The 56,008-nt window shown below is 72.8% G+C and carries 51 protein-coding genes, 1 tRNA gene and 1 riboswitch (2 of these 53 running past the window's edge); of the genes, 25 read left to right on the plus strand and 27 right to left on the minus strand.

What is annotated here, in order from left to right; genetic code table 11:
* A protein-coding gene (locus ACZ4N4_RS19285; RefSeq protein ID WP_467590141.1) for a M1 family metallopeptidase crosses the window boundary here: on the minus strand, window positions 1-221 show its 5' end (the start). The gene continues 1,363 nt to the left of window position 1, outside the view; the window shows 221 of its 1,584 coding nt (coding positions 1-221); it begins with the start codon at window positions 219-221; its stop codon lies off the left edge, out of view.
* A gap of 203 nt (window positions 222-424) precedes the next feature.
* Here ACZ4N4_RS19285 and ACZ4N4_RS19290 point away from each other — a divergent pair, with 203 nt between their 5' ends.
* The 5 genes from ACZ4N4_RS19290 (at window position 425) to ACZ4N4_RS19310 (ending at window position 7,717) form a co-directional block, all read left to right on the plus strand.
* Window positions 425-2,641, plus strand: a complete 2,217-nt coding sequence (locus ACZ4N4_RS19290) for an NADP-dependent isocitrate dehydrogenase (protein ID WP_453568023.1) — start codon at window positions 425-427, stop codon at window positions 2,639-2,641.
* A 361-nt stretch (window positions 2,642-3,002) separates the two neighbouring features.
* A complete protein-coding gene (locus tag ACZ4N4_RS19295) occupies window positions 3,003-4,367 on the plus strand; it encodes a bifunctional o-acetylhomoserine/o-acetylserine sulfhydrylase (protein WP_467590146.1) in 1,365 nt (454 codons plus the stop codon).
* 41 nt (window positions 4,368-4,408) lie between these two features.
* The gene (gene metX / locus ACZ4N4_RS19300; RefSeq protein ID WP_467590149.1) at window positions 4,409-5,521 is read left to right on the plus strand and encodes a homoserine O-acetyltransferase MetX; all 1,113 of its coding nucleotides are present in this window, start codon (window positions 4,409-4,411) and stop codon (window positions 5,519-5,521) included.
* A gap of 47 nt (window positions 5,522-5,568) precedes the next feature.
* On the plus strand, window positions 5,569-6,360 hold the full coding sequence (locus tag ACZ4N4_RS19305; RefSeq protein WP_467590152.1) for an N-formylglutamate amidohydrolase: 792 nt from the start codon (window positions 5,569-5,571) through the stop codon (window positions 6,358-6,360).
* A 133-nt stretch (window positions 6,361-6,493) separates the two neighbouring features.
* Window positions 6,494-7,717 carry a cytochrome P450 gene (locus tag ACZ4N4_RS19310; protein WP_467590656.1) on the plus strand — a complete coding sequence of 408 codons (1,224 nt, stop codon included), beginning with the start codon at window positions 6,494-6,496 and terminating at the stop codon, window positions 7,715-7,717.
* A 13-nt stretch (window positions 7,718-7,730) separates the two neighbouring features.
* Here the strand turns inward: ACZ4N4_RS19310 and ACZ4N4_RS19315 are convergent, their stop codons facing one another.
* From ACZ4N4_RS19315 to ACZ4N4_RS19325, 3 genes are read right to left on the minus strand one after another with little or no spacing between them, the layout of a single operon-like run.
* The gene (locus tag ACZ4N4_RS19315; RefSeq protein WP_453568020.1) at window positions 7,731-8,210 is read right to left on the minus strand and encodes a hypothetical protein; all 480 of its coding nucleotides are present in this window, start codon (window positions 8,208-8,210) and stop codon (window positions 7,731-7,733) included.
* Window positions 8,207-8,806, minus strand: a complete 600-nt coding sequence (locus ACZ4N4_RS19320) for an RNA polymerase sigma factor (protein ID WP_453568018.1) — start codon at window positions 8,804-8,806, stop codon at window positions 8,207-8,209. The genes ACZ4N4_RS19315 and ACZ4N4_RS19320 overlap by 4 nt, the downstream gene beginning before the upstream one ends.
* Before the next feature lie 35 nt (window positions 8,807-8,841).
* A complete protein-coding gene (locus tag ACZ4N4_RS19325) occupies window positions 8,842-10,281 on the minus strand; it encodes a S8/S53 family peptidase (RefSeq protein WP_467590155.1) in 1,440 nt (479 codons plus the stop codon).
* Window positions 10,282-10,433: 152 nt separating this feature from the next.
* On the opposite strand from ACZ4N4_RS19325, the gene ACZ4N4_RS19330 reads away from it, so the two are divergent.
* The gene (locus tag ACZ4N4_RS19330) at window positions 10,434-12,998 is read left to right on the plus strand and encodes a CHAT domain-containing protein (RefSeq protein ID WP_453568121.1); all 2,565 of its coding nucleotides are present in this window, start codon (window positions 10,434-10,436) and stop codon (window positions 12,996-12,998) included.
* A 116-nt stretch (window positions 12,999-13,114) separates the two neighbouring features.
* On the opposite strand, the gene ACZ4N4_RS19335 is transcribed toward ACZ4N4_RS19330, so the two are convergent.
* Window positions 13,115-14,842, minus strand: a complete 1,728-nt coding sequence (locus tag ACZ4N4_RS19335) for a LuxR family transcriptional regulator AbsR2 (protein WP_467590158.1) — start codon at window positions 14,840-14,842, stop codon at window positions 13,115-13,117.
* Window positions 14,843-14,936: 94 nt separating this feature from the next.
* Between ACZ4N4_RS19335 and absR1 the strand changes: the two genes are divergently transcribed.
* Window positions 14,937-16,016, plus strand: coding sequence for a beta-glucuronidase AbsR1 (absR1, locus tag ACZ4N4_RS19340; protein ID WP_453568012.1), 1,080 nt, complete (start codon window positions 14,937-14,939; stop codon window positions 16,014-16,016).
* Between the two features lie 239 nt (window positions 16,017-16,255).
* On the opposite strand, the gene ACZ4N4_RS19345 is transcribed toward absR1, so the two are convergent.
* The gene (locus ACZ4N4_RS19345; protein ID WP_467590161.1) at window positions 16,256-17,104 is read right to left on the minus strand and encodes a sulfurtransferase; all 849 of its coding nucleotides are present in this window, start codon (window positions 17,102-17,104) and stop codon (window positions 16,256-16,258) included.
* A 411-nt stretch (window positions 17,105-17,515) separates the two neighbouring features.
* On the opposite strand from ACZ4N4_RS19345, the gene ACZ4N4_RS19350 reads away from it, so the two are divergent.
* The 5 genes from ACZ4N4_RS19350 to ACZ4N4_RS19370 all read left to right on the plus strand — a co-directional run bounded on the left by ACZ4N4_RS19350 (window position 17,516) and on the right by ACZ4N4_RS19370 (window position 22,176).
* Window positions 17,516-18,436: an ABC transporter substrate-binding protein gene (locus ACZ4N4_RS19350; protein ID WP_467590164.1), complete on the plus strand. Its 921-nt coding sequence runs from the start codon at window positions 17,516-17,518 to the stop codon at window positions 18,434-18,436.
* 116 nt (window positions 18,437-18,552) lie between these two features.
* Window positions 18,553-19,590 carry an ABC transporter substrate-binding protein gene (locus ACZ4N4_RS19355; protein WP_467590167.1) on the plus strand — a complete coding sequence of 346 codons (1,038 nt, stop codon included), beginning with the start codon at window positions 18,553-18,555 and terminating at the stop codon, window positions 19,588-19,590.
* A 5-nt stretch (window positions 19,591-19,595) separates the two neighbouring features.
* Complete coding sequence (locus ACZ4N4_RS19360) at window positions 19,596-20,351, plus strand: ABC transporter permease (RefSeq protein WP_467590170.1); 756 nt, start codon at window positions 19,596-19,598, stop codon at window positions 20,349-20,351.
* Window positions 20,348-21,109, plus strand: coding sequence for an ABC transporter ATP-binding protein (locus ACZ4N4_RS19365; RefSeq protein ID WP_450757857.1), 762 nt, complete (start codon window positions 20,348-20,350; stop codon window positions 21,107-21,109). The genes ACZ4N4_RS19360 and ACZ4N4_RS19365 overlap by 4 nt, the downstream gene beginning before the upstream one ends.
* The gene (locus tag ACZ4N4_RS19370; protein WP_467590174.1) at window positions 21,106-22,176 is read left to right on the plus strand and encodes a phosphotransferase enzyme family protein; all 1,071 of its coding nucleotides are present in this window, start codon (window positions 21,106-21,108) and stop codon (window positions 22,174-22,176) included. Before ACZ4N4_RS19365 ends, ACZ4N4_RS19370 begins: the two co-directional genes overlap by 4 nt.
* A gap of 3 nt (window positions 22,177-22,179) precedes the next feature.
* Here ACZ4N4_RS19370 and ACZ4N4_RS19375 read toward each other — a convergent pair whose 3' ends face one another.
* From ACZ4N4_RS19375 to ACZ4N4_RS19425, 11 genes are all read right to left on the minus strand, one after another.
* On the minus strand, window positions 22,180-23,304 hold the full coding sequence (locus ACZ4N4_RS19375) for an LLM class flavin-dependent oxidoreductase (protein WP_453568000.1): 1,125 nt from the start codon (window positions 23,302-23,304) through the stop codon (window positions 22,180-22,182).
* Complete coding sequence (locus ACZ4N4_RS19380; RefSeq protein WP_467590177.1) at window positions 23,297-24,379, minus strand: LLM class flavin-dependent oxidoreductase; 1,083 nt, start codon at window positions 24,377-24,379, stop codon at window positions 23,297-23,299. The genes ACZ4N4_RS19375 and ACZ4N4_RS19380 overlap by 8 nt, the downstream gene beginning before the upstream one ends.
* A complete protein-coding gene (locus tag ACZ4N4_RS19385; protein ID WP_467590180.1) occupies window positions 24,376-25,749 on the minus strand; it encodes an NtaA/DmoA family FMN-dependent monooxygenase in 1,374 nt (457 codons plus the stop codon). Before ACZ4N4_RS19385 ends, ACZ4N4_RS19380 begins: the two co-directional genes overlap by 4 nt.
* 20 nt (window positions 25,750-25,769) lie before the next feature.
* The gene (locus tag ACZ4N4_RS19390; protein ID WP_467590183.1) at window positions 25,770-26,981 is read right to left on the minus strand and encodes an LLM class flavin-dependent oxidoreductase; all 1,212 of its coding nucleotides are present in this window, start codon (window positions 26,979-26,981) and stop codon (window positions 25,770-25,772) included.
* A gap of 65 nt (window positions 26,982-27,046) precedes the next feature.
* On the minus strand, window positions 27,047-27,142 hold the full coding sequence (locus tag ACZ4N4_RS19395; RefSeq protein ID WP_350785419.1) for a putative leader peptide: 96 nt from the start codon (window positions 27,140-27,142) through the stop codon (window positions 27,047-27,049).
* Window positions 27,143-27,185: 43 nt separating this feature from the next.
* On the minus strand, window positions 27,186-27,731 hold the full coding sequence (locus tag ACZ4N4_RS19400) for a GNAT family N-acetyltransferase (RefSeq protein ID WP_467590187.1): 546 nt from the start codon (window positions 27,729-27,731) through the stop codon (window positions 27,186-27,188).
* Window positions 27,732-27,788: 57 nt separating this feature from the next.
* On the minus strand, window positions 27,789-28,814 hold the full coding sequence (locus ACZ4N4_RS19405) for a transporter substrate-binding domain-containing protein (protein ID WP_467590190.1): 1,026 nt from the start codon (window positions 28,812-28,814) through the stop codon (window positions 27,789-27,791).
* A 63-nt stretch (window positions 28,815-28,877) separates the two neighbouring features.
* On the minus strand, window positions 28,878-29,672 hold the full coding sequence (locus ACZ4N4_RS19410) for an amino acid ABC transporter ATP-binding protein (RefSeq protein ID WP_453567989.1): 795 nt from the start codon (window positions 29,670-29,672) through the stop codon (window positions 28,878-28,880).
* A complete protein-coding gene (locus ACZ4N4_RS19415; protein ID WP_467590193.1) occupies window positions 29,669-30,649 on the minus strand; it encodes an amino acid ABC transporter permease in 981 nt (326 codons plus the stop codon). Before ACZ4N4_RS19415 ends, ACZ4N4_RS19410 begins: the two co-directional genes overlap by 4 nt.
* 402 nt (window positions 30,650-31,051) lie before the next feature.
* Window positions 31,052-31,163, minus strand: a riboswitch (SAM riboswitch).
* A gap of 77 nt (window positions 31,164-31,240) precedes the next feature.
* Complete coding sequence (locus ACZ4N4_RS19420; protein WP_467590196.1) at window positions 31,241-32,113, minus strand: glutathione S-transferase C-terminal domain-containing protein; 873 nt, start codon at window positions 32,111-32,113, stop codon at window positions 31,241-31,243.
* Window positions 32,114-32,313: 200 nt separating this feature from the next.
* Window positions 32,314-32,445 carry a putative leader peptide gene (locus ACZ4N4_RS19425; RefSeq protein WP_360479219.1) on the minus strand — a complete coding sequence of 44 codons (132 nt, stop codon included), beginning with the start codon at window positions 32,443-32,445 and terminating at the stop codon, window positions 32,314-32,316.
* Between the two features lie 159 nt (window positions 32,446-32,604).
* Between ACZ4N4_RS19425 and ACZ4N4_RS19430 the strand changes: the two genes are divergently transcribed.
* Both ACZ4N4_RS19430 and ACZ4N4_RS19435 read left to right on the plus strand, forming a co-directional pair.
* Window positions 32,605-32,862, plus strand: a complete 258-nt coding sequence (locus tag ACZ4N4_RS19430) for a hypothetical protein (RefSeq protein WP_453567984.1) — start codon at window positions 32,605-32,607, stop codon at window positions 32,860-32,862.
* 142 nt (window positions 32,863-33,004) lie between these two features.
* Window positions 33,005-33,814 (plus strand): hypothetical protein, encoded by an 810-nt coding sequence (locus ACZ4N4_RS19435; RefSeq protein WP_467590200.1) that lies wholly within the window; start codon window positions 33,005-33,007, stop codon window positions 33,812-33,814.
* Window positions 33,815-34,015: 201 nt separating this feature from the next.
* Here the strand turns inward: ACZ4N4_RS19435 and ACZ4N4_RS19440 are convergent, their stop codons facing one another.
* From ACZ4N4_RS19440 to ACZ4N4_RS19455, 4 genes are all read right to left on the minus strand, one after another.
* Window positions 34,016-35,179 carry a cytochrome P450 gene (locus ACZ4N4_RS19440; RefSeq protein ID WP_467590203.1) on the minus strand — a complete coding sequence of 388 codons (1,164 nt, stop codon included), beginning with the start codon at window positions 35,177-35,179 and terminating at the stop codon, window positions 34,016-34,018.
* 117 nt (window positions 35,180-35,296) lie between these two features.
* On the minus strand, window positions 35,297-35,725 hold the full coding sequence (locus tag ACZ4N4_RS19445) for an OsmC family protein (protein ID WP_453567978.1): 429 nt from the start codon (window positions 35,723-35,725) through the stop codon (window positions 35,297-35,299).
* Between the two features lie 27 nt (window positions 35,726-35,752).
* Entirely contained in the window at window positions 35,753-36,487 is a 735-nt protein-coding gene (locus ACZ4N4_RS19450; protein WP_453567976.1) for a hypothetical protein, read from the minus strand.
* Window positions 36,484-38,646: a SpoIIE family protein phosphatase gene (locus tag ACZ4N4_RS19455; protein ID WP_467590207.1), complete on the minus strand. Its 2,163-nt coding sequence runs from the start codon at window positions 38,644-38,646 to the stop codon at window positions 36,484-36,486. The genes ACZ4N4_RS19450 and ACZ4N4_RS19455 overlap by 4 nt, the downstream gene beginning before the upstream one ends.
* A 195-nt stretch (window positions 38,647-38,841) precedes the next feature.
* Here ACZ4N4_RS19455 and ACZ4N4_RS19460 point away from each other — a divergent pair, with 195 nt between their 5' ends.
* From ACZ4N4_RS19460 to ACZ4N4_RS19485, 6 genes are all read left to right on the plus strand, one after another.
* Window positions 38,842-39,828: a cyclase family protein gene (locus tag ACZ4N4_RS19460; RefSeq protein ID WP_467590210.1), complete on the plus strand. Its 987-nt coding sequence runs from the start codon at window positions 38,842-38,844 to the stop codon at window positions 39,826-39,828.
* 136 nt (window positions 39,829-39,964) lie between these two features.
* Window positions 39,965-42,787, plus strand: a complete 2,823-nt coding sequence (locus tag ACZ4N4_RS19465; RefSeq protein ID WP_467590213.1) for a SpoIIE family protein phosphatase — start codon at window positions 39,965-39,967, stop codon at window positions 42,785-42,787.
* A gap of 122 nt (window positions 42,788-42,909) precedes the next feature.
* Window positions 42,910-44,439 (plus strand): sugar ABC transporter ATP-binding protein, encoded by a 1,530-nt coding sequence (locus tag ACZ4N4_RS19470; RefSeq protein ID WP_467590216.1) that lies wholly within the window; start codon window positions 42,910-42,912, stop codon window positions 44,437-44,439.
* Window positions 44,436-45,506, plus strand: coding sequence for an ABC transporter permease (locus ACZ4N4_RS19475; protein WP_467590219.1), 1,071 nt, complete (start codon window positions 44,436-44,438; stop codon window positions 45,504-45,506). Before ACZ4N4_RS19470 ends, ACZ4N4_RS19475 begins: the two co-directional genes overlap by 4 nt.
* A gap of 35 nt (window positions 45,507-45,541) precedes the next feature.
* Window positions 45,542-46,693, plus strand: coding sequence for a substrate-binding domain-containing protein (locus ACZ4N4_RS19480; RefSeq protein WP_467590221.1), 1,152 nt, complete (start codon window positions 45,542-45,544; stop codon window positions 46,691-46,693).
* Between the two features lie 262 nt (window positions 46,694-46,955).
* Entirely contained in the window at window positions 46,956-47,264 is a 309-nt protein-coding gene (locus ACZ4N4_RS19485; RefSeq protein ID WP_467590224.1) for a hypothetical protein, read from the plus strand.
* Window positions 47,265-47,409: 145 nt separating this feature from the next.
* On the opposite strand, the gene ACZ4N4_RS19490 is transcribed toward ACZ4N4_RS19485, so the two are convergent.
* Window positions 47,410-47,483 (minus strand) — tRNA-Pro (locus ACZ4N4_RS19490).
* Between the two features lie 45 nt (window positions 47,484-47,528).
* Window positions 47,529-48,956 (minus strand): MFS transporter, encoded by a 1,428-nt coding sequence (locus tag ACZ4N4_RS19495; RefSeq protein ID WP_467590227.1) that lies wholly within the window; start codon window positions 48,954-48,956, stop codon window positions 47,529-47,531.
* Between the two features lie 207 nt (window positions 48,957-49,163).
* Between ACZ4N4_RS19495 and ACZ4N4_RS19500 the strand changes: the two genes are divergently transcribed.
* The gene (locus ACZ4N4_RS19500; protein ID WP_453567954.1) at window positions 49,164-49,742 is read left to right on the plus strand and encodes a TetR/AcrR family transcriptional regulator; all 579 of its coding nucleotides are present in this window, start codon (window positions 49,164-49,166) and stop codon (window positions 49,740-49,742) included.
* A 148-nt stretch (window positions 49,743-49,890) separates the two neighbouring features.
* Here the strand turns inward: ACZ4N4_RS19500 and ACZ4N4_RS19505 are convergent, their stop codons facing one another.
* Entirely contained in the window at window positions 49,891-50,073 is a 183-nt protein-coding gene (locus tag ACZ4N4_RS19505; RefSeq protein ID WP_467590230.1) for a hypothetical protein, read from the minus strand.
* Between the two features lie 70 nt (window positions 50,074-50,143).
* On the minus strand, window positions 50,144-50,656 hold the full coding sequence (locus tag ACZ4N4_RS19510; protein ID WP_467590233.1) for a hypothetical protein: 513 nt from the start codon (window positions 50,654-50,656) through the stop codon (window positions 50,144-50,146).
* A gap of 129 nt (window positions 50,657-50,785) precedes the next feature.
* Between ACZ4N4_RS19510 and ACZ4N4_RS19515 the strand changes: the two genes are divergently transcribed.
* A complete protein-coding gene (locus ACZ4N4_RS19515) occupies window positions 50,786-51,133 on the plus strand; it encodes a cupin domain-containing protein (RefSeq protein WP_467590235.1) in 348 nt (115 codons plus the stop codon).
* Window positions 51,134-51,188: 55 nt separating this feature from the next.
* On the opposite strand, the gene ACZ4N4_RS19520 is transcribed toward ACZ4N4_RS19515, so the two are convergent.
* Complete coding sequence (locus tag ACZ4N4_RS19520) at window positions 51,189-52,220, minus strand: LacI family DNA-binding transcriptional regulator (RefSeq protein WP_450757788.1); 1,032 nt, start codon at window positions 52,218-52,220, stop codon at window positions 51,189-51,191.
* 140 nt (window positions 52,221-52,360) lie between these two features.
* Between ACZ4N4_RS19520 and ACZ4N4_RS19525 the strand changes: the two genes are divergently transcribed.
* The 3 genes from ACZ4N4_RS19525 (at window position 52,361) to ACZ4N4_RS19535 (ending at window position 55,457) form a co-directional block, all read left to right on the plus strand.
* Window positions 52,361-53,527 (plus strand): phytanoyl-CoA dioxygenase family protein, encoded by a 1,167-nt coding sequence (locus ACZ4N4_RS19525; RefSeq protein ID WP_467590239.1) that lies wholly within the window; start codon window positions 52,361-52,363, stop codon window positions 53,525-53,527.
* A gap of 15 nt (window positions 53,528-53,542) precedes the next feature.
* Window positions 53,543-54,319, plus strand: a complete 777-nt coding sequence (locus ACZ4N4_RS19530; protein ID WP_467590242.1) for an SDR family oxidoreductase — start codon at window positions 53,543-53,545, stop codon at window positions 54,317-54,319.
* 133 nt (window positions 54,320-54,452) lie between these two features.
* Window positions 54,453-55,457, plus strand: coding sequence for a Gfo/Idh/MocA family protein (locus ACZ4N4_RS19535; RefSeq protein ID WP_453567936.1), 1,005 nt, complete (start codon window positions 54,453-54,455; stop codon window positions 55,455-55,457).
* Window positions 55,458-55,517: 60 nt separating this feature from the next.
* On the opposite strand, the gene ACZ4N4_RS19540 is transcribed toward ACZ4N4_RS19535, so the two are convergent.
* Window positions 55,518-56,008: the 3' portion of a hypothetical protein gene (locus ACZ4N4_RS19540; RefSeq protein ID WP_467590245.1), read on the minus strand. It continues 61 nt past the right edge of the window; the window shows 491 of its 552 coding nt (coding positions 62-552); its start codon lies off the right edge, out of view — the gene reads right to left on this strand; its stop codon occupies window positions 55,518-55,520.

The following is a 56,008-nucleotide window of genomic DNA, read 5'->3' on the forward strand; positions in this document are numbered from 1 at the left end:
TCGTAGGCGAGGACCCGGTAGCCGTCGTTGCCGAGGTCCGGGTAGACAGGGTCGCCCAGGGTCTCCGGGCCTGGGGCGGGCGTCTTGCCCCCGGCCCCCGCGTCGCCGCTTTTCTCCCCCGCGGAGAAGGGACGCGCGAAGGCCGGGGCCCCCGTGGCCAGTACGGTCGCCGTGCCGAGCAGGGCGGCCGCCGGGGCCGTCACTCTGGTGCGATTTCTCATGGTCCGCTTTCGCTCGGGCGGCCGGGTGGTCGGTCCGGCCGCCGGTCGATGGTGGCTCGCTTGTCATGACCACCCTTTTGACCGATCCGGTTGCCTGTCGTATGACAAACGGATCTTCCGAGTCGCGGACCCCTGTCGAGCCCGGGTCGTTCACGAGATATCTTGATGTCGAGCAATGTTGCAGACGTGGAGCGGAGCACCCGGTGACTGACTCGACCATCATCTACACCTACACAGACGAGGCCCCGGCCCTGGCGACGCACTCGTTCCTGCCGGTGATCCAGGCGTATGCCTCGCAGGCCGGTGTCGCCGTGGACATCCGCGACATCTCGCTGGCCGGGCGCATCATCGCCCACTTCCCGGAGTACCTGAACGAGGACCAGCGCATCCCGGACGCCCTGGCCGAGCTGGGCGACCTGGCCAAGACGCCCGAGGCCAACATCGTCAAGCTGCCGAACATCTCGGCGTCGATCCCGCAGCTGAAGGCCGCCGTCGCCGAGCTCCAGGGCAAGGGCTACGCGCTGCCGGACTACCCGGACGACCCGAAGACCGACGAGGAGCGCGAGATCCGCGCCCGCTACGACAAGATCAAGGGTTCCGCCGTGAACCCGGTCCTGCGTGAGGGCAACTCGGACCGCCGCGCCCCCGCCTCGGTGAAGAACTACGCCAAGACCCACCCGCACCGCATGGGTGCCTGGACCTCCGAGTCCAGGACCAACGTGACCACCATGGGCGAGAACGACTTCCGCTCCACCGAGAAGTCCGTGGTGATCTCCGAGGCCGGCGCCCTGAAGATCGAGCTGGTCGCCGAGGACGGCACCACCACCGTGCTCAAGGACTCCGTACCGGTCCTGGCGGGCGAGGTCGTCGACGCCTCGGTGCTGCACGTCGCCCAGCTCAACGACTTCCTGGCCGCGCAGATCGCCCGCGCCAAGCAGGAGGGCGTCCTGTTCTCCGTGCACCTCAAGGCCACGATGATGAAGGTCTCCGACCCGATCATCTTCGGTCACGTGGTGCGTGTCTTCTTCCCGAAGACGTTCGCGAAGTACGGCCAGACCCTCAAGGCGGCCGGCCTCAGCGCCAACGACGGCCTCGGCGGCATCCTCAAGGGCCTGGACAACCTGCCCGAGGGCGCCGAGATCAAGGCCTCCTTCGACGCCGAGATCGCCGAGGGCCCGGCCCTGGCGATGGTCGACTCCGACAAGGGCATCACCAACCTGCACGTGCCCTCCGACGTCATCATCGACGCCTCGATGCCGGCCATGATCCGCACCTCCGGCCACATGTGGGGCCCGGACGGCCAGGAGGCCGACACCCTCGCGGTCATCCCGGACTCCTCCTACGCCGGTGTCTACCAGGCCGTGATCGAGGACTGCCGGGCCAACGGCGCCTTCGACCCGTCCACCATGGGGTCGGTCCCGAACGTGGGCCTGATGGCGCAGAAGGCCGAGGAGTACGGCTCCCACGACAAGACCTTCGAGATCGCCACCGCCGGCACGGTCCGCCTGGTCGACGCGGCCGGCAACGTCGTGATCGAGCAGCCGGTCGCCGCCGGTGACATCTTCCGCGCCTGCCAGACCAAGGACGCGCCGATCAAGGACTGGGTGAAGCTGGCCGTCACCCGCGCCCGCGCCACCGGCGACCCGGCCGTGTTCTGGCTGGACGAGGGCCGTGCGCACGACGCGCAGCTGATCGCCAAGGTCAACCAGTACCTTTCGGAGCACGACACCGAGGGCCTGGACATCAGGATCCTGGCGCCGGTCGAGGCCACCAAGCTGTCGGTGGAGCGCATCCGCCGCGGCGAGAACACCATCTCCGTCACCGGCAACGTGCTCCGTGACTACCTGACCGACCTCTTCCCGATCCTGGAGCTGGGCACCAGCGCCAAGATGCTCTCGGTCGTCCCGCTGATGGCGGGCGGCGGCCTGTTCGAGACGGGCGCCGGCGGCAGCGCGCCGAAGCACGTCCAGCAGCTGGTCAAGGAGAACTACCTGCGCTGGGACTCCCTCGGTGAGTTCTTCGCCCTGGTCCCGTCCTTCGAGCAGTACGCCACGGCCACCGGCAACGCCCGCGCCAAGGTGCTCGCCGACACCCTCGACCGCGCCACGGCGACCTTCCTCAACGAGGACAAGTCCCCGACCCGTCGCGTCGGCGGCATCGACAACCGCGGCAGCCACTTCTACCTGTCCCTGTACTGGGCGCAGGAGCTGGCCCGGCAGACGGACGACGCCGAACTCGCCAAGGCGTTCGCGCCGCTGGCCGAGACGCTGACCGCGAACGAGCGGCAGATCGTCGAGGAGCTGCTCGCCGTCCAGGGCTCCCCGGCCGACATCGGCGGCTACTACCAGCCCGACAAGGCCAAGGCGGACGCGGTCATGCGCCCGTCGGCCACCTGGAACGCGGCGCTCGCGTCCCTCTGAGCCGGCACCCCGGCCCGGCCCCGAGGACCCGCTGAGGGTTCCTGACTGACGTCTCCGCCCCGGCAGGCAGCCCGCCCGCCGGGGCGGAGCCATGTCCGCCCCTCGTGACGTGCGTATGTCGTTCGTGAAGTCTGCATGTCGGGTGCGGCAGGCGGCTGGCCCGCCGTGACCCGCTGTGGTTCGCTCGTCACATGACGGTGCTTGTGACCCGACGCCATGTCGATCATGTGCGTGTCACCACCACAGGGTGTCGCGCCGAGAGCTGACGCTCCGCTCCGGCCCTTCCCTCGCTCTGCCCCGTTCTGCCGACGCGTGCCCGCACGCGCACGCCGTCCTGCCTTCCCGCACGAGGAGCAGCACCATGAGCCAGCCCATCGACTCCGTCACCGCCGGTCACACGCCCGAGGAGCCGCCCGCCGGGCCGGACACCTCGGCCTGGTCGTTCGAGACCCGGCAGGTCCACGCCGGGGCCGTCCCGGACCCGGCGACCGGGGCCCGGGCGACGCCGATCTACCAGACGACGTCGTTCGTGTTCCGCGACACCCAGCACGCCGCCGATCTGTTCGCCCTGGCCGAGCCCGGCAACATCTACACCCGCATCCACAATCCCACCCAGGACGTCTTCGAGCAGCGGATCGCCGCCCTGGAGGGCGGGGTCGCGGCGGTGGCGCTGTCGTCCGGGCAGGCCGCCGAGACCCTGGCGCTCCTGACGCTGGCGGCGGCCGGCGACCACATCGTGTCGAGCACGTCCCTGTACGGCGGCACCTACAACCTGTTCCGGCACACGCTGCCGAAGTTCGGCATCGAGGTGTCCTTCGTGGACGACCCGGACGACCCGGAGGCCTGGCGGGCGGCCGTCCGCCGGAACACCAAGGCGCTGTTCGCGGAGACGCTGGGCAACCCGCGTGGCAACGTGCTCGACGTGCGGGCGGTCGCGGACGTGGCGCACGCGGCGGGCGTGCCGCTGATCGTGGACAACACGGTTCCGACCCCGTATCTGCTGCGGCCCCTCGAACACGGCGCGGACATCGTGGTGCACTCGGCGACCAAGTTCCTCGGCGGGCACGGCACGGCCATCGCGGGCGTCGTGGTCGACGGCGGCAGCTTCGACTTCGGTGCGCACTCCGACCGCTTCCCCGACTTCACCGCGCCCGACCCCAGCTACCACGGCCTGCAGTACTGGCCGGCGCTCGGCCCGGGCGCGTACGCGATCAAGCTGCGGGTGCAGCTGCTGCGCGACCTCGGCCCGGCGCTCTCCCCGCACTCGGCGTTCCTGCTGCTGCAGGGCGTGGAGACGCTGAGCCTGCGGCTGGAGCGGCACTCGGCCAACGCCCTGGCCCTGGCCGAGTGGCTGGAGCAGCGCGACGAGGTCGCCGCCGTGCACTATCCGGGCCTGCCCTCCAGCCGCTGGTACGAGGCGGGGCAGCGGTATCTGCCCCGCGGCGCGGGGGCGATCGTCTCCTTCGAGCTCCGGGACGGGATCGAGGCGGGCAAGCGGTTCGTGGACGCCGTCGAGCTCTTCAGCCACCTCGCCAACATCGGTGACGTCCGCAGCCTGATCATCCATCCGGCGTCCACCACCCACAGCCAGCTGGACGAGGAGCAGCTGGCGGCGACCGGGACCACTCCGGGCCTGGTGCGGCTGTCCGTCGGCATCGAGAACCTCGCCGATCTCAAGGCCGACCTGGAGGCCGGTTTCCGCGCCGCGAAGGGCGCCGCGTCCTGAACGCCGCACCGCCTCCAGAGGCTCCCCTCCCGCCGGCCGCGGTGGCCTGGCGGGAGGGGGATCCGCCGGGCCGCCGGCAGTGGTACGCGGCGGAGAAGCCGCTGCTCCTGGAAGCGGGCGGCGAACTGCCGGGGGTACGGCTGGCGTTCGAGACCTGGGGCCGGCTGGCACCCGACGCCGGCAACGCGGTGCTCGTGCTGCACGCGCTCACCGGTGACAGTCATGTGGCCGGGCCGGCCGGGCCGGGGCACCCGACCCCGGGCTGGTGGGAGGGCGTGGTCGGGCCGGGCCTGGCGCTGGACACCGACCGCTGGTTCGTCGTCGCCCCGAACGTCCTGGGCGGCTGCCGGGGCAGTACGGGACCGTCCTCCCTGCGCGCCGACGGGCGCGGACCCTGGGGCGGTGCGTTCCCCTTCCTGACCCAGCGGGACCAGGTCGCCGCCGAGGCCGGGCTGGCCGACGCCCTGGGCATCGGGCGCTGGGCGCTGGTGGCCGGCGGGTCGATGGGCGGGATGCGGGCCCTGGAGTGGGCGGTGTCGTACCCGGAGCGGGTCGGTGCGCTGCTGCTGCTCGCCACCACGGCGGCGGCCGGCGCGGAGCAGATCGCCTGGGCGAACGCCCAGCTCACCGCCATCCGCGCCGACCCCGGCTGGCAGGGCGGCCACTACCACGGCACCGGCCGCGCCCCGCACACCGGCCTGGGTCTGGCCCGCCGCATCGCCCATGTCACCTACCGCAGCGAGCCCGAACTCGCGGTCCGCTTCGGCCGCGCACCACAGGGCGCCGAGAACCCCTTCGACGGCGGGCGCTACCAGGTCGAGTCGTACCTCGACCATCACGCCGACAAGTTGACCCGGCGCTTCGACGCGGGGAGTTACGTCGTCCTGTCGGAGGCGATGAACGCTCATGACGCCGGCCGCGACCGGGGCGGGCTGCGCGCCGCACTCGGCCGGGTCACGGCCCGCACCCTGGTGGCGGGCGTGGACTCCGACCGTCTCTATCCCCCGGCCCAGCAGGCCGAGCTGGCCGCGCTGATCCCCGGGGCCGACGGGCTCCGGCTGGTCGAGTCGCCGTACGGGCACGACGGCTTCCTGATCGAGACCGGACAGGTGGGCGGCCTGATCCGGGAGCTGCTGGGCCCGTCGTCGGTGTGACACCGTGGTCCCGCACCCCGTCACCGACCACGCCCCGGGAGCCGCCCGTGTCCGAGCCGTCGTACCAACTGCTGCCCGGCGCCGCCGCGTCGCCCGTGATCCTGCACGTGCCGCACTCCGCGCGGGCGGTCCCGGCCGGAGTGCGCGCGGACATCGTGCTCGACGACGCCGCGCTGGAGCGGGAGCTGGACCACATCACGGACGCGCACACGGCCGAACTCGCGGAGGCGGCGGCCGGGCTGGCCGGGGTGACGCCCTGGCGGTTCGTCAACCGGCTGTCCCGGCTGGTGGTGGATCCGGAGCGGTTCCCGGACGAGCGGGAGGAGATGCTCGCCGTCGGGATGGGGGCCGTGTACACGCGGACCACGCACCGGGGTGTGCTGCGGGACGAGCCGTTCGATCCCGGGCCGTTGGTCGAGCGGTACTTCCGCCCGTACGCCCGGGCGATGACGGAAGCGGTCGCCGGGCGGCTGGCGGCGACCGGACGGGCCGTGGTGATCGACGTGCACTCCTATCCGAGCCGGGCGCTGCCCTACGAGCTGCACGGGACGGGGCCGCGGCCGCCGGTGTGTCTGGGCACGGACGGCTTCCACACCCCCGCCGAGCTCACGGAGGCGGCGCGCGAGGCCTTCGCGGGGTGCGGGGAGACGGGGCTGGACAGCCCGTTCGGCGGGGCCTACGTGCCGCTGGAGTTCTACGGGTTTGACGCTCGGGTCGGCGCCCTGATGATCGAGATCCGGCGGGACCTCTACATGACGGAGCCGGGCGGTCCGGCGGGGGCGGGTGCCGAGCGGCTCGCCACCGCACTTGCCGCGCTGGTGGACTCCGTCGGCCGCTGACCCTCCGGCTGGAGCATTCCCGCAGGACACGAGGTGAGGGCCGTACGACCGTGGAGGCATGACCACGGAGATGACCGCGCCCACGACCACGGAGCCGGCCGAGCTCACGACGACGGAACCGGCCCCGCCCCCGATGGCGGAGCCGGCTCCGGCCGTCTGCCCGGCGGCGCCGCCGGTACGGGACTGGCACCCGTACGACCTGGAGGGGACCGAGTTCGACCCGATCCTCGCCGCGCTGATGCGGGAGGCGCCGGTGACGCGGATCCGGTTGCCGTTCGGTGAGGGCTGGGCGTGGCTCGCCACCCGGTACGAGGACGTCCGGACCGTCACCAACGACCCGAGGTTCAGCCGTACCGAGGTCACCCGGCGCCAGGTGACCCGGCTCGCCCCGCACTTCGCGCCCCGTCCCGGCTCGCTGGCCTGGGCCGACCAGCCCGACCACAACCGGCTGCGCAAGCCGGTCGCCGGTGCCTTCACGGTCGGTGCGATGAAGCGGCTGCGGCCCCGGGCCCAGGAGATCCTCGACGAAGTCGTCGACGGGGTGGTGCGCGAGGGGCCGCCCGCCGATCTGATCGGGCGGGTCCTCGAGCCGTTCCCGATCACCGTGGTCAGCGAGGTGATGGGGGTGCCGGACGCCGACCGGGAGCGGGTGCACGCCTGGACCCGGCAGATCATCTCCACCTCCGGCGGCGCCGAGGCCGCCGACCGGGCCAAGCAGGGACTGTACGGGTGGATCACCGAGACGGTACGCGCGCGGGCCGGCGGCCCGGGCGACGACGTGTACGCACTGCTCGGGGGCGCGGTGGCCCGGGGCGAGATCGGTGAGGAGGAGGCCGTCGGGCTGGCCGGTCCGCTGCAGATCGGCGGTGAGGCGGTCACCCACAACTGCGGTCAGATGCTGTACCTGATGCTCACTCGCCCGGAGCTGATGGCGCGGCTGCGGGACCCGGAGGTGCAGCGCGGGCCGGTGCTGGACGAGCTGCTGCGCTGGATCCCGCACCGCAGCACGGTCGGGCTGGCCCGGATCGCCCTGGAGGACGTCGAGCTGGGCGACGGCACCCGGATCGCGGCCGGCGATCCGGTGTACGTCTCCTATCTCGCCGCCAACCGCGACCCGGACGTCTTCCCTGACCCGGACGGTATCGTCCCGGACCGCGAGCCCAACCCGCATCTCGCCTTCGGCAACGGCCCGCACTACTGCACCGGCGCGGTCCTCGCCCGGCTGCAGACCGAACTGCTGGTCGACACCCTGCTCGACCGGCTGCCGGGGCTGCGGCTCGCGGTGCCGGCCGAGGACGTGCAGTGGCGCCGCAGGACGATGATCCGGGGGCCGCTGACCCTGCCCGTCACCTGGTGAGACGGAGCCGGACTCAGGCCCGCAGCCACTCCGTGACGATCACGTCCCCGCCGGTCCGCAGCCGGAGCGCGAACGGGCCGGCGGGCGGGGTGTCACTGGCGAACCGGCCCATGCCGTCGGCCGTGAGCGGGCGCGCCGCCGCCGGACCGCCGAGCACCTCGATCCGCGCGGACTGCGGGGGCAGCACCTGGCCCAGCAGCCCCTCGTCGGTGACCTCGATGTCCACCGTCAGATCGCCCGCCTGGAAGGTCAGCATCCGGGGCGGCGCCTCGGCCCCCCTGACCGGGATGGCGTCGACCAGGGAGTCGAAGGTCAGCTCGGCGACCCGGGCCTCCAGGTCGTGCAGCACATAGGCGTCCATGGCCAGTTGGAGCAGCCCGGCCGGGAGCGGGTCGAGGACCGCGGCCGCCTGGCGCAGCTCCTCCTCCAGGAGGTCCGCGTCGAACTCGGTGCCGTCGAGGTCCTCCTCCACCGGGAAACCGTCGTCGCTCATACCGCACCCCTCGCGTCGAGCCGGGCCCGCAGCCGGCGCAGACAGCGCTGGCGCAGCGGGCCGATGCTGCCCACCGCGATGCCCAGCGCCACGGACACCTCGACATAGCTGGGCGGCGGCGAGGTCATCAGGACCCGCAGCAACTGCCTGCACCGGTCGCCGAGTTCCTCGAACTCCTGCCACAGCAGACGGATCCGTTCGGCCTCGTCCGCCTGGTCCTCCGCGTCGATCAGGGACTGCTCGGGCGTACGGACCTCGCTGACCCGGTCCAGGACCTGCGGATCGTCGGTCGGCAGCAGCCGGGTCAGCCCGCGGATCACCTTCAGACACTCGTTGCGTGCCGTGCTGGCCAGCCAGGAGCCCGCCTTGTCGGGTTCCCGGATCCGGCCCAGGTGCTGGGCGAAGCGGAACCACACGGTCTGGTACACCTCGTGCCCGTCGGCGTCGGAGAGCCGATGCGCGCGCACCACGGACCACACCAGTGGGCTCAGCCCTTCCACGAGCGCCTTCCAGGCCGCCGCGTCGCCGTCGACGGCGGACTGGACCAACGCGCCGACCTCTGCTCGGTCCACGGTCCCACCCCTCGTGTACGGCAAGTCATGGTACGCCGTGGACGGGAGTGTTCCGGAACTCAGGCCCCAGGAGCCAGCCGTACGACCGGGACCGGCTGCCAGCTCGCCGGGCGGAGCGCCGGCACATGGGCCCCGCGCACCTCGGCGTAATCCGTGCTGCTCTCCAGCAGCCGGGTGCGCGCGGCGCGCGGGTCGGACTCCTTGTGCGCGGTCATCCGGGCGGCGACGAGGCCGGCGGCGACGGGGGTGGCGAACGACGTTCCGCTCCACTGTGCGAACCCTTCGAACATCACTTGATCCGGTTTGCCGGGGCCGGTGGTCCCGGTGTCGGTCAACACGCCGGTGTGGCGCGGGTACTGGCAGGTGCAGGCGTAGGTGAAGCCGAACCGGCAGGCCTCGTAGGTGGTGTGCTGGTACACGTACGGCACGGGCGCGGCGAAGCCGGCCAGGGAGCTGGTGAGTTGCTCGCCGGGGGCGTAGACCTTGACCCAGCCGCCGTGGTTGGTGAAGCAGGCGCCGTACTCGCCGTCGCTGCGCAGCGCGCCGACCGAGAGGACCGCGTTCTCGTAGCCGGGCAGGCCGGCGTAGGCGGCGGGCCAGAACGGGGTGGCGCTGCCGTTGTTGCCGGCGGCGGCGACCAGCAGGGTGCCGGGCTGGTCGAGCAGGGCCTGCATGAAGCTCTCGGCGCCGAGCAGTCCGTCGGTGCTGCCGTTCGGGGTGCCCGCGGAGAGGCTGATGACATCCGGCCACCCGTGCCGGTCGACCGCCTCGAAGAGCTTCGCGCCGAACTCCGACTCCAGGATGGCGCCCGCGTCGTTGAGGGTGTTGGTGACCGTGATGTCGGTGTTGGGGGCGAGGGCCGCGACGAGTCCGGCGATGAAGGTGCCGTGGCCGACGTACTGCTGGAGGATGCCGTCGGCGTCCGTCTCGGTCAGCTGCGGGTCGCCCTGGACGCGGTCGAGGAGCGGGTAGCCGCGGTAGTCGTGCACCAGACCGGTGTCGATCACCAGGACGCCGACGGCGGTGTCGGGGTCGTAGGCGCCTTCCACCGGCTGCGGGTTGGGCGTCTGGGTGAGCAGGGCGGGGAGCGGCTCGGCGGGGTTGCAGGCGTTGACCGTGGTGGACACGACGTGGTTGCGGCTGACCAGTCGGCGTCCGGCGCGGCCCTCCGCCTCCCGCAGCGCGCGCAGCGCGTGGCCGACCGCACGGTCGCCGGTCCGGTCGCCGTGGTTCGGGTCGCCGACCTGGATGCGGGTGATTCCGGTGCGGTTGGTCTCCGGGCCCGCCCGGCGCACCCCGTCGGCGACCAGGCCGGTGGTGGCGGTGAAGTGGGCGCGCACGGTGTCCTCGACGGCCCGCGCCTCCTCACCGTCGCGGGCGAGGACGACCCCCTTCTCGTAGAAGAACTCGGCGGAGTCGTCCGGCCCCATCGCCAGCGGAACGTCCGGCATGGAGCGTTGGATCTGATCGAACTGCTCGTGGAATCGCTGAGGTGCCATGGCCTGTCGTCCTCCCCCGGAAACGGCGTTCTTCAGTCAGAGTCTCGCGCCTGCCGCCTGATACAGCGCCAAACCAGTGGGGCATGTATGCCCAGGCCACTACCATCCGAGGGGTGACTGCGCGAAGCGAATCGGTTACGGAACTTCTGCCGATGGTGTTCGCCGCCCCCGGCGAGGCCCTGGCACGGGCGGAGCGGGTCCTTCGGTCCGATCCGTCGCCGCTGGACGCGTCCATCGCCCACCAGGTCATCGGCATCTGGCAACGGGACTTCGGGGATCTCGGCGTCGCCCTCGACCATCTGCGGCGCGCCCGGGACTTCGCGGCGCGCGCGGACTCGGCGGAGCGGGAGGCGGACGTCCTCGCCACGCTCGGGGTCGCGCTGGTGCACGCGGGGCGCACCCGGGAGGGACTGGCCGCGTTCGAGCGCGGGGTCGCGCGGGGCAGCGGGCACACCCGGGCCCGGGTGCTGTACCGGAGGGCGTACGTCTGGTGGGTGCTGGGCCGGCACAAGGAGGCCCTGGAGGACGTACGGCGGGCGATACCGGTGCTGCGGCAGGCCGACGACGTCATCTGGACGGCCCGGGCGCTGACGCTCCGGGCCACGGTGCATCTGGCCCTCGGCGCGGTGGACCGGGCGGACGCGGACTTCACGGCGGCGGAGCTGCTGTGGGAGACGACGGGCCAGGAGCACGACAAGGCGGACGCGGTGGAGAGCCGGGGCCTGGCCGCGTTCCGGGCCGGCGACATCCCGGCGGCGCTGCGGCTGCTCGCCGAGGCCGAGGAGCGGTACGCCGAGCTGGGCACACCGACGTTCATGCTGTACATCCGGCGCTGCGAGGTGCTGATGGCGGCCGGGCTCGCGCCCGAGGCGCTGGCCGAGGCGGACGCGGCCATCGCGGCGCTGGACCGGCTCGGCGGGCAGTCCACCCGCAAGGCCGAGCTGCTGCTGGCCGCCGCCCGGGCCGCGCGTTCGGCGGGGGACGCGGGGACCGCGATCGCCCGTGCCGCCGTCGCCGTGCGGCTCTTCTCGGGGCAGCGGCGCAGCTGGTGGGAGACGCATGCCCGGCTGGTGCTGATCGAGGCGCGGGTGGCGGGCGGTGCCGCTTCGGGACGGCTGGTGCAGGACGCGGCGGCGGTCGCCGACCAGCTGGCGTCCTTCGGGGCGCCGGCCGCGCCGGAGGCCTCGCTGCTCGCGGGGCGGATCGCGCTGGCGCTGGGCTGGACGGCGGACGCGGAACGGCATCTGGCGGTGGCGGCGCGCAGCCGGCACGGCGGACCGCCGCTGGCCCGGATGACCGGTTGGGCGGCACAGGCGCTGCGCGCCCGGGCGGCCGGTTCGCGGCGGGGCGTGCTGGAGGCCTGCCGGCGCGGCCTGGACGTCCTGGACGACCACCGGATGACTCTGGGTGCCTCGGAGTTGCGGGCCCGGGCCACCGCACAGGGCGCGGAGCTGGCCGCGCTGGCCCAGCAGGCGAGCCTGGCGCACGGCGGACCGCGCCGGCTCCTGGAGTGGAGCGAACGCTGGCGGGCCACGGTCCTGTCCACTCCCCCGACCCGGCCGCCCGCCGACCCGGCCCTGCTCACCTCCCTCACCGCGTTCCGTGAGATCGCGTCCCGAGCGGAGGACGCCCGCAGGCAGGGCCGTCCGGTGCCCGCCCTGGAGCGCGAACAGCGCCGTCTGGAAAGGGAGATCCGCTCCCGCACCCACCACATCCACGGTGACGCGCCCGGCGGTGGCGACCGCTTCGACCCGGCCCGGCTGCTCGACCGGCTCGGCGACGCCCGCCTGGTCGAACTCGCCGTGCTGGACGGGCGGGTGCACATCCTGCTGTGCGGACAGGGCCGGGTACGGCGCTTCGCGGGCGGCCTGCTGGCGGAGGCGGTCGCCGAGGCGGAGCACGTCCAGGCGGGGCTGCGGCGGCTCGCGCATCCGGGGGCGGAGAGGCGGCTCGCGGTGGTGGAGGCGGCCGGGCGGCGGCTGGAGGAGCTGTTGCTGGGCGCGGCGGCGGACCAGCTCGGCTCGGGGCCGGTGGTGATCGTCCCGCCGGGGGCGCTGCACCGGGTGCCGTGGGCCCTGCTGCCCTCGCTGCGGGAGCGGGTGCTCAGCGTGTCACCGTCGGCGGGGAGCTGGCTGCGGGCCCGGGAGACCGAGCCGCCGCCGGGCGGCCGCCATGTGCTGGTCCGCGGGCCGGGGCTGGCGACCGGCGGCGCGGAGGTGCCCGAGGTGGCGGGGCGGTACGCGACGGCACGGATCCTCGAACACACGGAGGCCCAGGTTCCGCTGGTTCTGCGCGAGTTGGACGGGGCGGCGCTGGCGCACATCGCGGCGCACGGCACCTTCCGCGCCGACAGCCCGCTCTTCTCCTCGCTGCGCATGGCCGACGGCCCGCTGATCGTCCACGACTTCGAGCGCCTGACCCGCAGCCCCTACCGGATCATCCTCTCCAGCTGCGACACCGCCCGCCTCGCCTCGGTCGGCGCCGACGAACTCCTCGGCCTGGTCACGGCGTTGCTGCCGCTGGGCACGGCCGGCGTGGTGGCGAGCAGCGCGCCGGTCAACGACGCGGCCGTGGTCCCGCTGATGCTGGCCCTGCACAAGGGCCTGGGCGCCGGCCTGTCGCTGGCGGAAGCACTCCGCGATGCCCGGACCGCCCTGCCGGGCGACGCGGTCCACCAGGCGACGGGCTGGGCGTTCGCGGCCTTCGGGGCGGCCTGAGCGGACCGAGCCACGTCGGCTGCGGCTCGGTGGGGGCGCCGCGAAGGACCGTCGTCGGGGTGCGGCGCCGTCGTGGCCGGTCGCGCAGTTCCCCGCAGCCTTTCGGCGCTGCGGCGTCACGCCGTCTTCCGCTCTGGCTGCTCCACCAGCCACGGCAGTGCCGCCCGGTCGCTCGCGCCGAGGCGGGTGTACGCGCTGTAGAGGTGGTTGCCCACCGTCCGCACGGACAGGGTCAGCCGCTCGGCGATCTGGCGGTTGCTGAGACCGGCCGCGGCGAGCGTGACGATCTGCCGCTGCCGGGCGGTGAGTTCACCGAGGACCAGACCGGACAGGGCCGGGGTGCGGGCGCCCTGGCAGCGGCGGGCGAGGGCGACGGCACGGGTGCGGGACATCCGGGCGGCCCGCGGGTCGCGGTGCGCGCGGACCGCCTGGGCGTGCGCCTCCGCCGCGAACAGCAGCAGACCGCGTTCGGCCAGCGCCTCGCCGGCCCGGTCCAGGGCGCTCCCGTCGCCCCGCGCGAGGGCCTCCGCGTGCCGGGCGAGGACGCCGTCCAACCGCCCGGCGGCCGCCGTCGGCTCCCCCAGCCGTACTGCGCCGTAGTGCGCGAGACCCCCGTCCCCGCGCACTACGGCAGCTTCTCCCGACTCGGCGGCGGCGCGGGCGAGTTCGGTACGGCAGGAGGCGTCGCCCGGCGCCGTCCGCAGTCCCTCCCTCGCCCACGCCGCCGCCTCTCGCAGCTCCCCCCGAAGCCGCGAGTACCGGGCACGCACGGCCGCGTACCCGGCCGGTACGGGCAGGCCTCCCGCGGCCAGCCACTCCCCCACCGGGGCCGGCACCTCCCGTACGTCCAAGTGGTCGACACGTTCCGCGAGTTGTTCCTGCTCGTCCTTCAGGGCGGGTTCGCACTGGCTGGGGGTGCGGGCCAGGCGGCGGGCCCGGAGCCGGCCCGCGCGGGCGCGCAGCGCGGGGCCGTGCAGCGGGTGGGCGAGGCGGACCGCGCCCCGGTCGTCGACATGGATCAGGCCGTCGCTCTCCAGCCGTTCGAGGATGCCGAGGTCGAGGCCGTCGTCGAGATGCGGCGGCAAGGGCTCGGCGAAGGCGAGGCGTTCGAGGGTGTCGCGCTCACCGGGGTCCGGACGGTCCAGGAGGGGCCTGATCCGGTCCCGCACGGTCGCGGTGAGCGGCAGCGGGCCGCGCCAGGCCCACTCGGCGGTCTCCGGCGCCCGGGTCAGCGCACCGGATTCGCGCAGCGCGCCGAGCAGGTCCCGCAGCAGCCGCAGATCGCCCCGGCACACCCGGTGCAGCCGGCGCACGGTGAGCGGCTCCAGAGTGCCGCCGGCGATCAGTTGGGCGGTCTCGTCGTACGGCAGCGGCTCCAGGGCGAGACGGGTGAGGAGTTCGCCGGTCCACAGCCGGGAGACCGCGCCGGGGACGGGCGCCGGGTCGTCGGCGGCCACCACGAGCCGGGTGCGGCCGTGCACGGCGAGCTGGTGGACGAGGGCGGCCGAGGCCTCGTCGAGGAGGTGGGCGTCGTCGACGACGAGGAGCCGTACCCCCAGGAGATGCTGGATCGCCGCGGGCAGCGAGAGCCGGCCGGGGAGCAGGTGCGCGAACGCCGCGAAGGGGAGGGCGGAGGTCTCCGGGGTGCCGGTCACTCGGACGCAGTCGGTGCCCCGCACGGCCTCCGTGATCAGCCGGGTCTTGCCGCCGCCGGCCGGCCCGGTCACCACGACACCCTGCCGGCCGATCCCCAGCGACCGCCTGACCAGCTCCAGCTCGTCCTCCCGGCCGGTGAACGGCCAGGGCGGTTCGAGGGTCCGCGCATCCTGTTCGTAACTCGTCACGTGAGTATGAGTCGCGTTACTCAGCCCTGATACAGGGGGACTTGAGTAGCTCCCGACTCAGGCGGCCGGCCGGGGGGAACGGCAGTCTGGGCGCATGACCCGACGCTACTGCTCGCTTCCGCGGCAGTCGGTCCCGGCGTTCGCCCCGGGGCTGGCCACCGAGCGGCTCGGCGCGCTGATCGGCGGGCGGCTGATGTGGGTCAACGGCACCGTCCTGCACTACTACTTCTTCGACGCCGACAACGACGCCTCGGTGATCCCGGTCCCGGGGACCGGGGAGACCCGCCGGGTGCCGTGGGCCGGCGCCAAGGAACAGCGGGACGTGGTGCGCGAGTGCTTCCGGGAGTGGCAGGACCTCGGCATCGGGGTGACGTTCGCCGAGGTCCCGGACCGGCGCGAGGCCGAGTTGCGGATCGGCTTCCAGCTGGGCGACGGCTCCTGGTCGGCGGTCGGCCGGGACGCGCTCTCGGTGGGCGCGGGCGAGCGCACCATGAACCTGGGCTGGGACCTGACCGAGGCCGGCGGCCGCTGGACGGCCCTGCACGAGATCGGACACGCGCTCGGGATGCGGCACGAGCACCAGAGCCCGTTCGCCGGGGTCCACTGGGACGACGAGGCGGTCTACACCGACCTCGCCGGCCCGCCGAACCACTGGAGCCGGGACCGGACGGACTTCAACATCCTGCGGAAGCTGGACCCGGCCGAGGCCAACGGCCCGGTGTGGGACCCGCAGTCCGTGATGCAGTTCCCCTTCGGCCCGGGGCTGGTCCTGGAGCCGGAGCAGTACCACAACGGTCTGTACCCGCCGGGTTCGCTGTCCCCGGCCGACAAGGAGTTCGTGCTCCGCTGGTACCCGCCCGCCGACGGCCCGGCCGCGCTGCTGCCGTTCCGCTCGGCGCCGCTCGGCCTCGGCCCGGGCGAGCAGGCGGACTTCGCCGTGGAGCCGCCGGAGACCCGCGTGTACCGCGTGGGCACCTTCGGAGAGAGCGACTCCGTGGTCGTGGTCTTCGAGGAGCGCGACGGGGAACCGCGCTACCTCACCGGCCACGACGACGGGGGCACCCCGCACAACACCGGGATCAGGGTCCGGCTCGTCAAGGGCCGACGCTACTTCGTCCGCGTCCGTCTCCATTCCACGTGGGGGTCGGGGGAGACAGCGGTCATGTGCTGGTGACACCGGCACAGGGCCGTGACGCGGAGGTCGGACCCAGAGTCCGGCGCCGGGGGAAGCAGCCGCGCGGACGCCACCTTCGGGGGAGGGAGACGTCCGCGCGGCAGCGCCGGTGCCTGGGAACTCATTTCGGGGCGGCCCACTTCAGGGGCGCGGGGCTGGATCTGATGTGCGGCTCGCCGCGTGGGCGCGACCAGCCCCCACATACCCGCACCCGGCAGCGCACCGGACCATTCCGCCCACTAGCCGCCCAACTCGAGCGGGCGCGAGGGGTCCTTGGACCACTCCTCAAGTGAACCGTCGTACACGGACACGTCCTCACGGCCCAGCAGTGTGAGCGCAAGCGCCGCCCCGGCCGCCGAGATCCCCCCGCCGCAGTAGAGGACCACCGGCGAGGCGTCACCCAACTCCCGCACCCTCGCGTCGAGTTCGGCGGGCGGCAGCCCCCGACCGGGAATACTGAAGCTCCCCGGGATATGACCCCGCCGGCTGTAACGCGTCGGCACGGATCCGGCGTACCCCCCGGAGGGCAACGCGCACACCAGCACCCCCGGCCGCTCCCCCCTGCTGATCGCCGCCACCTCCTCGATGTCCGACCAGAGTTCGGCCCGCGGCACCGGCGTCACCGGTACGGCGGCAGCCTCGGGGACGCCGTCGCCCGTGGCCACCGGACGCCCCGCCGTTTCCCACGCGGCCAGGCCGCCGCCCAGCACCGCGGCCGGTACCGAGACGGCGCGCAGCATCCACCACAGCCGGGCGGCCCAGATACCACCGCCGGTGTCGTAGGCGACGACCTCGGTCCCCTCCCCCACACCCAGCCGGGCCAGCGCCGCGGCCAGCGCGTCCGGGGCCGGAACGGCGAAGTGGTAGGGCGCGCCGGGGTCGGAGAGGTCCCCGGTGAGGTCGGCATGGCGGGAGCCGGGGACATGGCGCTCGGCCCAGCCGGCGCGGCCGGAGGCGGAGCGGTGGTCGCCGTCGTGGCGCGGGGAGGGCAGCAGCGCGGTGGCGTCGAGGACGACCAGCCGCGGGTCGTCCAGGTGGGTCGCGAGCCAGGTGTCGTCGACCAGGGGGCCGGGGAGCAGGGTGGTCATGGCGGCCGATCGTACGCCCGTGACCAGGGTGTCTCACTGAATGGGCAGTGGCGTCCCACATATCGGACGCGGCTTGCGCGGCACACGGGAGCTGCGGTTATGGTTTCGGCCATCTACGCGGGAGCCCCTCCCCGACCGGGCTGAGAGGGCGTCTGGGATCCGTGTGCCGCGATGGCGGGCACGGTCCCCATGGGGACGCCGACCGCATCAGAAGCGCTTTGCGCCCCGCGTAGGAGTACCCGTGTCCACAGCAGTAGAGCCGCAGTCCCCGGTGCCCCACCGCGCTGCCCGCTCCTGTTGTCGTCGCGTCTGCTGTTCTCGCACCTGGTGTCGCCGGTCCCGCTGACCGCCGCCTTCCCCGCATCCCGCTCACCCCCTCGCGCCTGTGCGCACCGCCTTCGGAGTACCCCCATGCCGCACATACGGGTCATGCTCGACTATTTCCATCCATGGCCGAATTCAGCCGGTCTCTACGTCGCCCGTGCCCGTCGCTGGTACGCGGCCGCGGGGCTGGACGTCGAACTCGTGGTGCAGGATCCGGGGCGCGGGGACACCCTGGAGTACCTGGCCCGGGGCGAGGTGGACTTCGGGATCTTCCCGCCGAACCGGCTGCTCGCCCGCCGGGCGGCGCTCGGCCAGCCGCTGGTCGCGGTCGCCGCCGTCAACCACCGTGGCCTGGAGGCGATCCAGACCACGACCTCGACCGGCATCAGCCGCCCCCGCGACCTGGCCGGCCGCCGGCTCGCCTTCAACCCGACCCCGCGCGGGCGGGCCATGGTCCGCCACCTGGTGGCGGCGGACGGCGGCGACCCGGACACGGTGATCACGGTCGACGCGGGAGCCCGTGAGCTGACCGTGGACGACATCGAGGCGGGCGAGGCGGACGCGACCTTCGGCAACTACTGGTCCTGGGACGCCCTGCGCGGCGACCTGCCCGAGCGGCGGCGCCTGACCTGGCCGGTCGACGAGATCGGCGCGCCCCGCTACCACAGCTACCTGCTCGGCACGAGCGAGCGGCTGCGTGACGAGCAGCCGTCCCTGGTACGGGACTTCCTGACCGTGACGGCCCGCGGATACACCACCGCGGCCGGGGAGCCCGACGCCACCCTGGAGTTGCTGGAGCGGGTCATCCCGTACTTCCCCCGCCCGCTCATCGCCCGCTCCCTCGCCCTGATCGCACCCACGTGGACCGACCCGCAGGGGCGCTGGGGCGTGATCGACGAGGACCGCATGGGCCCGTACGCGCACTGGCTCGCCGAGAACGGTGCCATCGCGCACGACCACGACTGGAACCGGTCCTTCACCAACAGCCTGCTGGACGTGACCGCATGACCCTGCTCACCCGGCGGCTCGCCGTCGACTTCAAGCGGGTGGACAGCGCGCTGTGTCGGGCCTGACCGCCCCGCTCCGCCGCCCGACTCCCCTCCCCGTACGAAGGACCCTCCAGCATGCTCCGCCGCACCGCGCTGTCGGCCCTGGCCGCCACGACACTGTTCGCCGTCACCACCGCCTGCTCGGCCGATGCCGACTCCTCGGCCGCCGCCAAGGACGGCACCACCACCGTCACCCTGGCCCTGGACTGGACCCCCAACACCAACCACACCGGCATCTACGTCGCCCAGGCCAAGGGCTGGTTCAGGGACGCCGGGATCAACCTGAAGATCATCCCCTACGGCTCGACCGCGCCGGAGACCCTGATCGCCAACCACAAGGCCGACTTCGGCATCTCCTACCAGGAGGGTGTCACCACGGCCCGCGCCGCCGGGCAGGACATCACCTCCGTCTACGCCGTCACGCAGAAGACGGACGTGACCGTCTCGGTGCGCGCCGACCGCTCCGACATCACCTCGCCCAAGGACCTGGACGGCAAGACGTACGCGGGGTTCGGGGCCCCCTATGAGAAGCCGCTCCTCCAGAAGGTGATCAAGAACGCGGGCGGCAGGGGCGACTTCAAGCAGGTCACCCTCAACACCTCGGCGTACGCCGCGCTGTACGCGGGCAGGGCGGACTTCGCGATGCCGATGCCCACCTGGGAGGGGCTGGAGGCGAAGCTCAGCGGGAAGCCGCTGAAGGACTTCCAGCTCTCCGACTACGGTTTCCCGGCGATCTACTCGACACTGATCGCGTCCTCCGACCAGTTCCTGAAGAAGAACCCGGCGGTGGCGAAGAAGTTCCTGGCCGCCGTCGACAAGGGCTACCGCTACGCGGCCGGGAACCCCGACCAGGCGGCCGACCTGCTCATCGCCGCCAACAAGAGCGTGCTCACCAACACCAAGCTGGTGAAGGAGAGTTCGCAGCTGCTGGCCAAGGAGTACTACAAGGGCGCCGACGGCTCCACCGGCACCCAGAGCGCCGCGCGCTGGAAGGCCTTCGCCGACTTCGAGTACGGCGCCGGACTGCTCGTCGACGCGAACGGCAAGAAGCTCACGAAGGCGCCGGACACCTCGACGTTCTTCACCGAAGCCTACCTCCCGGACACCAAGTGAGGTCCGTGCTGCGGTCGTTGTGGCCGCCCCTGCTGGTGCTCGCCGTGGTCGTCGGCGGCTGGCAGCTGTATGTGACGGCGGCCGGCGTCGACCCGACCACACTGCCCTCCCCCGCCCGGGTGGCCGGGCAGGGCTGGACGAACCGCCAGGACCTGTGGGACCAGACGCTGCCCACCCTCCAGGAGACCCTGCTCGGCTTCGCGCTGTCGTTCGCGGCGGCCTGGCTGGTGGCCGTGCTGCTCGACTTCTCCGCCGCCGCCCGCCGGGGCCTGTACCCGCTCCTTGTCGCCTCGCAGACGATCCCGATCGTCGCCGTGGCGCCCCTGCTGATCATCTGGTTCGGCTTCGGGCTGCTGCCGAAGATGCTGGTGGTGACGCTGACGACGTTCTTCCCGCTGGCCGCCAACCTGGCCGCGGGCTTCGCGGCGACCGACCGGGAGGCCATGCGGCTGCTGCGCTCGCTCGGCGCCGGGCGGTGGCGGGCGTTTCGGCTGGTGCGGGTGCCGAGCGCGGTGCCGTACTTCTTCGCGGGACTGCGGGTGAGCATCACCTACGCCGTGGTCGGCGCGGTGTTCGCCGAGTACGCGGGCGCCGAGTCGGGGCTCGGTATCTACATGCAGGCCCAGAAGAGCGCGTTCCGGACCGACCTCGTCTTCGCGGCGGTGGCGGTGACGGCCGCGCTGAGCATCGCCCTGTTCGGGGCCACGTATCTGCTGCAGCGGCTGGTGCTGCCCTGGGAACGGAAGGAGCGGCGGCCATGAGCGGTCTCCGTGTCGAGCGGGTGAGCAAGTCGTTCGGGGACCTCGACGTCCTGCGCGATCTCGAACTCACCGTGCAGCCCGGCGAGTTCGCCGCCGTCATCGGGCCCAGCGGCAGCGGCAAGAGCACGCTGTTCAACCTGGTGTCGGGGCTCGACCGGCCGACCTCCGGACGGGTGCTGGTGGAGGGCGAGCCGGCCGGGGTGGAATCCGGCAAGGTCGCCTACATGCCGCAGAAGGACCTGCTGTTCCCCTGGCGGACGGTCCTCGACAACACCGCGCTGGGCCTGGAGGCGCAGGGCGTGCGGAAGAAGGAGGCGCGGGCGCGGGCCGGTGCGCTCTTCGCCGACTTCGGCCTCGACGGCTTCCAGCAGGCGTATCCCTCGCAGCTCAGCGGCGGCATGCGGCAGCGGGCCGCGCTGCTGCGCACGGTGGTTCTGGAGCGGCCGGTGCTGCTCCTTGACGAGCCGTTCGGCGCGCTGGACTCGCTGACCCGCACCGAGATGCAGCTGTGGCTGGCCGGCATGTGGCAGCGCCACCGCTGGACGGTCGTCCTGGTCACCCATGACATCCGGGAGTCGGTGCTGCTCGCCGACACCGTCCACGTCCTGTCCCCGCGCCCGGCCACGGTGGTCGACCGGGTGGAGGTCCCGCTGCCCCGTCCGCGCGGCGCCGACGACTTCACGGCGCCCGGGTTCGCGGCGACGGAACGCCGGATCCTGGACTCCCTGCGCGGCACGACGGCGGTGAGAACGCCGTGACTTCGCATCTCGCCCATGGTCTGGGCACCGAGCCGGTCGAGCCGGACTGGCCGGCGCTGACCGACACCGAGGTCACCGCCGTCACCGGTCCCGCCCGGGTGGTGTGGCGCAGTCCGCGACCGCTGTCGGCGGCCGCCGTGGTGGAACGGGACGGGCGGCGGCTGTTCGTGAAACGCCACCATGTCTCCGTCCGCACCCCGCGGGGCCTGGCGGAGGAGCACGCCTTCCTGCGCCATCTGCGGGAGCGCGGGGCGCCGGTGGTGGAGGTCCTGGACCTGGTGGAGCGCGGCGAGTGGACGTACGAGGTCCACTCCACCGGGACCGGCACGGACCTGTACCGGGACGCGCTGTCCTGGTCGCCGTTCCGCGGTACGGCCCATGCCCGGGCGGCGGGCGAGGCACTGGCCCGACTGCACCTGTGGGCGGAGGGCTTCACCGCACCGCGCCGCTCACCGCAGCCGCTGGTCGCCTCGTTCACGGTGTTCGCGGCCCCGGACCCCTGGGCCGCGCTGAACGAGTACACGTCCGAACGGCCCCGGCTGGCAGAGGCGTTGGCGGACTTTACCTGGCACGAGGACACCCGCCGCGTGCTGCTCCCGCTCCACGAGCGCCTGGCCCCGCACCTGCCGGGTCTCACCCCCCTGTGGACCCACAACGACTGGCACGCCTCCAACCTGCTGTGGGACGAGGACGGTGAGGTCGCCACGGTCCTGGACTTCGGGATGAGCGACCGGACCACCGCGGTGCACGACCTGGCCACGGCCCTGGAGCGCAACATCGTGCAGTGGCTGGACCCCGACCGCCCGGTCCAGGAGAAGCACGCGATCGAGCTGCTGCACGGATACCGGTCGGTACGCCCGCTCACCGCCGCCGAGTCGGCGGCCCTGCCCGCCCTTCTGCCGCTCGTGCACGCCGAGTTCGCCCTGTCCGAGCTGGACTACTTCCACGGGGTCACCCGGTCACGGGAGAACGCCCGGCTGGCGTACGAGTACTACGTCGGCCATGCCGAGTGGTTCTCGGGACGGGCGGGCCGCCGGCTGCTGGAGCTGGTGGCCGCGCAGGTGTGAGCCTCAGCGCCGACGCCATTCCGCCGCGAGGAGTTCGTAGGAGCGGACGCGGTCGGCCTGGTCGTGGGTGATCGTCGTGATGAGCAACTCGTCGGCGCCGGTGGCCTCCTGGAGCTGTTCCAGGCGGTCGGCGACGTGCTGCGGGCTGCCCACGAACTGGGTGTCGAGGCGGTCCTGGACCAGCTCCCGGTCCTCGTCCGTCCAGACGTGGGCCCGGGCCTCGTCGGGGGTGGGGAACGGGATGGCGCCCTCGGCGGTGCGGATGCTGCGCACCCAGGCGCCGTACCCGGTGGCGAGTTCGCGGGCGGTGGCGTCGTCCTCGGCGACCACGACGTCGGCGGAGACGCTGACGTACGGCTTGTCGAGCACGTCCGAGGGCTGGAAGTACGACCGGTAGCCGTCCACCGCCTCCAGGACCGTGGCCGGGCTGACGTGGTAGTTGGCGGCGAAGCGCAGGCCCCGCTCGCCCGCGGCCTGGGCGCTCTCGCCGCCGCTGCTGCCGAGGATCCACACCTCGAGCTCGGCACCCTCGCCGGGCACGATGTGGGCCTCGACGCCGTCCTCGGTGCGGTAGGTCCCGGCCAGCAGCGCGAGGATGTCGTCGATCTGTTCGGCGTAGTCCTGGGACTCGGCGCCCGGGAGCAGCAGCAGCTTGCGGTGGAGCGCGATCCGCGGGGAGCCGAGGAGGCGGGCGAAGGAGAAGCGGGGCGGGATGACCAGGCCGTTGGGGGCCCGGCCGTCGACCACCGGGGTCGTCGTCGGGCTCTCCGTCCCCTCCGCGGGCGGGCGGCCGCCGGAGCGGCCGAGGCCCAGGTCGAGGCGGCCCGGGTGCAGGGCGTCGAGGAGGCCGAACTCCTCGACGGTGGACAGCGCGGTGCGGTGCCCGAGCTGTACGGCGCCGGAACCGAGCCGGATGGTGGAGGTCGCGGCGGCGGTGAGCGCCAGGACCACCGCGGGTGACGTGCCGGCCACCCCCGGGTTGAGGTGGTGCTCGGCGAACCAGTAGCGGGAGTAGCCGAACTCCTCGGTTCGCTGGGCGAGTTCGATGGAGTTGCGCAGCGCGTCGGCGGCGGTGGCGCCGCTCGGGACCGGCACCAGGTCGAGGACGCCGAGGGGGATGTCAGACATGTGCGGGCTCCTCGGCGGCCGGCGGTACGGGTGCCCACGGGAACGGTGGGTCGGGGATGTCCTTGCGCAGGACCGGGGCCACCGCCGACTGGAACAGCTCCAGCGAGTCGCGGTGCTGGGTGTCCGTCAGCCCGCCGGCGTCGGCGTGCAGATGCAGGACCGTGTGCCCGAACTGGTCGTGGTAGCGGTGCACTTTGTCGATGACCTGCTGCGGACTGCCGATCAGCGCCGAGCTGCGCTCGACGAAGTCCTCCAGGGTCTCGAAGACGACCGGCAGGCCGGCCCGCCGGAAGAAGGCCAGGTTCGCCTCGAACACCGGGCGGTAGGCGGCCAGCGCCTGCTGGCTGGTGGGCGCCACCAGGACGCCCGCCGTGCCCGCGCCGACGGCGATGTCCGCCGGGTCGTGGCCGTGGTGCTCCCAGCGTTCCCGGTAGTAGCGGATCAACTCGGCGTAGGGCTCGATGGGGTTGGTGACGTTCGCGGAGAACAGCGGGTCGCCGTAGCGGGCCGCGAGGTCGACGGACTCCTTGCTGGTGGCGCTGCCGTGCCAGACCCGCACCGGCCGCTGGTAGGGGCGCGGCCAGACCTCGGCGTCCGTCAGCTCGGGCCGGAACCTGGTCTTCGCCGTGACCTTGTCCTGTCGCCACAGCCGCCGGAACACCTCGTAGCTCTCGGCGTTGCGGTCCCACTGGTCCTCGGGCGTGACATGGAACAGCTCGCGCTGGGCGGTGCCGTTGCCCTTGCCGATGATCAGGTCGAGGCGGCCCTCGGAGAGATGGTCGAGGGTCGCGTAGTCCTCGTATGCCCGGACCGGGTCCAGCAGGCTCAGCGTGGTCACCGCGGTGAAGAGCCGGATGCGCCGGGTGAGCGCGGCGACATGGCTGAGCACCACCGTCGGCGAGGAGGAGATGAACGGGCGTTCGTGCCGCTCCCCCACCCCGAAGCCGTCGAAGCCCAGTTCCTCGGCGAGCACGGCGTTGTCGAGGACCTCCCGGAACCGCTCGTGGGTGGACTTCTGTCTTCCCGTGACCGGATCCGGGCGATGCACGATCAGGGTGATCGCCAGGAACCTCACGACGCCACCCGCTCGCCGCGGGGCGCGTCCGGGTGGGCGAGGCCGAGGTGGTCGCGCAGGGTGGTGCCCTCGTACTCGGTGCGGTGGACGCCCTGTTCCTGGAGCAGCGGTACGACCGTGTCGGCGAAGGTGTCGAGGCCGCCGGGGGTGATGTGCGGGACCAGGATGAAGCCGTCGGAGACGTCCGCCTGCACGAAGTCGTTGATGGTGCGGGCGACGGTGGCCGGGGAGCCGACGAAGGTCTGCCGGTTGCCGGTGTTGATCACGAGGTCGCGGATGGACCACTTGTTGGCCTCGGCGAGCTCACGCCACTCGCGGGCGATGGCGAGCGGGTCGCGGTACATCCGGACCTGCGCGCGGCCCCGGGAGATGTGCTCCTCGCTCACCAGCGGGTCCACGTCGGGCAGCGGTCCCTCGGGGTCGTACGACGACAGGTCCCGGTTCCAGACGAACTCCAGGTGCTTGAGGGCCGTCGCGCCGCTGACCTGCTGGCGGCGCACCTGGTGGGCGATCTCCTCGGCCTCCTCGTCGGTGTCGCCGAGGACGAAGCTGGCGGCGGGCAGGATCAGCAGTTCCTCGGGGCGGCGGCCGTACTTGGCGAGGCGGGACTTCACGTCGGTGTAGAAGGCCTGGCCGGCGTCGAGGGTGGCGTACCGGCTGAAGATCGCGTCGGCACCGGACGCGGCGAACTCGCGGCCCTCGTCGGACTCGCCGGCCTGGAAGATCACCGGGCGGCCCTGCGGGGAGCGCGGCACGTTGAACTGCCCGTGGATGTCGAACTGGGGGCCCTTGTGCACGAAGGAGCCGGCCCTGGCGTCGCTCAGGAAGGTGCCGGTGGCCTGGTCGGCGAGGATCTCGTCGCCGTGCCAGGAGTCGAAGAGCTCGTTCGCGGTGGCGAGGAACTCCTTGGCGCGGGAGTAGCGCTCGTCCTGCGGCAGGAAGCCGCCGCGCCGGAAGTTCTCGCCGGTGAACGCGTCCCAGGAGGTGACCACGTTCCAGGCGGCCCGGCCGCCGGAGAGGTGGTCGAGACTGGCGAACTGGCGGGCCACCTCGTAGGGCTCGTTGAAGGTGGAGTTGATGGTGCCGGTCAGCCCGAGGTGCTCGGTGACGGCGGCCAGCGCGGCCAGCACGGTGAAGGTGTCGGGGCGGCCGACGACGTCCAGGTCGTATATCTTCCCGCCCTGTTCGCGCAGCCTCAGGCCCTCGGCGAGGAACAGGAAGTCGAACCTGGCGCGTTCGGCGGTCTGCGCGAAGTGCGTGAAGGAACTGAACTCGATGTGGCTGCCCGCGGCGGGGTCGCTCCACACGGTGGTGTTGTTGACGCCGGGGAAGTGCGCGGCCAGGTGGATCTGCTTCAGTGGCTTGCTCATGGGAGTGCGGTCCTTCCGGCTCAGGCGGTCGCGGCGTAGCGGTTGGCGGGGCGGGCGAGCCCGAGCAGGCCGCGCAGGGTGTCGGCCTCGTAGGCGGTGCGGAAGCGGCCGCGGCGCTGGAGTTCGGGGACCAGGTCCGCGGTGATGCGCGGCAGGTCGTGGCCGAGGACGGCGGGCCGCAGCCGGAAGCCGGTGAGGCCTTCGGCGGCGAACTCCTCCAGAAGGTCGGCGAGTTCGGCCGCCGTTCCGGTGAAGATCCGGGCGTCGCTGGTGAAGGGGGAGCCGTCGAGGGCGTCGAGGCGTTCCTTGCGGGCGGCGGCCGCGGCCTGGTCGTCGTCCAGGAAGACCACGAGGTCACCGAAGACGTGCACGATGTCGTCGGCCCGGCCGGCGGTCTCCTGCTCGGCGCGGATCTCGGCGACGATGGCGCGGGCGTCGGCGCCGTCCCGCGGGGTGACGTAGCCGACGTCGGCCTGCCGGGCGATCAGCCGGTAGGGGACGGTCTGGTGGCCGAGGGCGGTGACGAGCGGCTGGCCCTGCGGCGGCCGCGGGGTGATGGAGGGGCCCTTGACGCTGAAGTGCCGGCCTTCGAAGTCGATGTAGTGCAGCTTGTCGCGGTCGATGAAGCGGCCGGTGGCCGCGTCCCGGATCTCGGCGTCGTCCTCCCAGCTGTCCCAGAGCCGGCGTACGGCCTCGACGTGGTCGGCGGCCTCGTCGAAGTGCTCGGCGAGCCGCTGCTGTCCGGCCGGCGACCGCAGCTGTGCGAGGTCGATCGGCGGGAAGGTACGGCGGCCGAAGTGGTCGGCCTCGTGCGGGCGGGCGGAGATCTGCACCCGAAGGCCGGCGCGGCCGGTGCTGACGTAGTCGAGGGTGGCGATCGCCTTGGAGATGTGGAACGGCTCGGTGTGGGTGGCGATCACCGTCGGCACCAGGCCGATGTGGCGGGACAACGGCGCGATCCGGGACGCGATCAGGACGGCGTCCAGCCGGCCGCGGACCTGGTCGGTGCGGCCGTCCAGTTCGCCGTAGTGCGAGGACTGCAGGCCGAGGCCGTCCTCGATGGTGACGAAGTCGAGGAGACCGCGCTCGGCCTCGGCGACCAGACCGGCCCAGTATCCGGCGGTGAACAGGTCGCGGGGGCGGGCGACCGGCTCGCGCCAGGACGCGGGGTGCCAGCCGGTACCGTCCAGGGCGACGGCGAGGTGCAGAGGGGAAGCGGGAGATGAGGACACAGGGGTGCCTTCCTGAAGGTCCGTACGAGGGCGCGCCGGAGAGGGGGCGCTGCGGGGACGACTGGTCAGGAACAACAGAGCGCGCCGGCCACGCGCTGGAGGTCGATGTGCGGCCGGGAGTGCAGGACGGTACGGCGGCTGGGGCTGAGGACACGTGTCACGTCCCGCACCTCCCCGCCTGCTCCGCGTACATCTCGTCGTGAGTCACAACAGACCGGGTTCGGTGGTTGTTCCCGGGCCGCGCGGCAGCAGGGTGCGGCCGCGCAGCCGCTCGGTGAAGCCGATCGACTCGTAGAGCCGGATCGCGTTCGCGTTGCCCGGGGCCGCGTGCGGGAACGGGGTGTCGCCGCGCTCCCGGATCCCGGCGGCGACCGCGCGGACGAGGCGGGTGGCAAGACCCCGGCCCCGGCGCTCCGGGTCGGTGCGGACGGTGCTGATCCCCGTCCAGCCGGGCGGTGCCTGCTCGACCGGCCTGATCTTCACGGTCGTTCCCGGGCCGACGAGCGTGCGCAGGTCGACCCGGGCGTCCGGGTCGGTGGCGTCGGCGAGGGCGGCATAGGCGTAGACGTCGTCGGGGTGACGGGCCGCCCGGGCGACCCTCCCCCGGCCTTCGGCCCGCACGCCCATCTCGCTTCGCTTCGCGAGGTGGGCGTGCGGGCCGGTGAGGGCCGACCGGACGGCGTTGTCGAGCGGGGACGTATCGGGTGCGAGCGGGGCCCCGCTTCCGTGGCGGTCGGTCTGGAGGGTCACGGAGGCGGGGTCCTTTCTCGCCTTGCGGGTGCTGCAGGGGTGCATATTGACGGTTGGTCAGGAGTTGTCGAGCGGCAGTCCGGGCGGGTTGACCTCGGACTTGGCGACGGCCTCGTTGGAGAGGTTGTAGGCCTTGAGCCACTCGGCGTACTGGCCGTTCTCGATCAGGTAGTTGATGGCGTCGGCGAGCGGCTTGGCGAGGCCGCTGTCCTTCTTCGCGGTGGCCGCGATCAGGCCCTGGAGGCTGCCGCCCGCGCCGGAGTAGGTGCCCGCGGTGCGGGTGGCGTTGGGCGTGTTCGCGGTCTGCCTGTTGTGGTACGCGATGCCGGGGTTGGGGCCGAGGTAGGCGTCGATCTTGCCGCTGTTGAGGGCCAGGTAGACGCTGTTGCTGTCCTGGTAGTACTTGACCGCGAGCTTCTTGCCCTCCTTGGCCAGCTTGGCCTTCCACTCCAGGAGGATCTTCTCCTGGTTGGTGCCGGCGCTGACGGAGACGGTCTTGCCGGCGAGGTTCTCGTAGTTCCCGCCGAAGTTCCAGGTGCTCTTCTTCGGAACGGTGAAGGCGAGGTTGTCCTGCCGGTAGGAGGCGAACTCGTACTTCTTCTTCCGCTCCTCGGTGTCGGTGATGTTGGAGAGGGCCACGTCGACCTTGCCGCTGTCGATGCCGACGAACATGTTCTCCCAGGTGAAGTTCTTCACCTCGGGTGTGAGGCCGAAGACCGCGGCGACCAGCCGGGCCAAATCGGGTTCGGAACCGGTGAGGGTCTTCTGGTCGCCGCCCACGTAGGCCAGCGGCGGGAACCCGGCGGGCAGGGCGCCCTCGCCGATGACGAGCTTGCCGCTCTTGCGGACGGCGGCGGGCAGTTCGGCGCTGATGGACTTGACCTCGGAGACCTTGATGGTGGTCTGCTGGGCGGCGCCGTTGGAGACCTGTCCGATGACGACCTCGCCGCTCTTGGCGCTGCCGGTCGTGGTGGCCGCGTCGCTGTCGCCCCCGCAGGCGGCGAGCCCGGTGGCGAGGGTCGCGACGGCGGTCGCCGTGGTGAGGCCGCGGATCAGGCTGCGTCGGGAGAGGAGCGTGGGCATGGCTGTCCTTCGTGTTCGAGCGAAAGGTGAGAGGTCGAGCGGGAAATGAAGGGGGGAGGCCGTTCAGAGGACCTTGCGCAGGAAGTCCCGGGTCCGTTCGTGCCGCGGATGGTCGAGGATCTCGGCGGGCGGGCCCTGTTCGACGATCTTTCCGCCGTCGATGAAGACGATCCGGTCGGCGACCTCGCGGGCGAAGCCGATCTCGTGGGTGACGATCACCAGGGTGGTGCCGCTGGACGCCAGGTCCTTGATGACCGCGAGGACCTCGCCGACCAGTTCGGGGTCGAGCGCGGAGGTCGGCTCGTCGAACAGGATGATCCCGGGGCGCAGCGCGAGGGCGCGGGCGATGGCGACGCGCTGCTGCTGACCGCCCGAGAGCTGGCGTGGATAGGCGCCGACGCGCTCGCCGAGGCCGACCCGTTCGAGGAGTTCCTTGGCCAGCCGCTGGGCCTCCGGCCTGGTCAGCTTTCCGGTGGCGACGGGGGCGGCCGCGACGTTGTCGAGGACCGTCAGGTGCGGGAACAGGTTGAAGTTCTGGAAGACGAAACCGATCCGGCTGCGCTGGGCCAGGATGGCGCGTTCGCTCAGTTCCTTGAGACCGTCGCCGTGGCGTTTGACACCGATCAGCTCGCCGCCGACGCTGACGTAGCCGGACTCGGGCTTCTCCAGGTGGTTGACGACCCGGAGCAGCGTGGACTTTCCGGAGCCGGACGGGCCGAGGACGACGGTGACCTCGCCGGGACGGACGGTCAGGTCGATGCCGTCGAGGACGCGGTGGGCGCCGTACGACTTGTGGACGTCGTGGATCTCCAGGGCGGCCGGCGCGATGTCCGGCGCCTTCTCCGGTGCGGTGGTCATACGGCGGCCTCCCGGCGTATCCGTTCCCGCAGGCCGGCCAGGCCGGTGCGGAGTCTTTGGAGGGGGGTCGGCGGCAGCGTGCGGGTGGCGCCGCGGGCGAAGTACCGCTCGACGTAGTACTGCACCACGGAGACGGCGCTGGTCAGGATCAGGTACCAGACGGTGGCGACGAGCAGCAGCGGCACGATGTCACCGGGGTAGGTGCTGCCCATGGACTGCACCGAGCCGAAGAGGTCGAGCAGCGAGACGTAGAACACCAGGGACGTGCTCTTGATCAGGCCGATGAGCTGGTTGACGTAATTCGGCACGATGGAGCGCAGGGCCTGCGGGAAGACGATCCGGGTGAACTGGTAGCCCTTGGGCAGGCCGAGCGCGGCGGCCGCCTCGTGCTGGCCCTGGTCGACGGAGAGGATGCCGCCGCGCACCACCTCGGAGGCGTAGGCCGCCTCGTTGAGGCTGAGGCCGATCACGGCGATGGCCATGTCGGTGGCGAGCTTCGACTCGTCGAAGGTGACGAAGGACGGACCGAAGGGAACACCCAGGCTGAGCGTCTTGTAGAGGGCGGAGAAGTTGTAGAGGAAGATCAGCAGGACGATCAGCGGGATCGAGCGGAACAGCCAGGTGTAGGTCCAGCTGACCGCCCGCAGCACCGGACTGCCGGAAAGCCTCGCGAGGGCGAGTACGACGCCGCCGAGCAGGCCAAGTACGGCGCTGAGCGCGGCGACTTCGAGGGTGACGACGAGCCCGTCGAGGATGGTGGGGCGCAGGAACCAGTAGCGGAAGCGGTCCCACTGGTAGAAGGGGTTGCTGGCCAGTCCGTGCACGAACTGCGCGACGAGCACCAGGACGACGGCGGTGGCGATCCACCGGCCGGGTCGGCGCAGTGGCTGAACTCGCTGGCTTTTCAGAGATTTTGACGGTGCGTCAGTGGGCGGTGGCGCCTCGGCCACGGACAGGACGCCTGGGGGTTCACTCATGGCGGGCTCCGGCGGAGTCGGACACCCCGGATCACACAGCCGGGGCCGCGGCACCGCACCGCGTCGGGACACGGCACAGGTGCGCGGGGGCGCGCGGGACACGGGATGGGGCGGACGGCTTCACACCGGGGCGGCCGGTGCTTCGACGAGGACGCTGGGACGCGAGGCTGCGGGAGCCGCGCTGCGGGCGAGGCGGAAAGGCCTGGTCAGACCCGACAGCGGGCGCGGCCCGGTGCGGTACACGCGCTACACAGGGCGCTGTTGACGCGGAGCAGGTCGACGGCGCGGTCGGCGACCAGCGGGCTCGGATACGGCTGTACGCAGCCCGGGGTGCGGCCCTCGGCCGACCTGGAAGCTGCGTACATGTCCCGTCACCTGTCACTGTTGTGGCGGCCCCTGGGGGCCTCGCGCTTACCGAACATCGTCATCCGGTCCGGTCGTCACCTGGGGCACCCCACCGCGGTGCGAGGGTTGCCGGTCAGCAAGCCAGGGCTTGATGCTGACGCTCTTGACCGTTCTGGTCCGTAAGTTAGGCAGCCGTCCGAACGAATGTCAACGCCTGTCCGACTGGCGAAACGGTTCGGAACGCTCTCACCTGCGTGAAGCGCCGGGAGCGTCCGCCGCATGGCCCGCCCAGTCCAGGATCTGGACGGCCGCGCCGGCGGCCTCCAGGCCCTGGCAACGGCCGTGGTGGCGGCGGGCGATGCCGTCGAGGTCCAGATGGGCGCCGAAGGCCGGGTGGGCGGCCAGCCGGCGGGCGTAGGCCCACAGCACCGGGTGGCCGGCGATGGCGTGCACGGCGGCGGCGTCCAGGTGGTTGCGGTGCACGGTGTCGAGTTGCACCAGGGACACCCACAACTCGACGTCCGCGGCCGTGAGTTGCCCGCCGACCAGGAACTCGGTGCCGGTCAGGCGGTGCTCCAGCTCGTCCAGGGCGGCCAGCAGCGTCTCGAGCGCCTCCGGGTCGCCGCCCTCCCGGCCGGCGTGCTGTGCCGCCTGTTCGATGTCCTCCGCGCAGAGCCGCTCGACCTCCTCGATCTCGGCCTCGGCACCGCACGGGTACAGCCGGACGCCGCCGTCGCCGAAGTGGCGGTCCAGGTCGCGCAGGATGTCCCGGCTGTGCGTGCTGACGATCCGGCCTGACCAGTCGTCACTGAGCACCGGCGCGAGGGCCGGACCCGAGTAGTGGTGGGCACTCGCCTCGTACAGCGGGCGCAGCGCCGAGTGGCTGCCGTCGGAACAGTCCGGGACGGCGGCCAGGAAGGTGACCGGACAACAGTCGTCGAGGGCCAGCAGGCTGTGGCCGACGGCGATGCGGAGGCCGTCGGGACAGGCGGTGGCGAGGTGGAGCCGGTAGCGGCGCGGCACGGCGTAGTGCCCGCTGCGGGCGTCCCGGCCGATGCGCCCGCGGAAGGCGGGGCCGGTGCGGACGGACGGAACGGCGGCGAGCGGAGTGATGGACATGCGTCTCCCCGGGGGTAGAGGCGCGCGGACGTACGCGCGGCGGAAGCGTTCGTCGGTGGGTGGGCGCTCGGTGGGCGGGCGCCCGAGGGCCGGACGCTCGGTGGGTGGGCGTTCGGCGGGTGCGGCCGGCTACGGGCGCCCGGCCGGTCATGGCCGGGCGGCGGGTACGGCCGGCGGCGGGTACGGCCGGCGGAGGGTGCTCAGCCGGTGCGGCTGATGGCGCTGCACACGCGCTGCAGGTCGATGTGCAGGCGGGAGGTGAGCAGCGGAACGGGGCAGGGCGTGCGGTTCCCTCGGCGCTGTCTGCCGGTGACCGTGCGCAGCCGACCCATCTTTCCCTACCTTTTCACTAGGATTCCCACCTGGAGTGTCGATCGGCCTCCGCGTGCCGTCAAGGGGGCGTCCACGCCTGGGACGGCCGGCCCGGCTTGCCGCGGGGCGCCAGGGGATGTCCGCTGGAGGCGCAGGCCGAGTGACAGGAGCCGGATGCGATGAGCGAGCCCCCGGGTCCCGGGCCCGTGCCCGGCGCCGTGCCCGAGACCTTCGTGTTCGCCTGCGGGCGGTGCGGCGAGGTCTGGGAGGCCACCTTCCAGGCGGTGTTCTTCACCGACCCGATCGCCGACCCGGACCTGCGGAGCACCCAGGAGTACGTCGACGAGGCCGGCCGGGCCGTGCGGTCGCCGCTCACCGACGCGGTGTGCCCGCGCTGCGGCAGCCGGAAGGTGCGGATCACGGTTCCCGGATCATGACGCTCACCCGGATGGCACGCGCGGGTGGTCGGCGCCCGTGCCGGATGGTGGCGTGGAGGGACGTACCGCCGTTGCCCGCGCAGTGACGCAGCACCGCTGCCCCCGCGGAGCGACGTACCGCGTTCCCGAGGAGGCAGTCGCGATGATCCGTCCGTCCCGACCCGTGCGTGTTCTCGTCTCGGCCCTGGCGACGGGGATCCTGCTCGCCACGGCGGCCTGCACGGACGAGAGCGGGGGCCCCGAGGCCGTGTCCGTCTCGCCCGCCGGCGAGCACTCGCCCGCGTCCCCGTCGGCGACCCCCGCCCTCACCAGGGCGGGTGCGCAGGCCGCGCTGATCACGCCGGCCGACATCGAGGACAACTGGCAGCTGGCCAAAGACGCGGCGACCTGGCGCAACTCGATGCTGGTCGGGAAGGTCGACGTGGCCGCCTTCCTCACCGCCAAGTCGGATGCCGCCGACTGCCAGCGCCTCCTCGACGCCCTGTACTCCGACAGCCTCCTCGGCCGCGCTTCGGGCGCCTCCGGGCTGCGCGGGTTCACCTCGGAGGACTCCCGGATGCTGTACCAGGTCGGCGACTACGGCTCGGCGAACCTGGACGCCACGCTGGCCTGGCTGAAGACCCTGCCGGACAAGTGCAACCAGTTCACGGCCACCGGCAAGGACGGCGGCCGGCGGACCGTGCAGGTCGTGTCGGCGAAGGTGCCGAAGTCGGGCGACGCGCGCGAGGCCCTGACGGTGACCGTCCAGGGGAACGCCAACGGCCAGTCCGCCACCTACACCACGGACGTGGCGGTGCTGCGGATCGGCGCCTCCGGGGCGGCGGTCACCAACGGCGGCCTGTCCGGCGTCGACCACGACAGCACCGCACTGGCCGTGCAGACCGGCGCCCAGCGCCTCAAGGACGTGCTGTCCGGCAAGACCCCGGCGCCGATGCCGAGCCAGTTCGACTAGTGCCGCGGCAGGCGACGTCTGCCCGTCAAGGAGCGGCGTCCGGTGCGTGCTCCCCGTGTGCCGGGCGGAAGTCCTCGTACTGGATGTACTTGGGCTTTCGGCCGGTGCGGCGAGAGTGCGTGCCGGGCGTCGGGACGGGGCGAACGTTGCCTGCCGCAGCACTAGGGGGCCGGGAGCGGTCGTACGCGTGCGCCGGGACCGTCACCACCGCACGTGCAGGCTGGGCGGCTTGCGGAACACCAGGCCGTACGGCGCGGCGGGCCGTTCCGGGTCGAGGCGCAGTCCGGGAAGGCGTTCGAGCAGACACCGGAGGGCGATACGGGTCTCCAGGCGGGCGAGATGGGCGGCGAGGCAGTGGTGCGGGCCGTGGGCGAAGGCCAGTTGGAGACGGGCGTTGCCCCGGCGGACGTCGAAGCGGTCCGGGTCGGGGAAGACGGCCGGGTCACGGTTGGCGCCGGTCAGGGAGACGGTGACCAGGTCGCCGCGGCGGACGGCGGCCGGACCGAGGACGACGTCCCGGGTGGCGTAGCGGTCCACCACCGCGGCTCCGGGCTCCAGGCGCAGCGACTCCTCGATCGCGCCGTCCAGCAGGGTCGGTTCGGCCCGGACGAGGGCGAGCTGGCCGGGGTTCCCGAGCAGGTGGAGCAGCGCGTTGGTGATCATCGCCTCGGTGGTCTCGATACCGCCGAACATCAGGACGGCCGCGTTGGAGGCGACTTCGGACGGTGTCAGCCGGCCGGCCGCTGAGACGAGGAGCGAGGACGCGTGCCGGTCGGCGACCGTCGCCTCGACGGCGGCCCGCAGTTCCGCGTAGGCGGCGGCGCCCGCGGGGCCCGCCTGCAGTCCTTCGGTGATGTCCGAGACGGACCGTACGATCGTGTCGTACCAGGCGAGGACGGTTTCCGTGGTGGCCCCGACCAGTCCGAGCGCCTCGGTGACCACGGCGACGGCCAGCGGTCCGGCGAAGGTCCGGCGCAGTTCGGCGGCGCCGGACGGTTCCAGTGCGGTGATGAGGCGGTCGGTCTCCCGCTCGATGAACGCGGCGAAGCCGTCGTGCACCTCGCGGGGCCGGAAGGGGGCGGCGAAGGGCTCGCGGTGGCGGGTGTGCGCGGCGCCGTCCAGGGAGAGCATGCTGGGGCCGACGACCTGGGCGGTGGAGAAGCGCGGGTCGTCGACGGTGAAGGTGACGGCGTCCCGCATCACGTCGACCGCGAGGTCGCGCCGGGTGACCAGCCAGCCGTTCAACTCGGGCAGCCAGGAGACGGGTTCGTCGGCGCGCAGCCGTGCCAGGCGCGGGTGCGGATCGCGGGCGAGTTCGGCGAGCGTGGTCGAGGCGCCGAGCGGGAACGCGTCGACGGTGCTCATCGCGCGGTCCGGCCGGGCAGAGGGGATCCGTTCACCTCGCCACCTAAGCATGCCCGCCGGACGCCCGGTTCGCCGCCCCGGCCCTGACCGACCGCCGGCACACCCCGCCCACGGGGATCATTCGTCCACGACCGAGACGGCGATGGGCGTCCCGGCCTCGATCGTGCGGCTGACCGTGCACAGCCGGTCGTGCGAGACGGCGACCGCCCGGGGCAGGATGGCGCGGGCCCGGTCGCCCGACGGGCCGTCCGGGAAGGTGACCGAGAAGGCGACCGCGAGGTCCGTCATCCGGTTGCCGTCACCGTCGTCGGCCTTGTGGCCGCTGACGGTGACGGTGAAGGCGGCCGGCTCCACATGGCGGCTGGTGGCGACGTCGACGTCGGCCGCGGTGCAGCCGCCGATCGCGGCGAGCAGGAGCTCCACCGGGGTGAACTCGGTGCCGTCGGCGGTACCGAAGTCGATCGTGCCGCCGCGTGCGTTCGTCGCGGTGAAGCTGCCGGTGGCGGTGCGCTCGACCGTCACCAGGCGCAGGGAGTCTTCGCTCATACCGCCGAACCTATGGCAGCCCGGCCGTCAGCGCAGGATGTTCACGGCCCGCGCCACCACCAGCACCACCGTCACCAGGGAGACGGAGGACTGCAGCATCATCAGCATCTTGGCCCACCGCGACAAGGGCATCACGTCGGTCGGGCTGAAGGCGGTGGAGTTGGTGAAGGACAGGTACAGGTAGTCGAGGAAGGTCGGCTCCCAGTCGCTCGGGGCGGTCTCGGGGCTCTGCATCTGCACGAAGAGGAAGTCCGGGTACTGGTGGTGGCCCTGGACCCGCGCCATCGGTCCGCCGCGGTCCCACTCCCAGTACCAGAGGGCGAACACGATGACGTTCGTCAGCCAGATGCCGCCGCCGGTCAGCAGCAGCGGTCCGGCGTCCTCACCCTCGGTGCCGTTCACCAGACCCACCACCAGCCGCACCGCCGCCCAGCCGTTGGCGAGGCTGATCGCGCCCATCAGGACCAGGCCCAGGACGCGCAGCCACCGGGTGCGGGGCTCCACCCGCCGGGGGTTGCCGATGATCAGGCCGGCCAGCAGCACCAGTTCCAGGGCCGGCAGGGCCCAGTACGGCTGGAGGGCGAGCCGGTGGGGCAGCGTCAGCTGGAGCGCCACGGCCACCAGGATGACGGCGGTCACGGCCCACCGTGGCTCGCCCCGCGTGGCCCTGCGCCACGCGGGCACCACCTCGCGCTCGCCGTCCGCCAGCAGCCGCTCGATCCTGGCCAGCCGGTTCTCGGCATCGCCCATGCGGTCGTTCATGGCGACGATTGTCCCCGAGACCACTCGCCGTCCGGTCGGCCGGTACAGGAGGTCTCCGCCCGCCCAGGACTCGCCGGACTCGCCGGGAGCAGGGGCTGGGCCCGGGCGATGAGCAGGGCGACGTCGTCCTCGCCGCCGGGCGGCCGCAGCGTCTCCAGGATGCGTTCGCAGGTCTCCTCCAGATCGCGGCCGCGGGTCGCGGTGACGGCGTCGAGCAGGGTGTCCAGGCGGGCGTCGATGGGTTCGCTGCGGGTCTCGACCAGGCCGTCGGTGTAGAGGACCAGTTCGTCGCCGGGGCGGAAGTCGACGGTGGCGGCCTCGAAGAGCACCCCGCCGACGCCCAGCGGTACGCCGGCCGGCAGATCGAGCAGCCGCGCCGGGTGGCCGGCCCGCAGCAGGGCCGGGGGCAGGTGGCCGGCGAGACACATCCGGCACTCGCCCCGGTGCGGGTCGCAGACGCAGTAGAGGCAGGTGGTGATGGCCTGCTCGCCGCCCTCGGTGAGGTGGTCGAGGTGGTACAGGGCCTCGTCCGGGGCAAGGTCGAGTTCGGCGAAGGCGCGGGCGGCGCTGCGGAGTTGCCCCATGGTGGCGGCGGCGTTGATGCCGCTGCCCATGACGTCCCCGACGACCAGGGCGGTCTTGTGGCCCCGCAGGGGTATGGCGTCGTACCAGTCGCCGCCGATCTCGCTCGTGGCGCCGGCGGGCTGGTAGCGGCAGGCCACCTCCAGGCCCGGCAGGTGCGTCGCGAGGTGCGGGAGCAGACTGCGCTGGAGGGTGAGGGCCGCATGGCGCTGGGCCTGGTAGCCGCGGGCGTTGTCGATGCAGACCGCGGCCCGGGCGGCCAGCTCGCAGGCGAGGAACACGTCGTCGTCGTCGAAGGGCGCGGGGTTCCGGGTGCGGGCGAGGGTCAGGGCGCCGAGGACCTCGCCCCGGGCCGGCAGCGGTACGGCCAGGTAGGAGTGGACGCCCGCGTCCGTGAGGTGGGAGGCGGACGCGTCGTGGCGGGCGATGAGCTCCAGGTCCCGGGGCGTGGTGCGGGGCAGCAGGACCGGTTGACCGGTGCGCACGCACCGGGCGATCAGACGGTCGCTGTCGTAGACGGCGAGTCCGCCGGGCGGGTGGGCCGCGCGCATCGCCTCACCGGCGTGGACCGCGCTGACGGCGAGGGTGCGAAAGCACAGCGGGCCCTCCCGCGCAACGGTCCGGCCGTCGAGCGCCCGGTCGAGCACGTCCACCGCGGCCACGTCGGCCAGGTCCGGTACGACGACGTCGGCCAGCTCGCATGCCGTCGTCTCCAGATCCAGGGTGGTGCCCACGGAGGCGGAGGCCTGGGCGATCAGTGCCAGCCGTCGCCGGGCGTCGGCCGCCTCGGCGGCCGCCCGATGGCGTTCGGTGACGTCGATGACGGAGTAGGCCAGGCCCAGCACCCGCCCGCCGGAGTCCTCCAGCCGGTAGTACGAGACGGACCAGGCGTGGTCGTGGTCCGGGTCGCCGGGCGGACGGCAGACGATGTCCCGGTCCACGACCGACTCGCCCGTCTCCAGGACCCTGCGCAGCCGCGCCTCGGGCCCCGTGTCCAGGTAGGTCAGGATCTCGCTGACCGAACGCCCCAGCCGTTCGGCGGCGGGCTGGCCGGTGATGCGTTCCAGAGCGGGATTGACGGCCCGGTACCGCAGGTCCGTGTCCAGGATGGCCAGACCGACCGGGGACTGGGACACCAGGCGCATGGCCAGGGCGGCGTCCCGTTCGACCCGCTCCACGGCGGCCTGGTCGGCGGCGAGACCCAGCGCGTAGAAGCCGCCGAGATCGTCCATCAGCCTCATGTTGCGGAACTCCACGAGGCGGGTGCTGCCGTCCTTGTGCCGGACCGGAAAGACCCCGGCCCAGTCCTGGCCGGACTCCATGACCTGCGCGAACAGCTTGGCGACGTCGTCCCGGTGCTCCTCGTGGACCATCAGCTGAGCCGCGTACTGCCCCAGCGCCTCGCCGGCGCTGTGGCCGAACAGTTCCTCGGCCTTGGGGCTCCAGAGGACCACCTGGCCCTTCGAGTTCAGCACCACCGCGGCGACGCTGAGCAGATCCAGCAGGCCGCTGGGCGGCGCGGCGGGACCGGTCGCCGGCCGGCCGGCGACTGCTCGGGAGGAGTCCGTCGTGCCCATCCCTCATCTTCCCTCCCGTCCGGTGCCCTGGCTCGTGGCACGTCGGCGGGTGTGCTGTCTTCATCCATGGTCACCCCAGACCGAGGCGGCCCACATCTGGGCCTGCCCGCGCAGGCCGCTGTGCGAAGCTGGAGTTGATCACAGGCGCCACGCTCCCGTGCGTCCCGCCCGGGAAACGGAGAACGGGGAGTACCGATGACCTCGAAGTCCGCCGATGCCCTCGATCCCCCCGATCCCTCTGGTCCCGGCTCCGCCGTCACGGGCAACGGGCCCGCCGTCTCCCGGCGGGAGTTCGACGCGCTCTTCGAGGCGGTCCGCACCTGGGGGCGCTGGGACCCGGCCGACCGCGGTGCCTGGAACCGGGTGACCGCGGACCGGGTACGGCGGGCCACGGCCGGAGTGCGGTCCGGGGCGGTCGTCCCGCTGGCGCTGCCGTGGAACACCCGGCCCGGCCCCGACAACCGCAGGCCCGCGCTGCACCACATGACCGACCTCGGTGACGTGGAGCGCCCGGAGCCCACCGCCCACAAGGACTTCATCGCCGCCGACTACCACGGCAAGGGCATCACGCATCTCGACGCCCTGTGCCACGTCGCCTACCGGGGGCAGCTCTACGACGGCCGGACGGCCGCCGACGTGGTGGGCACCGCGGGCGCCCGCTTCGGGGCGGTGTCGTCGCTCGGGCCCCTGGTCACCAGGGGTGTGCTCCTGGACCTCCCCGCCGTCCTCGGGGTCCGCTGGCTGGAGCCGGGACGAGCGGTGCACGCGCGGGACGTCACCGACGCGGAGCGGAGGCTGGGGGTGACGATCGGCGAGGGTGACGCGCTGCTGCTGCGGTCCGGGCACGTCCGGCGCCGCACGGAGCTGGGCGCCTGGGACCCGGACACCGCGAGCGCGGGCTTCCACGTGGACGCCGTACCGCTGCTGGCGGAGCGCGGCATCGCGCTGCTCGGCGGTGACGGCGACAGCGATGTCCGGCCCTCGCCCGTCGAGGGTGTGCACTCGCCGGTCCATGCCCTGGCCCTGGCCGCGATGGGCGTCCCGCTGCTGGACAACCTCGATCTGGAAGCCCTCTCGGCCGCCACCGCGAAGGCCGGACGGTACGAGTTCCTGCTGGTGGTGGCACCACTGAACGTCCCGGGCGGAACGGGTTCGCCCGTCAGCCCGGTGGCGGTCCTGTGACGAAGAGCCGGGCGATATGCGCATGACAGCAATGCCCACCCCGTGACTCACGTCCCTAATGTCCGTATTCTCTTTTATATCGGATTGATTACGGAAATTGTTAACGGAAAGTGGACTATCGCGAGCGAGGCGAAGCGTGGTGCGGTTCGGCGGGGCACCGACGCCCACGGGGCGTGCGACAGGCGGCGCAGGGCCCGCGCGTTCGCGTGAGCGGTTCCTGGAGGGCGGACCCGTCGACGCGGGTGTGCGTACCTCGATCCTGAACTCGTGGCAGCGCTGCCGGTCCCTGGGGCTCTCGGCGGACCAGGCCGACCTCCCCTTCCGGGACGATTTCGAACGGGACGCCCGGATCGTGCGCGCGGCCGTGCCGGTGCTCGACCGGCTCCAGTACAGGTTCGCCGGCACTCGGCTGAACATATCCGTCGCCGATCCGAACGGCACCGTCCTGCTGCGCCGCTTCGGAGCGGCGTCCCTGGCCAGAAGCCTCCCGGCGATCCAGTGCGTGCCGGGCTTCGTCTTCGCCGAGCAGGTCGCCGGCACGAACGGCATCGGTCTGGCGCTGGCGGAGCGGCAGCTCATCCGGGTCTACGGCGCCGAGCACTTCGCCGAGCGGGCCCAGACGAGCGCCTGCCGCGCGCTCCCGGTCCGCGACCCGCTCAGCGGCCGTATCGAGGGCGTGCTGTGCTTCGGCTATCCACACTCCTTCGACGACCCCCGGCTGGCCACCGTGATCCGCAAGGCGGCGCGCGCCGTCGAACGTCGGCTGCTGAAACAGAGCTCCGCACGCGAGCGGGCGCTGCTGCGGGCGTACATGGAGACCGAGGCGGAGGCCGCCGTCGGCTGTCGCCACATCGTCGGACTGGCCGAACTGGCCCTCGGACAGCACCCGCGGGACCGCGCGATCCTCATGGAGAAGGCCACCGAACTGCTCTCCCGCGCACAGCGGGCGGCCGTCCACGTCTGCCTGTCCGACGGCCGCCGTGTCACGCTGCTGAGCCGCCCCATGACCAGCACCACCGGAGTCGAGGGCGTGGCCATCGAGGCCGTTCTGCCGGGCCCCGCGCCGCGAGATCCCCTCAACGCCCCGTGGCCGTTCGACGAGTTGCCGGACTTCCCCCCCGCGCCCGCCGCCCCGGGTTTCGTCCTGCCGTCCGGGGCCGTCACCGTCACCGCGCCCGGCCAGGTCGGCTCGGGCGGCAGGGACGTCACGGTCGCGGGAGCACGGGCGGGCCGTCCCGCCGTCACGCCCCCCTCGAGAGGGCTGCTGCTCGTGGGGGAACCGGAGGTGGGGCGGTACGCCCTCGCCGCCCGACGCCGGCTGGAGCTGCTGTCCGAGGCCAGTACGCGCATAGGCACCACCCTGGACGTACGCCGCACCGCCCAGGAACTGGCCCGGACGGCGGTGCCGCGACTCGCCGACTACGTCACGATCGACCTGCCCGAGGCGGTACTGCGCGGCGAGGAGTCCGCCGAACCGCACGGCGACCTGCGCCGTACGGTGGTGCACGGCATCCGCGACGACTGCCCCTTCCACCCGGTCGGCAAGCAGGTCGACTACGGCCCGGCCACTCCGCAGCTGCGCTGCCTGACCGGCGGGGAGCCGGTGCTGGAGCCGGATCTTGAGGTCGCCGCGGGTTGGCTGGCGCACGACCCCGAGCACACCGTGGAACTGCTCACCCACGTCCACTCCCTGATCGCGGTCCCGCTGGTGGCCCGCGGTGTCGTCCTGGGCGTAGCCGCCTTCTACCGCGGCCAGGATCCCGCGCCCTTCGGCGACGACGACCGTTCGCTGGCCCAGGAACTCGCCGCCCGTGCCGCCCTGTCCATCGACAACGCCCGGCGCTACACCCGCGAGCGCACCATGGTCCTGGCCCTCCAGCGCAGCCTGCTCCCGCAGGGCCTGCCCGACCAGGACGCCGTCGAGGTGGCCCACCGCTACCTGCCGGCCGAGTCCGACGTGGGCGGGGACTGGTACGACGTCATCCCGCTCTCCGGCACCCGGGTCGGGCTCATGGTCGGGGACGTCGTCGGCCACGGCATGCTCTCCGCCGCCACCATGGGCCGGCTGCGCACCGCCGCCCGCAGCTTCGCCGAACTCGACTTCCCCCCGGACGAGGTCCTCACCCATCTCGACAACCTGGTGGGACGCCTGGACCGGGAGGACCCCGCCGCCGCCGAAGCGGGCATCCTCGGCGCGACCTGCCTGTACGCCGTCTACGACCCGACCACGCGGCAGTGCACCATGGCCCGCGCCGGGCACCCGCCGCCCGCGCTGGTCCGCCCCGACGGCACGGTGTCCTTCCCCCAGCTGCCCGCCGGTCCGCCGCTCGGCCTCGGCGGCCTGCCCTTCGAAGCCGTCGACGTCGGCCTCCCCGAGGGCAGTCTGCTGGTCCTCTACACCGACGGGCTCATCGAGGACCGGTACCGGGACGTCGACGTCGCCCTCGACCGGCTGCGTACGGTCCTGGCGCAACCGGGGCGCACGCCCGACGAGACCTGCCAGGCCATCCTGAACGGCGTGGCACCCGTCCACCCGGGTGACGACATCGCGCTGCTCGTCGCCCGCACCTGCACCCTGCCCCCCGACCGGATCGCCGGCTGGGAGCTGGAGGCCGACCCGGCCCTCGTCGGCGAGGTCCGGGCCGCCGCCATGCGGCAACTGGCCGACTGGGGAGTCGGCGAGGCCGCGTTCGCGGCGGAACTGATGCTCAGCGAGCTGGTCACCAACGCCATCCGCCACGGCTCCGGCCCGATCCGGGTGCGGCTGCTGCTCGACCGCACCCTGATCTGCGAGGTCTCCGACACCAGCAACACCGCCCCCCATCTGCGCCGGGCGGCCAGCACCGACGAGGGCGGCAGGGGCCTGTTCCTCATCGCCCAGCTGGCACAGAGCTGGGGGACGCGCTATCTGCCGCAGGGCAAGGTCATCTGGGCCGAGTGCGGCCTGGGGGGCGGCTGAGACCGGCACCGCCACTGACCCGTTGGTGTCACACCGAGCGACAGATACCCGAATTGGTATGGATAGTCCTATTAGTATCGCTGGCGACAGTCGGGAAGAACTCGCCAGGCCGACCCTCGGAGATGTCCGTGCACGACCCTCCCGACACCTCTGCGCACCCCCTGGTCCGCGTCCGCGGCCTCACCAAGCGGTTCGGCGGGACCCTCGCGCTCGACGGGGTCGACCTCGACGTCCGCGCGGGCAGCGTGCTCGCCCTCCTCGGCCCCAACGGCGCCGGGAAGTCGACCCTCATCAAGGTGCTCGCCGGCATCCACCGCGCCGAGGCGGGACGGGTCACGGTGGACGGGCACCCGCTGGGCAGCCGTGCCGCCTGCGCCGCCCTGTCCTTCATCCACCAGGACCTCGGTCTGGTGGAGTGGATGACCGTCGCCGAGAACATCGCCCTGAGCACCGGATACCGGCGCCGCGCCGGGCTGATCTCCTGGCGGCGCACCCGGGAGCGGTGCGCCGACACCCTGGCGGCCGTCGCCGGGAACCTCGACCCCGCCACGCCGGTCGCCCGGCTCTCCCCCGCCGAGCGGTCGCTGGTCGCCATCGCCCGCGCCCTGGCCACCCGGGCGGGAGTCGTCGTCCTGGACGAGCCGACCGCCCGGCTGCCCGCCGCGGACTGCGCCCGGCTGTTCCGCGTCCTGCGCACCCTGCGCGACCGGGGGCACGGCCTGCTCTACGTCACCCACCGGCTGGACGAGGTGTACGAGGTCGCCGACGCCTTCGCCGTCCTGCGCGACGGCCGGCTCGTCAGCCACGGCGACCTGGCGGGCCACAGTCCCGCCCGACTGGTCCGCGACATCGTCGGCGAGGAACCCACCCGGTACCGGCCCGCCACCGTCCCCGCCGACGGCCCGGCCGTCCTCACCCTCGACGGCGTACGGACCGCCGGTGCCGGACCGGTCGGCCTGGACCTCGGGGCGGGCGAGGTGCTGGGGCTGGTCGGCCTCTCCGGCGCCGGACACCGGGAACTGGGCCGGGCCCTGGCAGGTGCCCGCCCCCTCCTCGGCGGCCGGGTCCTGCTCGACGGCCGACCGTACCGCCCCCGCACGGTCGCCGACGCCGTCCGCCTCGGGGTCGGCCTGGTGCCCGGGGACAGACAGCGGGAGGGCTGCGCCGCCGAACTGACCGTGCGGGAGAACCTCCTGGCCAATCCGGGCGCCGCGGGCGTGCCGGCGCTGCACCGGATCGTCCCCCGCCGTGAACGCGCCATGGCCGCCGGCCTGATCGAACGGTTCTCGGTGCGTCCCCCGGACAGCGAGGCCCCGATCGGCACGCTGTCCGGCGGAAACCAGCAGAAGGTCATGCTCGGCCGCTGGCACCCGGTGGGCCTGCGCCTGCTGGTCCTGGAGGACCCGACGGCGAGTGTGGACGTCGGGGCCAAGGCCGCCGTCTACCGACTGCTCGACGAGGCGCTGGCCGGCGGGCTCGCGGTGCTGCTCGTCTCCACGGACTTCGAGGAGGTCGCCGGCGTGTGCCGGCGCGCCCTGGTGTTCGTCCGCGGCTCCGTGACGGCCGAACTGAGCGGTCCCGCGCTCACGGTCACCGGGCTCACCCGGGCGGCCTCGGCCATGCCCCCCGCCGGAACCGCGACGGCCTCATGACCGCCTCGCCCAGGTCCCCGGCCCGGCCGCGCCGGGGCCCCGCCGGACGTCACGTCGGCGCCTACGGCCTGCCGGCCCTCACCGCTCTGCTCTTCCTGGTCTTCTCGCTCGCGCTGCCCCGCACCTTTCCGACCCGGGACACGGTCGACTCGATCCTGTTCAACCAGTCCATCCCGGCCGTCCTCGCGCTCGCCGCCACGGTCCCCATCGTGACCGGCGCGTTCGACCTCTCCCTCGGCTACGGCCTCGGCCTGGCGCACGTGATGGTGATGCACCTCGTGGTCACCGAGCAGTGGCCCTGGCCCTGGGCCTGCCTGGTGGTGGTCGCCGGCGGGGCGGTGGTGGGCGTCCTCAACGGCGCGGTCGTCGAGTTCGGCCGGATCGACTCCTTCATCGCCACCCTCGGGACCGGCAGCATGATGTACGCCGTGACCGGCTGGATCACCGACGGCGGCCGGATCGTCCCCGGTCCGCAGGGACTCCCCGCCGCGTTCACCGCTCTCTACAACTCCACTTTCCTCGGGCTTCCGTTGCCCGCCTGGTACGTGCTCGCCCTCGCCGTCGCCCTCTGGCTGGTGCTGGAGCGGCTGCCGCTCGGCCGCTACCTCTACGTCGTCGGCTCGAACCCGCGCGCGGCCGAGCTCGTCGGCATCCCGGGCCGCCGGTACACCGTCTACGCGTTCGCCGCGTCGGGGCTGCTGGTCGGTTTCGCCGGTGTGCTGCTCGCGGCCCAGCAGCAGATCGGCAATCCCAGTGTCGGCCTGGACTATCTGCTGCCCGCCTTCGCCGGGGCGCTCCTCGGCTCCACCGCGATCAGACCCGGCCGCCCCAACGCCCTGGGCACGCTGGTCGCCGTCGCCGTGCTCGCGGTCGGCCTGACCGGCATCGGCCAGCTGGGCGCGGACTTCTGGACGGTCCCGCTGTTCTACGGCGGCACGCTCCTGCTCGCCGTCGGACTGGCCGGCTACTCCGCCCGCCGTCTGCGCACCGGGGCCGACGCGTCCGCCGCCCCCTCCGAGCCGTCCCCCTCGGGCCGGGACGGTGACCCGGCGGGCCCCACGCCATGAGTCCCCCGCGTCCTTCTCCCGCGCGAGGAGCCCCCGTGCGCCGCAACCGCAGGGTCTCCCCGACCCGATCCGTCACCGTCGCCCTGCTGGTGGCGGCGACCGCGCTCGCGGGCTGCGAACGCGGGTCACCGGACGCCCCCACGGCCTCCGCCACCGGCCCGAGCGGCTGCCCGGCGGCCCAGGCACGGGCCCGGGCAGCAGTCACCCGGGCGGAGCGGACCGACGTCCCCTGGAACGGGCCGACCAGCGGCCCCGCCGCGGTGTCCGGCAAGACGATCGTCTACGTCGCGCAGACCATGACCAACCCCGGCGTCGCGGGCGTCGCGAAGGGCCTGCGGGAGGCCGCGCAGGTCATCGGCTGGAACGTCCGGGTGATCGACGGCGAGGGCACCCCCGCCGGTATCCAGGCGGCGCTGAGCGAGGCCGTGGCTCTGAGGCCCTCGGGCATCGTCATCGGCGGCTTCGACCCCGACTCGACCTCGCAGCAGACCGCCCGGGCCACCGCGGCGGGCATCCCGCTCGTCGGCTGGCACGCGGTCACCTCCCCCGGTCCCAGCGTGCGGCCGAAGCTCTTCACCAACATCACCACCGACGTCGGTGACGTCGCCGCGATCAGCGCGCAGTGGGTCGTCGCGGACTCCCGGGGCAACGCCGGGGTCGTCCTCTTCACCGACGCCTCGATCCCGTTCGCCCACCACAAGTCCGAGCTGATCAGAAAGGGGCTGGCCACCTGTGCGGGGGTGCGGGTGCTGGCGTACGAGAACATCCCGATCCCGGACGCCAGCGCCCGTACCGCCAGGGAGGTCTCCACCCTCCTGGCCCGGTTCGGGAGCCGGTGGACCTACTCCGTGGCGATCAACGACCTGTACTTCGCCGATGCCGCCCCCGCCTTCCGCGCGGCCGGGGACAGCGGAACCGGGCCGCCCTTCAACATCGGCGCCGGCGACGGCGACCCGTCCGCCTTCCAGCGCATCAACGGCGGTCAGTACCAGGCGGCCACCGTCCCCGAGCCGCTGTCGCTGCAGGGCTGGCAGATCGCCGACGAGTTCAACCGCGCCTTCTCCGGCCGTCCCGCCAGCGGTTACGTCGCGCCTGTGCACGTCTCCACGGCGGCCAACAGCGAAGGGACCTCGGCCTGGGACCCGTCGGGCTACCAGGAGGCCTACCGGAAGATCTGGGGCAGGTGACGGAGGCACGACGGGGGACGCGCACCGGGACCGGCTTGCGGGGGGATTCAGCTCGGGGATTCCAGAAGAACGAGACGTGTGCCCGGTCGAAGCGTCGCCCGGCCAGGTCCTGTCGCGCCATCACCCAGTGCAGGGTGGATCCCTAGGCGTCCCTGGGCGCCGTGGTCAAGTCCGGGACCAGCCCGCTGAACGACGTCGTCGGGTACGGCTAGCCGGTCACCGCGCCGGGCCTCACCTTCAGGACACGCCCGGCTGCGACCCCGTGTCGGCCACCGGCATGGTCGCCGGCGGCGCCATCCTGCTCGCCTTCACGACCGGACGCGGCTCGCTGTTCGGCTCCCGTCCGGTCCCCTGCCTGAAGATCAGCACCACCAGCGGGCTGTACGAGCGGATGCGCGGCGACATCGACTTCGACGCCGGCCCGGCCATGAGCCACGCCGACCAGGTCTCGTACGGCACCGCCTTGTTCGAGGCCCTCGTGGACATGGCGTCGGGCGCGGAGAGCAGGTCCGAGGCACGCGGCTTCGGGACGGAGGAGATCGTCCCCTGGCGCATGGGGGCGGTCCTGTGATCCGAACGCGGTCACGCCGACGATCGACGGCGGCCTGACGGCCCAGCCGCCAAGTGCTGGGCCCCGCCCACGACTTGCCCCGGAAATGATCAAGGGTGTGTGTCAGAATCCTCTGACACACACCCTGATCTGCGACTTCGTAAAGTCGGGACGACAGGATTTGAACCTGCGACCCCTTGACCCCCAGTCAAGTGCGCTACCAAGCTGCGCCACGTCCCGCTGCGGAGTCACGCGGAGGATGCCGCGTGATCACGCAGGTCAACACTACCGCACGCGTGCCGGTGCCGCTGCCGCCGGCTCCGTGACCGGTACGGTGACGCGCTGTCCGCGGCGGACCGGCACCAGGAGCGCGGCCCCGGCGGCGGCCAGGCAGAACAGGGCGAGCAGCGCCCAGGCGTGGGTGTAGCCGGAGGCGTAGGGCAGTCCGGAGGGCTGGAGCCGGCCGGTGACAAGGACGCTGGTGAGCGCGGCGCCGATGGAGCCGCCGATGGTGCGGATGTTGGCGTTCATGCCGGTCGCGGCGCCGGTCTGTTCGGGCGGCACGCTGCCGACGACGAGGTTGGCCATCGAGGCGAAGGCCAGGCCGATGCCGAGGCCGAAGAGGCCGGAGACGACGGCGATCTGCCACTGGGCGGTGTGCCACATGGCGAGCAGGCCGAGCGCGAGGGCACCGAAGGCGGCACCGGCGGTGAGGAGCGCCTTCGCGCCCACCCTGGGCTCGAGCCGGCCGCTGAGGATGCCGGAGAGGAACATCGCGAGCAGCATCGGGAGCATCAGCAGCCCGGAGGCGGTGACGCTGGCACCGAAGCCGTATCCGGCGGAGGACGGCGTCTGCACGAAGCCGGGCAGGAAGGACCAGAGGGCGTACATGCCCGCGCCGAACAGCAGGGCCGCCGCGTTGGTGGTCCAGACGACGGGCAGCCGCATGACGCGCAGGTCGATCAGCGGGGTGCGGGAGCGGGCCTCGACGAGCAGCCACACCGCGAACAGCACGACGGCCGCGCCGAAGAGGCCGAGCACCTTGGCCGAGCCCCAGCCCCACTGCCCGGCCTGGCTCAGCGGCAGCAGCAGCGCCACCAGCCACGCGGAGAGCAGCCCCGCGCCGAGCCAACTCACGCTGCCCTGGGCCCTCTTGGGCGACTCGGGGACATAGCGGGCGGCGATGAGGACGGTCACGGCGACCACACCGACCGGGATCCAGAACAGCCAGCGGTAGTCCAGCGCGGAGACGATGGGTCCGGCGGCCACGATGCCGACGCCGCCGCCGGCCGCGATCACCGCGGACAGGTTGCTGATGCTGCCGCTGACCTGGGCCGGGGCGAACTCGTCCCGGATGATGCCGAAAGAGAGCGGGAACAGGGCGCCACCGACGCCCTGGACGACCCGGGCGATGATCAGGACGCCGATGCTGGGCGCGAGGGCGGCGAGCAGACAGCCGGCCAGGACGGCCAGCAGGACGGCGACGAGGGTGCGCTTCTTGCCGGCCAGGTCGCCGACCCGGCCGAGTATCGGGGTGAAGACCGAGGCGGACAGCAGGTAGGCCGTCATCACCCAGGTCGCGTTGGACTGCGAGGTGTGCAGGGCGTGCTGGACGGTCGGCAGGGCCGGCGCGACCAGCGACTGGAGCATGGAGAACACGCCGGCACCGGTCGCGAGGACCGCGAAGGTGAGGCGGGTGGACTTCCGGGGCATGAAGGAGCCTCTCCGAACATCGGACACGGAGGGAACGAGATGTCTGGGTAGGTGCAGAGGGCGTGGGCGCAGGCCGCGTCCGGCCATGGCGGGCCCTTCTCGCACTGCTAAAGTGGAGGTACCCCTCCACTGTACTGGAGGCAACCCTCCGCTTCAACCGAAGTCGAGGAATCCCTCCGGTTCACCCTCGTCCCCCGGGAGGCAGCAGTGACCGTCGGCCCCTTCCCCGTCAGTGAGATCGTCGCGGCCCGCAGACCGCACCGCAAAGACGCGGCACGCAACTACGACGCGCTGGTCGCGGCCGCCCGCGAGGCGTTCGCCGAGAAGGGCGCGGAGGCCTCCCTGGAGGACGTCGCCCGCCGCGCCGGGGTCGGGATCGGCACGCTGTACCGCAACTTCCCCACCCGCCGCGACCTCTTCGAGAGCGTCTACGCCGACGAGGTCAACACCCTGTGCCGGGCGGCCGTCGAGCTGGCCGAGCTGGAACCGTGGCAGGCCCTGACCTCCTGGCTGGACCGCTTCACCGGCTACATGGTCACCAAGCGGGCGGTGCGCGAGGCGCTCAACGACGAGTCGGAGATCTTCTCGGCCTGCCGGGACTCGATGTACTCGGCCGGCGGCCCGCTGCTGGAGAGGGCCCAGAAGGCGGGCGTGGTACGGACGGACATGGAGATCGGCGACCTGCTGCGGATGGTCTCGGGCATCACGGCGACGGCCTTCGAGGACGAGGCCCAGCGCGACCGCGTCATGTCCATCGCCCTGGACGGGGTACGAGCGGTGCGGTAGACGCGCCTCCAGAGGCGCGGGGCGGTATTCGATCCTTCACAGGCGCGGGGCGGTATCGATCCCTCAGAGGCGCGGGGCGGTATCGATCTCGGGCTCCCGCCGCGCGGGCGCGACAAGCCACACCGACCCGCAGATCACCACTCGCCGCTCAGCCCCGAACGCTTCCGCAGGCGTACGCCGCCCGCAACACACCCAGCGCGTCGCCCGCGGCGACCGGCCTCGGGTTGGCATACCCCTGCCCCGCCACCTGCCCGGCGGCCACCGCCAAGTCGCCTTCTTTCAGGCCGAGTTCGGCGACGGCCTCCGTGGTGACCGCGTCCTCGATCGTCATGACGGCTCCTTGCCCGGCGCACCAGTGACCATGAGCGGGCCTAGACCCGTTCACCGTTCAATGAACGGATCTACTTGATCAGCGCGTTGGCCACCACCACGATCACCCCGAGCAACGCGTCGAGGATGCCGATGAGCACGGCCGCGGGCCAACTCCGCGCCGACCAGCGGGCCGTGACGAGGCCCAGACCGAACAGGATCACGATGTTCAGGATGAACGCCGGGTACTCGACGCCCTTGGGCGGCCACCAGCCCCAGCCGGCGCCCGCGAGCAGGAAGACCGTGGGCAGCACGGCCGTGACCAGCGGCCACTCGTCAGCCAGGGAGCGCAGCCCGTCCCAGCGCCGGTGCGGGGCGCGCTCGGCGATGTAGTGGGCGTAGCCATGGGCCAGGGCGGAGGCACAGGCGGTCACCAGCAGCCAGAGGGCGTCGTAACGGCGGCTCGCGGCGGAGGTGTGGCCGTACTGGGTGAGCGCCGCGACCATCGAGGAAGCCAGTACGGCACCGTAGACCCCGCCGAACAGGACGGCCTCGCGGGTGCCGTGCGTGTGCGGCTCCGCCACCGCCGCCGTGGAGTCGGCCATGTTCTCCACGATCACCCCGGCGTGCCGCCCCCGCCAGTCCGGACGGCCCGACGAAGTGTCCTCCCACCAGGCCCGATGCCCCACATCCTGTCCACGCCCAGGGCGCCGGGGGCTCGGTAGGGTCACCGTATGACGACACCCAGCTTCGCCCTGCACATCCCCGACGCCGACCTCGAACCCGAGCCGCTGGACCCGGCGCAGATCCTCTCCGGCACGCCCGAGGTCACCGGCAAGGTGGTCTGGGAGTCGGCCGACGGCAAGCAGATCCGCGGGATCTGGCAGATCACGCCGGGTGTGGTCACCGACACCGAGGCCGACGAGCTGTTCGTGGTGGTCAGCGGCTCGGCGACGATCGAGGTCGAGGACGGCCCGACGCTCACGGTGGGTCCCGGGGACATGGCCGTCCTGCGCGCGGGCGACCGTACGACGTGGACGGTGCACGAGACGCTGCGCAAGGCGTACGCGATCAGTCTGTGAGCGGGGTGCGGCCGGTCCGTGGGACGGGTACGGCCGACCTCTGGGAGCGACCGGCTCAGCGTCCCGCCGGGGCGGGCATGTTGTACGGCGTGACCACCTGGATCGGCGACGGCAGGGCCGGGCCCGCCGGGGGCAGCGCGCCCTGGGCGCGCATCACCAGGTGGCAGGCCTCCCGCATGTCCTGCCGCAGGTCGTGGTGGAGGACGGCGGACAGGCGGTGCTCGCGCAGCAGGCGGGTGTTGTCGTGGTCGAGGTCGTGGGCGACGAACACCGCGCACTCCCGGCCCAGCTCGGCGAAGGCGCGCAGGGTGGCGTTGTTGCCGCCGCCGATCGAGTAGACCGCGCGGATCTCCGGATCGCGTTCGAGGGCGGCGCGGACCAGGTCGTACTGGGTGGCGTCCAGCCCCTGCCCCTCGGCGATCTCCACCACGGTGCGCTCGGGATGGGTGGCCCGCATGACGCTGCGGAAGCCCATCTCGCGCTCCTCCTCGTTGCGGAAGAAGCCGCTGCTGAGGCTGGTGAGGACATTGCCGGGCCGGCCGCCGAGCCACTGGCCCATCAGATACGCGGCGGTGGCGCCGGCCGCCCGGTTGTCGCTGCCGACGTAGGCGAGCCGACCGCTGGCGGGCAGGTCGGTGACCAGGGTGACCACCGGGATCTCCGCCGACCTGAGGCGCCCCACGGCGGCGGTGACCTCGGGGACGTCCGGTGCCTTGAGGATCACGCCCTGCGAGCCCCGGCGGGCTATCCGGTCGAGCGTCCCCACCAGCTCCGCCACCGGCCCGGTCTCCCGGAAGTGGAACCGGGAGCGCACCACCGCCGGGTGCAGCGCGGGCAACTCCGCCTCGAGCGCCCCGCGCACCGCCGTGGTGAACCGCTCGGGCGCCTGCATCACGATGTCGACCATGAAGGTGCGGCCCACCAGCCGGACCTGGGTGCGCTGCCGGTCCAGGTCGGCGATCGCCTGCCGCACCTCCCGCTCGGTGCTCTCCCGTACGCCTCCCCTGCCGTTCAGCACCCGGTCCACGGTGGCCTCGCTGAGCCCTGCCTGACGTGCGATTTCACGGATCGGGAAGGGGTGACCCACAGCCTGGCTCCTTGAGGGGTTTTTGATGGCTCACTGCTGGTTGTTCGAGGGGTTTGTACTGACAACAATGACAGAGCCCCGCCGCTCCCATGGCCCTGCCCCGGGCCGTGACCGTGGCCGTGACCGAAAGAAGGACACCGATGTCCCTCGCCGCCGAACAGGGCCGCGCCTGGCTCTCCCAGCAGGACTGCGACCTCGACACCTTCCGCGCGCTGGTCGAGCGGACCACCGATCCGGCGGCCTACCCGCATGCCTCGTCCGTCGAGCGCAACGTCCTCGTCTACGACAGCGAGCGGCTGCGCGGCGCCGACGCGCCCCATGCGCTGCGGACCGAACTCGTGCGCGCCCTCGCCGACGGTCCCGGTGTCGTCGTCTTCAAGGGCGCCTTCCCCGACCCGGAGGTCGTCGACCGGGCCACGGGGGTGTTCGAGGCGCTGCTCTCGGAGCAGAAGGAGTCGGGGGTGTTGGCCGGCGACCACTTCGCGAAGCCGGGGGCCAACGAACGGGTGTGGAACGCGCTGGAGAAGGCGGCGCTGTACGACCCGGAGGTGTTCGCCGACTACTACGCCAACGACATCCTGGCCCTGGTCTCCAGGGCCTGGCTGGGCCCCGGCTACCAGGTCACCTCGCAGATCAACGTGGTCAACCCGGGCGGCATGGCGCAGACCGCGCACCGCGACTACCACCTCGGCTTCCTCTCCGACGAGCAGGCCGAGGCCTACCCGGCCCATGTGCACCGCCTCTCCCCCGTGCTCACCCTCCAGGGCGCGGTCGCCCACTGCGACATGCCGGTCGAGTCCGGGCCGACGCTCTACCTCCCCTACTCGGGGACCTACGAGCCGGGCTATCTGGCCTGGCGGCGACCGGAGTTCCAGGACTACTTCAAGGCCCACCACGTACAGCTGCCCCTGGCCAAGGGCGACGCGGTGTTCTTCAACCCGGCGGTGTTCCACGCGGCCGGCACCAACCGGAGCGTGGACGTGCGCCGGATGGCCAACCTGCTCCAGGTCTCCTCGGCCTTCGGACGGGCCATGGAGACGGTGGACCGGGAGGCGGTGACCAACGCGGTCTATCCGGTACTGCGCCGGCGCCGGACGGAGGGGGTCTCCGAGGCCTGGCTGGAGCACGTCATCGCCGCGAGCGCCGAGGGCTACCCCTTCCCGACCAACCTGGACAGCGATCCGCCGGTCGACGGCATGGCCCCGCCCTCGCAGGCGGACCTGGTGCGGCGGGCGCTGCGCGAGGGCTGGGCGACGCGGGTGCTGCGGGACGGACTTCGGGCCGCCACGGCCCGGCGCGAGAGCTGAAAGGCCAAGGATTCCATGGGACTTCTCGACGACAAGGTCGTCCTCGTCAACGGCGGCAGCCAGGGCGTCGGCGCGGCCATCGCGCGGGCCGCGGGCCGCGCGGGCGCCACGGTGGCCGTCACGGGCCGCAGGCCCGAGCCCGGCGAGGCCCTGGTGGCCGAACTCACCGCCGCCGGCGGCAAGGCGCTGTACGTGCGGGCCGACCTCTCGGACGCCGAACAGGCCAGGACCTCGGTGGCCGAGGTGATCGACGCGTACGGCCGGATCGACTGCCTGGTCAACTCGGCGGGGCTCACCACCCGGGGCACCCTGCTGGACACCACGCCCGAACTGTTCGACCAGCACATCGCGATCAACCTCAGGGGGCCGTTCTTCGCGATGCAGGCGGCGGTCGCCGACATGGTCGCGCGCAAGGCGCCCGGCACGGTGGTCAACATCATCACGTCGTCCGCGCACGGCGGGCAGCCGTTCCTGGCGCCGTACGTCGCCGCGAAGGCCGGTCTGATCGGCCTGACCCGCAACGCGGCGCACGCGCACCGCTGGGACCGGGTGCGGATCAACGGCCTGAACATCGGCTGGACGGCGACGGAGGGCGAGGACGCGACGCAGCGGGCCTTCCACGGGGCGGGGGACGGCTGGCGGGAGGAGGCGGCGTCCAGGTTGCCGATGGGAAAGCTCGGCCAACCGGACGAGATCGCGGACTTCGTGGTGTTCCTGCTCTCCGAGCGGTCGGGGGTGGTGACCGGGTCGGTGATCGACTGGGACCAGAACGTGCTGGGTGGTCTCGACTAAGGGGTCGCCAGGTCATGCCGTTGGTCGTCCGCGGCCACGTGGTGGCTGGTCGCGCCCACGCGGCGGAGCCGCATATCGACAGAGCCCCGCGCCCCTGATGGGGCGCCTCAACCTCAAGGAAGCAGCAAAGCACATGCGTATCGGAATCCTCGGCCTCGGCCGCATCGGCGCGTTCCACGCCGAGACCCTCTCCGGGCTCGACGCGGTCGACTCGCTCGTCCTGACCGACCCGTTCGCGGACGCGGCCAAGGCCGCCGCCGAGAAGTTCGGCGGTGAGGTCGTGGACTCGCCCGAGGCGCTGCTGGCCGCCGGCGTGGACGGCATCGTGGTGGCCGCCGCCACCGACGCCCACCCGGCCCTGATCCTGGCCGGCGTCGAGGCCGGCATCCCCGTCTTCTGCGAGAAGCCCGTCGCCAAGCACATGAGCGACGGTGTCGAGGTCCTCAAGGCCGTACAGGGCAAGGGTGTGCCGATCCAGATCGGCTACAACCGGCGCTTCGACGCCGGGTTCGTCGCCGCGCGTGCCGCCGTCCAGGCCGGCGAACTGGGCAAGCTGCACACCGTCCGCTCGACCACCCTGGACCCGGCCCCGCCGCCCGCCGCCTATGTCGCCGTGTCCGGCGGCATCTTCCGGGACTGTTCCGTGCACGACTTCGACATCATCCGCTGGGTGACCGGCCGGGAGGTCACCGAGGTGTACGCGGTCGGCGGCAACCGGGGCGCCGACTACATCAGGGAGGCAGGCGACGCCGACACCACCGGGGCGATCCTCACCCTGGACGACGGCACCATCGCGGTGGTCTCCAACTCCCGCCACAACGCGCGGGGTTACGACGTCCGCATGGAGCTGCACGGCTTCCAGGACTCGATCGCCGTCGGCCTGGAGGACAAGCTCCCGCTGCGTTCGGTCGAGCCCGGGGTGACCTTCCCGGCGGGCACCCCGCACGACTTCTTCATGGACCGCTTCACCGCGGCCTACCGCGCCGAACTCGCCGCGTTCACGGAGGTCGTGGCCGGCTCCCGCCCCTCCCCCTGCACGGTCGAGGACGCCCTGGAGGCCGGCTGGATCGCGGAGGCCTGCACGCTGTCCCTGCACGAGCACCGTCCGGTGACGATCGCGGAGGTACGCGGCGCCTGACACCGGGCACGACGGCGGGGCGGGCAGCGGACCTGAGCACGGTCCCGGCCCGCCCCTTCGTCATTCCCCGCCGGACTCCCCGACGGACCCCTCCTGGTCCCGCGGCCCGTCCACGATCAGCCGCAGGATCCGCGCCGCCCGCGCCTCGGCGTCGCCGCGCGCCGGGTCGATCCGCCACAGGACGCCGAGCGCCGCCCGAAGGCGTCCGTGGGAGTACATGCGGGGGCACGACGGGCCGACCGAGCCGGCCACGGTGCTGCCCGGCGCCGTGTTCGGGCCGGTGCTGACGGCGAACGTCGCCGGTTCCGTCGGGATCGTCGCCCGGATGCTCTCCGGGGCGTTGCCCGGCGTGCCGCGCGTCGGGCTGGGGGTGGTGGGCGTCCGGGACCTGGTCGACCACCTCAGGGCGATGACCTCCCCGGCCGCCCCGGCGAACGGTTCCCGGCCACCGGTGAGTTCGTGTGGATGGCGGACGTCGCGCGGTTCCTGCGGGATGGCCTCGGGGAGCGCGGACAGCAGGTGCCGACGCGTCGGCTGCCGGACTTCGCCGT

The organism is Streptomyces sp. NPDC026538 (assembly GCF_055567535.1).

Coding starts and splice junctions, on each gene's coding strand:
- ACZ4N4_RS19385 (WP_467590180.1), bottom strand. CDS start 25,749: ATGAGCAAGCCACTGAAGCAGATCCACCTGGCCGCGCACTTCCCCGGC.
- ACZ4N4_RS19535 (WP_453567936.1), top strand. CDS start 54,453: ATGCGTATCGGAATCCTCGGCCTCGGCCGCATCGGCGCGTTCCACGCC.
- ACZ4N4_RS19425 (WP_360479219.1), bottom strand. CDS start 32,445: ATGGGTCGGCTGCGCACGGTCACCGGCAGACAGCGCCGAGGGAACCGC.
- ACZ4N4_RS19470 (WP_467590216.1), top strand. CDS start 42,910: ATGTCCGTGCACGACCCTCCCGACACCTCTGCGCACCCCCTGGTCCGC.
- ACZ4N4_RS19510 (WP_467590233.1), bottom strand. CDS start 50,656: ATGGCCGACTCCACGGCGGCGGTGGCGGAGCCGCACACGCACGGCACC.
- ACZ4N4_RS19330 (WP_453568121.1), top strand. CDS start 10,434: ATGGTGTTCGCCGCCCCCGGCGAGGCCCTGGCACGGGCGGAGCGGGTC.
- ACZ4N4_RS19350 (WP_467590164.1), top strand. CDS start 17,516: ATGCCGCACATACGGGTCATGCTCGACTATTTCCATCCATGGCCGAAT.
- ACZ4N4_RS19295 (WP_467590146.1), top strand. CDS start 3,003: ATGAGCCAGCCCATCGACTCCGTCACCGCCGGTCACACGCCCGAGGAG.
- ACZ4N4_RS19460 (WP_467590210.1), top strand. CDS start 38,842: ATGACCTCGAAGTCCGCCGATGCCCTCGATCCCCCCGATCCCTCTGGT.
- ACZ4N4_RS19445 (WP_453567978.1), bottom strand. CDS start 35,725: ATGAGCGAAGACTCCCTGCGCCTGGTGACGGTCGAGCGCACCGCCACC.
- ACZ4N4_RS19405 (WP_467590190.1), bottom strand. CDS start 28,814: ATGCCCACGCTCCTCTCCCGACGCAGCCTGATCCGCGGCCTCACCACG.
- ACZ4N4_RS19515 (WP_467590235.1), top strand. CDS start 50,786: ATGACGACACCCAGCTTCGCCCTGCACATCCCCGACGCCGACCTCGAA.
- ACZ4N4_RS19355 (WP_467590167.1), top strand. CDS start 18,553: ATGCTCCGCCGCACCGCGCTGTCGGCCCTGGCCGCCACGACACTGTTC.
- ACZ4N4_RS19505 (WP_467590230.1), bottom strand. CDS start 50,073: ATGACGATCGAGGACGCGGTCACCACGGAGGCCGTCGCCGAACTCGGC.
- ACZ4N4_RS19345 (WP_467590161.1), bottom strand. CDS start 17,104: ATGACCACCCTGCTCCCCGGCCCCCTGGTCGACGACACCTGGCTCGCG.
- ACZ4N4_RS19430 (WP_453567984.1), top strand. CDS start 32,605: ATGAGCGAGCCCCCGGGTCCCGGGCCCGTGCCCGGCGCCGTGCCCGAG.
- ACZ4N4_RS19435 (WP_467590200.1), top strand. CDS start 33,005: ATGATCCGTCCGTCCCGACCCGTGCGTGTTCTCGTCTCGGCCCTGGCG.
- ACZ4N4_RS19525 (WP_467590239.1), top strand. CDS start 52,361: ATGTCCCTCGCCGCCGAACAGGGCCGCGCCTGGCTCTCCCAGCAGGAC.
- ACZ4N4_RS19420 (WP_467590196.1), bottom strand. CDS start 32,113: ATGTCCATCACTCCGCTCGCCGCCGTTCCGTCCGTCCGCACCGGCCCC.
- absR1 (WP_453568012.1), top strand. CDS start 14,937: ATGACCCGACGCTACTGCTCGCTTCCGCGGCAGTCGGTCCCGGCGTTC.
- ACZ4N4_RS19310 (WP_467590656.1), top strand. CDS start 6,494: ATGGCGGAGCCGGCTCCGGCCGTCTGCCCGGCGGCGCCGCCGGTACGG.
- ACZ4N4_RS19375 (WP_453568000.1), bottom strand. CDS start 23,304: ATGTCTGACATCCCCCTCGGCGTCCTCGACCTGGTGCCGGTCCCGAGC.
- ACZ4N4_RS19450 (WP_453567976.1), bottom strand. CDS start 36,487: ATGAACGACCGCATGGGCGATGCCGAGAACCGGCTGGCCAGGATCGAG.
- ACZ4N4_RS19475 (WP_467590219.1), top strand. CDS start 44,436: ATGACCGCCTCGCCCAGGTCCCCGGCCCGGCCGCGCCGGGGCCCCGCC.
- ACZ4N4_RS19410 (WP_453567989.1), bottom strand. CDS start 29,672: ATGACCACCGCACCGGAGAAGGCGCCGGACATCGCGCCGGCCGCCCTG.
- ACZ4N4_RS19315 (WP_453568020.1), bottom strand. CDS start 8,210: ATGAGCGACGACGGTTTCCCGGTGGAGGAGGACCTCGACGGCACCGAG.
- ACZ4N4_RS19440 (WP_467590203.1), bottom strand. CDS start 35,179: ATGAGCACCGTCGACGCGTTCCCGCTCGGCGCCTCGACCACGCTCGCC.
- ACZ4N4_RS19495 (WP_467590227.1), bottom strand. CDS start 48,956: ATGCCCCGGAAGTCCACCCGCCTCACCTTCGCGGTCCTCGCGACCGGT.
- ACZ4N4_RS19325 (WP_467590155.1), bottom strand. CDS start 10,281: ATGGCACCTCAGCGATTCCACGAGCAGTTCGATCAGATCCAACGCTCC.
- ACZ4N4_RS19455 (WP_467590207.1), bottom strand. CDS start 38,646: ATGGGCACGACGGACTCCTCCCGAGCAGTCGCCGGCCGGCCGGCGACC.
- ACZ4N4_RS19365 (WP_450757857.1), top strand. CDS start 20,348: ATGAGCGGTCTCCGTGTCGAGCGGGTGAGCAAGTCGTTCGGGGACCTC.
- ACZ4N4_RS19415 (WP_467590193.1), bottom strand. CDS start 30,649: ATGAGTGAACCCCCAGGCGTCCTGTCCGTGGCCGAGGCGCCACCGCCC.
- ACZ4N4_RS19530 (WP_467590242.1), top strand. CDS start 53,543: ATGGGACTTCTCGACGACAAGGTCGTCCTCGTCAACGGCGGCAGCCAG.